Genomic DNA, 56,463 nt, shown 5'->3' with positions numbered 1-56,463 from the left:
GAACCCGACCGTATCGACGCTCTTATCGATCGGGTCGCTGCGGCCGGCATCGGTACACTTTTGCTGACCGTGGATACGGCCACGCTACCCAATCGCGAAAATAATGTAAGGGCGGGGTTTTCGACGCCTTTGCGTCCCGGGCTCCGCCTGGCATGGCAGGGCATCTCGCATCCCCGATGGACAACCGGTACATTCCTGCGCACGATCGTCCGGCACGGCATTCCGCATTTTGAAAATTCCTACGCCACAAGAGGCGCGCCGATCATCTCCTCGAACGTCACGCGCGATTTCGGCAAGCGTGACCACCTCAACTGGAGCCACCTGGAGCGGATACGCAAGCGGTGGTCCGGCAAGCTCGTGGTCAAGGGGATCATGCATCCTGAAGACGCGGCACGGGCTGCAAATACCGGGGCGGATGGAGTGATCGTCTCCAATCATGGCGGCCGCCAGCTCGACGGCACCGCATCTCCCCTTCAGGTTCTTCCGGAGATTGCGGCACGTGTCGGAGACAACATTGCCGTCATGATCGACGGCGGCATCAGGCGTGGAACGGATATCATGAAGGCCCTCGCGCTTGGCGCCTGTTTCGTGTTCGTGGGCAGGCCGTTCCTTTATGCTGCAGCCGTCGCGGGACTACCGGGCGTGGTCAGAGCGGCGGATATCCTGAAGAAGGAACTGCATGGCAATATGGCGTTACTCGGGGTCACCAGGGTGACCGATATTTCCACTGACTACATCACTCACGCATGAACAACCGTCGCGCGCTGACATCGATATGACGAAAGTAATCATCGACGCGGCGAAGGCACTTGATATCACCGTTCACGACCACATCATCATCGGCAGGGACGGCCATATCAGTCTGAAAGGCCTGAAGCTGATCTGAAAAGCACAGCTCCGGCTGAATCTGTAGCTGTAAAACAATCTGTAACATTGACCGGCTACCGATAGTGGAGCGACATTTTTGTCGCAAATGATTCCATTTCCAATCCGAGGCTAGAGGATGTTTCAGTACGATCTCGTTGTGGTGGGTAGCGGTCCCGCGGGGCGCCGCGGCGCGATCCAGGCAGCGAAACTCGGCAAGAAAGTGCTTGTCATCGAACAGGGCAAGCGCGTCGGCGGCGTGTCCGTTCATACCGGCACCATCCCTTCGAAGACACTGCGCGAGACGGCGCTCAATTTGTCGGGCTGGCGCGAGCGCGGCTTCTATGGCCGATCCTATCGCGTCAAGCAGGAGATCAGTGCGGAAGATCTGCGCCGCCGCCTGTTGATTACGCTCAACCATGAGGTGGAAGTGCTCGAGCATCAGTTCGCCCGCAACCGTGTCCACCATATGCGCGGCAAAGCGAGTTTCATCGATTCCACCACCTTGCAGGTCATCAAGGATGATGGCGAAGCAATGACCGTCAGCGGCGCCAGTATTCTGCTTGCCGTGGGCACGAAGCCATTTCGGCCAGACTATATGCCGTTTGATGGCAAGACCGTGCTCGACAGCGACGAGTTGCTTGATATCGAAGAACTCCCGCGCACCATGGTCGTCATCGGCGCCGGCGTTATCGGCATCGAATATGCGACGATCTTCTCGGCGCTCGATACTGCCGTGACGGTAATCGATCCGAAGTCGACCATGCTCGACTTTATTGATAAGGAAATCGTCGAGGATTTCACCTATCAACTGCGCGACCGCAATATGAAACTGCTGCTCGGCACGAAGGCTGAGAAGGTCGAGCGGCTGGATAGCGGCAAGGTTCAGCTGACGCTCGACAACGGCCGTCATCTCGTGACCGACATGGTGCTCTTCGCCGCCGGACGCATGGGGGCGACCGACGCGCTGAACCTTCCGGCCATTGGCCTGGAGGCCGACAGCCGTGGCCGCCTCAAGGTCAATCCGGAGACCTTCCAGACATCGGTTGCCAACGTCTACGCCGCCGGCGACGTGGTCGGCTTTCCAAGCCTTGCCTCGACCTCAATGGAACAGGGCCGCATCGCTGCGCGCGTGGCGATCGGCGCGGTCGCGAAGGAGCCGCAGAAATATTTCCCCTACGGCATCTATGCGGTGCCGGAGATTTCGACCTGCGGCCTCACCGAAGAGGAAATGAAGGAGCGCGGCATTCCCTATGAATGCGGTATTGCCCGCTTCCGCGAAACTTCGCGCGGCCACATCATGGGCCTCGACACAGGGCTTCTGAAGCTGATTTTCTCGCTGAAGACGCGCCGACTGCTCGGCGTGCATATCGTCGGCGAAGGCGCCACGGAGTTGGTGCATATCGGCCAGGCGGTGCTCAATCTGAAGGGCACGGTCGAATATTTCGTCGAAAACACCTTCAACTATCCGACGCTCGCCGAAGCCTATAAGATCGCCGGGCTCGACGCTTGGAACCGGATGGGCGACATCAAGTCGGAACTCTGAAAGCGCCGCCGGCAGCGCCACCATCTAATTCCGCCAGCCAAGACGGAGCCGAGAGCTTGCGCATCATTTCGCTGAATGCATGGGGCGGCAGGCTGCACGAGGCCCTGATCGCCTATGTCAGGCAGGCCGATCCCGATGTGCTGTGCCTGCAGGAGATGCTGAGGGCGCCGAATGCGGATCGCGGATGGTCGCTCTACCGGGATGCGGGGCTGGAGCTGCCGCAGCGCGTCGATCTGTTCCGGGAGATCGGCGACGCCCTGCCCGGCCACGACGCCTTCTTCTGCCCGACATCGAGAGGTGAGCTTTTCGATGGCGACGCCGCCATTGTCGCGGAATTCGGGTTGGCGACCTTCGTCCGCAAATCGCATTCCATTATCGCCCAGGCGCTGGACTTCGTGCATGGCAGTTTTTCCGCCGATGGCTGGGGTGAACATCCCAGGCCGCGAAACGCGCATTGCATCCGTCTCTTCAGCCATGAACACGCTCGCGCTGTGACGATCGCCCATATGCATGGGCTGCGCGATCCCGCCGGCAAGGGCGATACGGCGGAGCGCGAAAAGCAGGCTTTGGCGCTGGTCGGCCTCATCGGGCGGATCTGGCCAGGTGACGAAGGGCTCGTTGTCTGCGGCGACTTCAACCTGCTGCCCGACAGCGCGACCTTCAAGGTCCTTGCCAGGTTAGGTCTTTCCGATCTCGTCACCGGAAACGGCCTCGTCGACACGCGAACTTCCTACTATCCAAAGCAAGGCCGCTTCGCTGACTACATGCTGGTTACACCGGAGGTGAAGGTTGCCCAATTTGAGGTGGTCAAGGCGCCCGAGGTGTCGGACCACCGCGCATTGCTGCTCGATCTCGAGTAGTGTATCGACGGAAGACATGCTGCGCGAAACTTTAGCGCGCAGTTTCGAATTTTTACGCCTTAGTTTGAACTCTGATAAATCGCATTGATACGCCGTGCCTGATTTGTGCCATCAACGCCGTTTTGCCTCCGGGCAGATGTTTCTAAAGAAAGATAGACACTCTTGTCCCATGCTTCGGAAGCCGCGCGCAGACGTTTTCAGCTCATCCTGATCAAGCCGTCGCATTATGACGATGACGGCTACGTCATCCGCTGGTGGCGGGCAATGATCCCGTCCAATTCGCTTGCGGCTCTCTACGGTATCGCTGCCGAATGCGCCGAGCGTAAAGTGCTCGGGCCAGATGTCGCGATCGACATCACGGTACTCGACGAGACCAATACGCGGATCGATTTCGCTCGGCTGCTCGCCCAGTTCAGACGCCACGGCAATTTCGGCATGGTCGCGCTGGTTGGCGTCCAGTCCAATCAATATCCGCGCGCACTCGATATCGCCCGCCCGTTCCGCAATGCCGGCCTGCTTGTTTCGATGGGCGGCTTCCATGTGTCCGGTTGCCTTTCGATGCTCGACGGCACGGCGGTCGGGCTCGATGCCTGCCGCGACATGGGCATCTCGATGTTCGCCGGCGAGGCCGAAGGGCGGCTGGAGATGGTGCTGCGCGACGCCGCCGCCGGCGAGTTGAAGCCGCTCTATAATTTCATGAACGACCTTCCCGGCATCGGAGGTACGCCGGTTCCCTTCCTGCCGAAGGACAATATCCAGCGTACGCTCGGGCTCAGCACGAGTTTCGATGCCGGACGCGGCTGTCCCTATCAGTGCTCGTTCTGCACCATCATCAATGTGCAGGGACGCAAGTCGCGCTTCCGCTCTGCCGACGACGTCGAGAAGCTGGTGCGGATGAACTGGGCGCAGGGCATCCATAAATTCTTCATCACCGACGACAATTTCGCCCGCAACAAGGATTGGGAAGCGATCTTTGACCGCTTGATAGAGCTCAAGGAGCGGGATGGCATTCCGCTCGGCCTGATGATTCAGGTCGACACGCTCTGCCACAAAATTCCCAATTTCATCGAGAAATCCAAGCGCGCGGGCGTCACCCGCGTCTTCATCGGTCTTGAAAACGTCAATCCGGACAATCTGACCGCCGCCAAGAAGAACCAGAACAAAATCACCGAATACCGCAAGATGCTGCTCGCCTGGAAGGCGCAGGGCATCATGACGCTTGCCGGCTATATTCTGGGCTTCCCCGCCGACACGCCGGAATCGATCCGGCGCGACATTGCCATCATCCAGGAAGAGCTCCCGCTCGACGTCATCGAATTCTTCATCCTGACGCCGCTGCCCGGTTCGGAGGACCATCAGGTCCTGTGGAAGAAGGGCGTCGAGATGGACGGCGATCTCAACATCTACGATGTCGAGCATGTCTGCACCGCCCACCCCAAAATGAGCAAGCAGGAATGGGAAGACATCTACCATGAGGCTTGGTCGCTCTATTATTCGCCTGCCCATATGAAGACGCTGCTGCGCCGCGCCGTGGCGACCGGTGTGCCGCTGGCAAGGCTTGTGAAAGTTCTCGTCTCCTTCGCAACGACCGTGCCGCTGGAAAACGTGCATCCGCTGCAAAGCGGCCTCATGCGCTTAAAGACGCCGTCGGAGCGACGTCCGGAGCTTCCGCGCGAACACCCGCTGGTCTTCTGGCCGCGCTTTGCCAGGGAAACCATCCTCAAACATGCTTCGCTCGCCGGCACGATCATCGGCCTGATGATCTCCGCCTTCCTGATCTCAAGAGATGCGAAGTCGAAGAGCTATATGGATCAGGCGCTGACACCCGTCGCGGATGATGAGGAAGAAACGCTCAGCCTGTTCACCAAAACATCAGGCGGAACCGCAGCCGTGAGTCATGTCAGGAAAGTCGCGCAATTGACACGGACCGCGAATTGAGCGGTGGCCATTTTCGCTAAAGTGCCTCACATGGGATGTTTTTCGCCGCCGTTTAAGCGACTTGGATCATCTGACTCGTCTCGGCCATTTGCAACGTGTCGAGGAATTCGACGATCTTGACCGGCTTGCCATCCCTAAAATGGAACTTGTCGACGAATTCCGTACGGAATGTCACGCCCGATGGGATATGCCTGACCTCGCCATCGCGGTGGGCAAAGACCACCTGCGCGTCCTCGTCCACATAAATGCCGGCTGTCCTGACGTTGGATAGATCCCACGCAGTGATGAGCTGCGATATTGCTTGGCGAAAGGCATGAGGTCCGCCCGATTCAGTCGAAAAAGGCGCCAGCCGTGTATTGCCGACAATGCGAAAGGTGCAATCCTCGCCGAGCAGCGCCAGCGTACCCTCAATATCGCCGCGATCACGCACAGTGTAGATTTCCTCCACCAGCTTCTTCAGGTCGTGCTTTGCAGTCATTTTCAAGCCCCCTCGCCACTCGGTAGATCTGCCCCATTGTACCTAATCACAACTATCTGTTGTTGATAATGCGACGGCGACGTTGGAAATGTGCTGTCCTGATAAATCCAAAAAGAAAAGGCCCCGCGCGATGGCGGGGCCTTCAAATTCTAGAACGGGAAGGCGATTACTCGGCGCTGTCCTCAGAAGCCTTCTTCTTCGGAGCAGCCTTCTTTTTTGGAGCGGCGGCTTCCTCGCCCTCGCCAGCCTCTGCAGCCTCGGCCTTGGCCGCCGCCTTCTTCTTCGGAGCGGCCTTCTTGGCCTCAGGCTTGGCTTCGCCTTCTTCCTCAGCGAGCAGTTCTTCCTTCGTCACCTTCTTGTCGGTGACGTCGATTTCGGTCAGCAGATGGTCGATGACCTTCTCTTCGAAGATCGGTGCGCGGATCGAGGCGGCTGCACCCGGTTGGCTGCGGAAGAATTCGAGTATCTGCTTTTCCTGGCCGGGATACTGGCGCAGCTGATCGTAGATCGCGCGCTGCATCTCGTCTTCTGTGACTTCGACGCCAGCCTTTTCGCCGATTTCGGAGAGAACGAGGCCGAGGCGGACCCGACGCTCGGCGAGCGTCTTGTATTCCTCACGCGCCTTCTCTTCGGTCGTGTCTTCGTCCTCGAAGGTCTTGCCAGATTGAGCGAGGTCGTTGTTCACCTGGCTCCAGATGCCGTTAAATTCGGCATCGACGAGCGAAGCCGGGGTCTCGAACTTGTACATCTCGTCCAGCTGGTCGAGGATCTGGCGCTTCAGCTTCTGGCGGGTCAGCGAGCCGTACTGCGATTCGATCTGGCCGCGGACGATTTCCTTCAGGCGATCAGCGGATTCGATGCCGAGCTTGGAGGCGAGTTCGTCGTTGATCTCGACCGCGCCGGGCGCTGCAACATCCTTGACCGTGATGTCGAAGGTTGCTTCCTTGCCGGCGAGGTTCTTCGCCGGATAGTCGGCCGGAAAGGTCACGGTGATGGTCTTCTCTTCGCCGGCCTTGACGCCGACGAGCTGATCTTCGAAGCCCGGGATGAAGCGGTTGGAGCCGATTACCAGCTCGGCGCCCTGATCGGTGCCGCCTTCGAAAGCTTCGCCGTCGACCTTGCCGACATAATCCATGGTGACGCGGTCGCCGTTGGCGGCCTTGCCGGTCTTGCTCTCGTAGGAGCGGGCGCTTTCGGCGACCTTCAGGACCTGCTCGTTGACTTCGTCATCCGAGATATCGATGACTTCGCGCGTGACCTTGATGCCCTTGACGGACTGCAGTTCGATCGGCGGCAGCACTTCGTAGGAGAGCGTGAATTCGAAATCCTGCTGGGCGGCGAGAATCTTGTCGGCCTCGTCCTTGTCCTCAGTCATGGCGATTTCCGGCTGCGTGGCGGATTTTTCGCCGCGGCTGGACAGGATGGCGGCGGGCTGTTCGCGGACGATCTCGTTGACGAGGTCGGCCATGATCGACTTGCCGTAGACCTTCCTCAGGTGAGCAGCGGGAACCTTGCCCGGACGGAAGCCGTTGATGCGGACCTTGTCCTTCACGTCGGCAAGACGCTCATTCATCTTGTCTTCCATGTCCTTGGCCGGGATAACGACCTTGATTTCGCGCTTCAGCCCTTCAGCGAGCGTTTCGATAACCTGCATGTCTTCCTACCTTCATGTCCTGGCGGCCGTGCCCAGACGCCGTTCGTTTCGATGAGCACGACGCCGGCAGCGTGCCGTGCGTGGCTTTTCCCAATTCCTGTATCATTCCGCCAAAATGGGGAACGGCACTCGCTTCCGAGTATTCGGAACAACCTTCGGTCATTGGGGACAACTAAGTTCTTAGTCTCCCCCTGCAAACAGCCTGGTGCGGGTAGAGAGACTTGAACTCCCACGCCTTGCGGCACCAGAACCTAAATCTGGCGTGTCTACCAATTTCACCATACCCGCGTTCACAAACCGCATGCCTATGCCTGCGCATGAGGCCTTCCGGAGCGCGGCGTCTCTATATCACCCGATTTGGTCGAGGCAAAGGAAAAATGAACGGCAAATGACAGGGTCTTCAAAGCCCAGAAGCCGCCCTCCCCCGAAGGCTTGAGAGATCAATAAAGCGGTTCGTCGTAAACCGGCTTGCCGTCGACGAGCAGGCTGCGTATCTGCGCGCTTCCGTCTGGCGAGACCCGCACCGCTATGGCGACGTTGCCATCATTGCGTGCCTCCTCAATCGGTTTGCCCTGACCTTCCGGAACGTAATAGCGCTCGATGCCGTATTCGACGCGGATGCTGCCGCCGGCCGCGAGCCCGCCACTATAGAAAGGCTGGCTGCGCAGGATCACCGTCTCCGGCTGCGGCGGCAGCGCCTGGAAAGACGATTCGCTCACCGTCCAGAAACCGTCCACCTGCCTCTTCAATCGGACCCACAGGGTGTGTTCGCCGGGTTCAGCGGGAATGCCGCCGGAGACCGTCTGCACCGGCACGGCGGAAATGTCGTAATTCAACACGACATAATCACCGCGCAGGAAATCCCGCGGGTCAACCGGGGCGGTCTTCAGCAGGACCTCAGCGCCGCTGCTGAGGATCGATGCACGGCTCTGGATCATCGTGCCGAGGATCACCGACTGCAAGCCGGCGACGATGATCGCCGAAATCAGATATCCTTTGCCGGATTGCAGCCTAGCCATCAACGAACTCATGCGCGCGCCTCCCGCGAAAAGCGCCGCTCGAGACGAATGACGAGCCAGGCGACGAGCGCCACCACGAGACCGGAGAACAAGAAGAGACTCGACGTGCCGAGGATCGAGCCGACGGTGACGGAGGCGAGATAGAGCATCTCCACGGCAAAGGTCGTATAGGCGAGATAACGCACCGCGCCGTTATCCCTGCCATGTAGAGCGATCGCCAGCACGGCAGCGGCGAGCGTCGCCACGCCGAGCACCACCAGCCGCCAGCCTTGCTCAATCTCGATATGCAGCAGCAGCAAGCCGATTACGGCGACGACGAAGCTGTAGAAAGCCGGCGCTGCGCCGGCACTTCTCATCAGCGAAGCGATACGAGGGTGCGGCAAAGCCGTTAGCGCGAAGGCCGCCATACCGCCGATTGCGAAGGCGAGCGCCACGGCGATCTCCTCATAAAGCGTGTAGAGCCAGGCGAGCCAGCCGACCAGCAGCAAGTAGGCGAGATGACGGGCCCGCTCGGCACCGGTATAACGCACCAGCGCGATTGTCATCACCGCCATGATCGGCGCCATCCAGGGATCAAACCCGATCCAATGCGTCTCGTGGTTCTCGAGATAGACGGCGAACGACGCCCAGGAGAGAAAGCCTGCGACGACGACAACGGCGCCCGAACGGAACAGGATCGCCGAGATCGTGGCAATCGCGAACCAGAGATACATCACGGTCTGCTCGTCGCCCGAGAGATGATACATTTGCCCGACCAGCGAGATGGCGCCACCGAAGCTCATTGCCCCGATGACCAGCAACCCGCTTGCGGCCGCTGTCGCACCGCGGGCAAGCATCATGGCGGCGGCAATGTGTACAATCCAAATCAGGGTGAGGATAGCGCCGACGCGGACGAGGCGCGGAATGGCCTCCCAGTTGGACGCGACGACCAGCAAGACGGCCGCGGCAAGCAGCACCGCCGCCAGCGCCATCAGCACCCGGCCGAGGCTGAAGCTTGCCGGGCGGCTATCATATTCGGCGAGAAGCGCGCCGGCGGTTTCCTCTCCAATCAGCCCCTTTCCCACCCAGAGCGAGAGATCCCGCTCCAATCTGCCGCGATACATGCCTCACTCCTCATTTCCGTGACGCTCGTTCCGGCGCTTCGGCTTCCGTCGTTATAGCCGCAGCAGGCGGCTTCGCAAACGCCATCCCGGCGATAGACTGCAAATTCCTCATTGGTCTAATTTGGGTCAGACGTTAACCGACCGCTAACGTCGGAAGCGCTAATATGAGCATACAAAGGGAGACGCATGCTCATTTCGCATACCTCTCATGTATTTATTGCACTGCAAAAAAATGATTAGTCATATTATTTACCGATCTATCGAAGCACGGGGATGGCGCCCCGGCCCGGTTTTCCGGACGCCCACGGATGCTTTTGTTCGTGACGAGATTCGCGGCTGCGCACTCCTCCTCCCAAGCGCGCTGCGATAGACTGGCAACACTCCTCCTCCCAGTTGCCAGTCAGTATAATGCGCCCGCCGGATCCTCCCCCGGCGGGCGTTTTATTGACGAATGGACGGCCTGGGATTCAACAACTTATCGTTATCGGCGCCGCAGTGCTGCTCGCAAAGCGAGGCCACCTGACGTGACGGCCGCCGCATGAAGCCGTGGCACCGTATCGCGATCACTCGCTTCGGCGGCGTGAGATAAATGAGTTGCTTGGCGCTTCGGCGCTAAACCCCATCGACTCGATCCGCCGGAGAGGCAGCTTTGCCTACCGCAACGAGAGTGAGCACGAGAAAACGTAGAATCTTCCACCAATTTCTTTTGCCTATTCGTTGATCAAAATGCGGTAATATTGTGTAAAGCATTGCACAGCTTGCATGGGTGACTTGAAAACTTGGCTGTTTTCGTTCTTCGCGCCGCAACATATATTCCAGCCATCAAATAGAGGTCAGCGCCGATCGGTGGCTGCTGGCAGATCAAACCCTCGGAAAGGGGCTTAACATGAACATCACTCGCTCTTTTAACAACTGGCGCAAGTATCGTCAGACCGTTACGGAACTCGGTCGCATGACCAACCGCGAATTGCATGACCTCGGCATCGACCGTTCGGACATCCATCGCGTTGCCCGTGAGGCTTCCTCCCGCTAATTCAAGGCGGTCGCTGCTTTCTCCCAAGCAGATCGTCAATGATTTAAACGCCCGCTGCACCACAGCGGGCGTTTTCTTTTGCAAGCAATCCACTGCCGCTCCGGTTGCTGTTTTCTCAGCTCTATCGCTCGCTTAAAAAGTATTCACCGCTCAATTTGCGAGCATCGTAGTGCACAATTGCATGGCAGACGCCTCTTATTTGCACTGCACAATCGGACCGACATCGCCTATATAGACATCAACCGCAGAGAGACAGGCGATCCCGCCGTCCCGCGGACATTTGTTCGAGGAAGATGACAATGAATCCGATCCGCATTGCAAAAAGCTGGCTCAGCTACCGCCGCACGCTCAACGAGCTCGGCAGCCTGTCGAACCAGACCCTGTCCGATATCGGCGTTAGCCGCTACGACATCCGCAACATCGCATCCCGCTCGTTCCGCTAATTGCGGACCTGGTGACGGCACGATGCTTCAAGACGGCGCCATCAGGGCGCCGTTTTTGATTCCGGGGTGTTGGATCGCACCCGCCGACATGATATCAGCCCGGAATGAACACGATCTCCTCCTATTCCCCTATCCACGTTGTCGGCGGCGGGCTTGCCGGTTCGGAAGCCGCCTGGCAGATCGCCAGTGCGGGCGTTCCCGTCATTCTGCATGAAATGCGCGGCGTGCGCGGCACGGATGCGCACAAGACCGACGGTCTGGCCGAGCTCGTCTGCTCCAATTCCTTCCGTTCCGACGATGCGACCAGCAATGCCGTCGGCGTCATCCACGCGGAAATGCGCATGGCGGGCTCGCTGATCATGGCCGCTGCCGACCGCCACCAGGTACCGGCCGGCGGTGCGCTCGCCGTCGATCGCGACGGCTTCTCGGATGCCGTGACCCGCGCCATCCACGACCACCCTCTTATCACAGTCATGCGTGAAGAGATCACCGGCCTGCCGCCAAGCGACTGGGATCTCGCCATCGTCGCCACCGGGCCCCTGACGGCGCCGTCGCTCGCCAGCGCCATCCAGGCGGCAACGGGCGAGGATTCGCTCGCTTTCTTCGATGCCATCGCGCCGATCGTCTACCGCGACAGCATCGACATGAACATTTGCTGGTACCAGTCGCGCTATGACAAGGTCGGCCCCGGCGGCACGGGCAAGGATTACATCAACTGCCCGATGGACGAAGCGCAGTACAATGCTTTCGTCGATGCGCTGATATCGGGGGACACGGTCGGTTTCAAGGAATGGGAAGGCACGCCTTATTTCGACGGCTGCCTGCCGATCGAGGTCATGGCTGAACGCGGTCGCGAGACACTGCGCCACGGGCCGATGAAGCCGATGGGACTGACGAACGCGCATAACCCAACCGTAAAGGCCTATGCGGTCGTGCAGTTGCGGCAGGACAACGCGCTCGGAACGCTCTACAACATGGTCGGTTTCCAGACGAAATTGAAATACGGCGCGCAGGCGGAAATCTTCCGGATGATTCCGGGGCTGGAAAATGCGGAATTCGCGCGCCTCGGCGGCCTGCATCGCAACACCTATATCAATTCTCCCACATTGCTGGACCCGTCGCTGACGCTGAAATCGCGGCCAGGCTTGCGCTTTGCCGGCCAGATCACCGGCTGCGAGGGTTATGTGGAAAGTGCCAGCGTCGGGTTGATGGCGGGGCGTTTCGCAGCCGCCGAACGTAAGGGCGAGGCGATCTCGTTGCCGCCGGCTACGACAGCCCTCGGTTCGCTGCTCGGCCATATCACTGGCGGGCACATCGTCACCGACGAGGAACCGGGCAAGCGCTCGTTTCAGCCGATGAACATCAATTTCGGGCTATTTCCAGAGCTTGAGCCCGGCTCAATCGTCAAACCCGAGGGCGTCAAGCGCTTCCGCGGCAAGGATAAAACGATCATGAAGCGGCAGTTGATCGCACGTCGTGCGCTTGCAGACTGCGCCGCCTGGCTCGGTCAGACGCCGACGTTTGCCGAAAGCGCCTGAGCTGTTCTATTGCTTGTTGGCTGCCGAAATATTGCCGGATGGCAGGTCCTTATCCGGCTCGGCGATATAGTTGCCGAGCAGCCAGAGCGCAACTTCAGACGCCTCCTTCGCTGAAGCGAACTCGAATTTGCCGTTGTGGCTGGGCGCATCTAGAAATTCTATTTCCAACCCCCTGCCGGTCTCCGAGCTTGCGACACGCACACGGCCGGGCTCGATCAGATGGCAGGAGAAATGGCGCGCCATGTTGCGCATGAGGCCGGCCTTGTTGTCGTGCAGGCGCACGAAGATCGCCTGACCGTTTTTCGTCGCCTGCAGCTGGCGGATCGCCTCGTTGGGAAAGGCACGGCCGAACTCGATGATGGCCAGCCCCGTGTCGTGCAGACTGTCCTCCTTGTTTTGCGCAGCCATTCGTGTTGCAACGAAAGCAAAGAAGATGACGATGGCGAAAAGAACGCACCAGACGATAATGCCCACGCCGAGTCTCCGTTCAAAGGATCGTGTTGAGGGTCTTGTAGCGCGCGAGACTTGCGCGAATTTGACCTGTGTCAGATTTTCCTGCGGGCTGCCGCCAGCGCCATTCTAAGTTGGCGGCGCCATTGCGGCGACTGCAGCGGCCAGTCGAACAGGAAAGCCCCCCGCCTCTGCGCCTTGAGGAGCACCGGTTCGGCCAGGGTCGCGGGCAGGAAGGCAGGGAACAGAGCTGGCGGAATCGACCCTGCCCCTCTCGCCTTTGCCAGATGCTCAAGGCCGAGGCCGGCAAAGGCCTCGATGGCGGCGGAGATGCGCGGCCGGTCTTCGCCGGCGAGGAAGGCGTCGCGGTTAAGTCCGGTGGCGGAAAGGATCTGCAGCGGAATATAGATCTGGCCGCGGCGGCGGTGCAGCGGCATCAGCAGCAACAGCCCGGCAATCGCTTGTGCGACGCCTGCATGGCCGGCGGCATCCGCCGATCGCGGAGCCTCCTCCGGCGAAAGCACGAGGCTTGCGAGCTGGATCAGCGCGGAGGCCGTTTCGCCGGCATAACCTTCAAGCGAGACCCGCGTCTCCATCGGATCGTCATAGAGGTCGAAGGTGCGGGCGTCGATCATGTCAACCAGCGTCTTGCGCGGCAGGCGATGGGCCTCTATCGCCGTCAGAAGCGCCGCGGCGACGGGATTGGCCGCCGTCGAGCCATGCGCATTGCCTTCCAGCAGGTCGCGCCAGTATTGCATGCGCACCTCGCCAGGCAGCGGCTCATGCACCAGGTCTCGGATGCGGGCGAGTTCCGCATTGAACGCGTAAAGGGCCGCTAGCGCACCGCGCTTCTCCTCCGGCGACAAGAGACAGGCGAGATAGCGGTCGCGATCATTGTCGCGCAGCATCGCCAGGCAGATGTCCTGGTTGGTCGCTATTTTCGCGTCAGCCATCGTCAGACCGCAATCAATGCCGCTGCGACGGCGCGCTGCTCCGAAAGCATAATGTTGAAGGTGCGCACCGCGGCACCCGTGCTCATCGGATCGGAAGAGATGCCGCGCGTCTTCAGCGCCTGCTTCAATTCGTCGGGCAGACGGCGAAGCTCGGTTCCCGTACCGACGAGCAGAACCTCAATTTCAGCTGCCTCTTCCAGCACGCGGCGGAAATTTTCAAGCGACAGCGGCTTCGACATATCCATGTCCCAACCGTGAATGCCGGAGGGCAGGCAAAGGATCGAGCCGCGATGCGACATGTCGGCAAAACGGAAACCGCCATTGCCGTATGTGTCGATCGGAGCCCGGCCGGGAAAATGCGCCGCGCGGATTTCTATGCCTTTTGCCATATTTTCAAACCACCGTGCCGGATCTTACACCGGCATCCGTCTTGTTGCTCTCTTCTTCGTCAGGACCTTCCTGCCGCAGCCGGAAGACGATCAATACGGGAGCAGCGATGTAGATCGAAGAGAAAGTGCCGAGAGCGACTCCGATGAGCATCGCAAAGGAGAAGGAGCGGATGACGTCGCCGCCGAACAGATACAGCGCAAGCAGCGCAAGCAGCGTCGTCGCCGCGGTCAGGACGGTGCGCGACAATGTCTGATTGATCGAGGCGTCGATCAGGATCGGCAGCGGCATCTTCCTGTATCGTTGAAGATTCTCGCGCATCCGGTCATAGACGACGACCGTGTCGTTCAGTGAATAACCGACGATCGTCAGCATGGCTGCGATGCTCGTCAGGTTAAACTCGATGCCGGTCAGCACGAAGAGACCGAGCATGATGATGACGTCGTGCAGCGTGGCAATGATGGCGCCGACTGCGAACTGCCATTCGAAGCGGATCCAGATGTAGATCAGAATGGCCGAGAGTGCGGCTGCGACACCGAGCGTCGCCATCATCGTCAATTCGCCCGAGATGGCGGGACCGACAACCTCGACGCGGCGAAAATCGTAATCGGCCTCGAGTTCGCCGCGCACCAGCGTGGCCGCCGATTGCTCGGCGTTCTCGCCGCCGCCCTGCGACGCGATGCGAATCCGCGCATTCGATCGCCCGCCCGTAGGCTCGACGCTGACCTCGCCAAGATTGAGATCATCCAGACGCAATCTGAGGTCGGCGATGTCAGCACTGCCCTGCTTCGCCGTCACCTCGATGAGCGAGCCGCCCGTGAAATCGATACCGAGCTGCAGGCCAACGGTGGCAAATGCCGCCATGGCGATCAGCGAGATCACTGCCGACGCGGTGAAGACGTAACGGCGGATCCCCATGAAACGCACATTGGCGTGCTCGAAAAGATGCGCGAGAACGCTCTTCGGCAGATGCCTGGGATGGCGCGCTTTCAGCCAGGCGGCGACAATCGAGCGCGTCAGCGTGAAAGCAGTGATGACGGTCGTCGCAATGCCGACCGCCAGCGTGACTGCGAAACCGCGAATGGATTCGCTGCCGAGGAAGAGGAGAATGATGGCGGCGATGAAGATCGTGGCATTCGCGTCAATGATCGTTGCGAAAGCGCGCGAAAAGCCGCGGCCGACGGCCTGCTCAAAGGAGGGGCTGGCTCTTTGCTCTTCGCGTATGCGCTCATAGATCAGCACGTTGGCATCGACCGCCATGCCGACAATAAGCACGATGCCGGCAATACCGGGCAAAGTCAGTGTCGCGCCGGCAAGGCTGAGCGCAGCGACGATGAAGATCAGATTGAAGACGAGCGAGACGACGGCGATGACGCCGAGAATGCGGTAGAGCGCGATCATCAATGCTGCGACCAGCACGACTGCGACGAGACCGGCGACCAGGCCGGAGAAGATGGAGTCGGCGCCGAAGCTCGGGCTGACGCTGCGCTCCTCGACGCTCGTCAGCGTCGCCGGCAAGGCGCCGGCGCGCAACATCACCGCAAGATCGCGAACGCCATCCTCTGAGAAGTTTGCCGAAATCCGGCCCTCACCGTCGGTGATCGCCGCATCGATGACCGGCGCCGACATCACCTGGTCGTCAAAGACGATGGCAAGGTGCTTGCCGATATTTTGCGTTGTCGCCTGCGCCAGCCGCTGCGTGCCTTCCGCATCAAGGCGATAGGCGATCGAGGTATCCTGGGTCTGCGGATCGACGACAGGCTCGACATTGACCATGTTGCTGCCGGTGACGAATGCAATGCGGTCGACCAGATAAGGAACCGGCGGATCGTCGAGCGAATAAAGCACCTCGGAAGTGGCCGGCCAGCGGCCGCTCAGAGCCTCCTGTCCGGACATGCTTTCGTCAAGGAGATGAAAGGAAAGCTTGGCCCGCTGGTTCAGGATGTTTTTCACCCGCTCGGCATCGACCGATCCCAGCACCTGGACGACGATCCGGTCGTCGCCATCGGGGCGGAGGAGGAAATGATCGTAGCCCGATTGCGCCAGGCGGCGGCCGACAATATCGAGCGAGCGGCCGCGGGCGGAGGCAATGTCGGCGGCAATGCCGGCGTCGGAAATCTGCAGCGAAAGCTGTCCCTCCGCGCCCTGCTGCAGCGAAATCCCAGGCTCCGACTGCTCGCCGGCCATGGTCAGAGGCTTCAGCAGATCGACCGCCTTTTGCGTCTCGGCCAGATCGGTAACCCGGACAGTGACGGTCTGGCCGTTGCCGGTCAGGCCGGTATAGCGAATGCCGGCGCCCCGCAACGCGTTGCGCACTTTGGCGACCGCCTCTTCCAAGCGGTCCTTGACGATATCGGAACGCTCGACCTTTAGGACGATATGCGAGCCGCCCTGCAGGTCGAGACCGAGCGTGACGCGGCTGTTTCGCAACCATCCCGGCAGAGAGGAACGCTGCGCCTCGCCGAGCAGATTGGGCGCAGCGATGATGATGGCTGCAAGGGCGACCAGCCAAATCAGAAGTGTTTTCCAGCGGGAAAAATGCAACATTCTCTCGACGATCTTCCGATCCGGCTCTTCGCCGTTATCGCTTGTTACGCCGCGTCGGCTTTGACAGGCTCACCCTTGACGCGAACGTCCGAAATGCCGCTGCGAACAATGCGCACGCGCACGCCTTCAGCAATTTCGACTTCGACTTCCTTGTCGTCGACGACCTTGGTCACCTTGCCGACGAGACCACCGCCCGTCACGATCTGATCGCCGCGGCGAATGGCCTTCAAGGTTTCCTCGCGCTTCTTTGCCTGCGCCCGTTGCGGCCGGATCAGCAGGAAGTACCAGACGACCATAAGCGGCACGAAAAGGATGATCATTTCGAAACCGGAACCGCCGAATCCTGTTGCGGTATCGGTCGCAGTCTGGGCGAATGCCGGGGTGATGAACATGCTAAACTCCTCAGGCTTCTACGGCGGAACTCCGCCTGCTTTTTCAGGTTGCCGGACTATAGTTGCAGCTTGGATGAATGCAACAGAAACAGCCGGAAAGAGTACCGATTCCGCTGCCTCATAACCTTTCGGCCGGGAAAAGGCCATGGTAGGCGGCATCGAAAGATCAAAGCGGCTTGCCGCAGCGAGAAATCAGGAGGCTTGCGATGACCGAGGAAATCAACACCGCCCTGCTTGCCGAGCTGAAAAGGCTCGCTGATGCCGTGCAGCGTCTAGCCGGGCCGGCACCTGCCGTCAATGAGTGGAATGCGGCCGACTGTTTCATTTGGGCGCCGTCGCGTCAGTATCTGCAGCCGGTGAAGAAGCCGAATCGGGTGGCGCTGAAGCTCATCCGCGGCGTCGACCACGTGCGCGATATCCTGCATGAGAATACGGTGCGCTTCGCCGAGGGTTATGTCGCCAATAACGTGCTGCTCTGGGGCGCGCGCGGCATGGGCAAATCATCGCTGGTCAAGGCGGTGCATGAGGATGTCAGGCGCGAAAGCGGCGTCCCGTTGAAACTGGTCGAGGTACATCGCGAGGATATTGCCAGCCTGCCCAACCTGCTCGACCTCCTGAAGGACACGCCGTACCGTGTGATCGTCTTCTGCGACGACCTCTCCTTCGATCATGACGACACCGCCTACAAGTCGCTGAAGGCTGCACTCGACGGCGGCGTCGAGGGACGGCCTGACAATGTGCTCTTCTACGCCACGTCGAATCGGCGCCATCTTCTGCCGCGTCACATGATGGAAAACGAACAGTCGACGGCCATCAATCCATCTGAAGCCGTCGAGGAAAAGGTCTCGCTGTCCGATCGCTTCGGTCTTTGGCTCGGCTTTCATAAATGCAGCCAGGAAGACTATCTCGGCATGATCGACGGCTATGCCGATCACTTCAAGCTTGGCCTCGACCGCAATAAGATGCATGCCGAGGCGCTGGAATGGGCAACGACGCGCGGCGCGCGCTCCGGCCGCGTCGCCTGGCAATATATCCAGGATCTCGCCGGACGTCTGCGCGTTCATATCGACCAGGCATAGGCGCCCCCGAATCGGAGTCTATGCGAAGAGATCGAAAATGACAAAAGCCCGGCTGGTGGCCGGGCTTTTGCGCTCCCTGGTACGCTCTACCTATTCCAGGAAAGTCATCGGGTTGACCGGCGACGCGTCCTTGCGCACCTCGAAATGGACCTGTGGCTGCTTGACGTCGCCGCTCATGCCCGAGACGGCGACGGTCTGACCGCGCTGGATCTTCTGACCGCGGGCGACGCTCAACGTGTCGGCGTTGCCGTAGACAGTGACGGTGCCGTCGTCGTGACGGACGAGAACCGTATTGCCGAGTTCCTTCAGGCCGTTGCCGGCATAGATGACGACGCCGTTTTCGGCAGCCTTGATCGGCGTGCCCTGCGGCACCGAAATGTCGATGCCGTCGTTGCGATTGCCGTTGACGTTGGCGCCGTAGGCGGCAATGACCTGGCCGCGAACCGGCCAGCGATATTTGCCGATGCCGGTCGATTCCGGCGCGTCGGAACTGACGTCGGACTTCTTCTCGACCTCGTCGACGGTCTGGGTGGCGACCGGCGCCTTGTAGGGCGCAGGCTGAACGGACGCGGTCTGAACCGACGCAGTCTGCTGGGCGGGCGCCGGATCAGCCGGTTTCGGCTCGACCTTCTCAGCCGGGATGGAAGCGGTCTTGACCGTGTCGGCACTGCCGTTCGGGATTTTCAGAGCCTGGCCGATACGCAGCGAATTCGCCGAAAGATTATTGGCAGTCTTGAGATCGTCGATGTTAGTGCCGGTCGCCTTGGCGATCTTTGCCAGGGAATCGCCCTGCTTAACGACATAGCTGCCGGCAGGCGCCTTCGGATCCTTGCCGGCGCCAGCCGGAAGCTTGCCGGTCGAATCGGCGCTCGCCATGGTCTTGTCCCGTGCGGAATTGGCGCCCGGGACGACGGCGACCTTCTGTTCCGGCGCCTTGGCCGGGTCTGGCATATTGCCGGGCTTGGAAAGATCGGCCGCCTGCGAAGCCGCCTTGGCGGCATTGCCACCGTTGAAAGTCGGGATCAGGATTGCCTGGCCGGCCTTGGCCGCCGAAGCCACCTTTAGGTTATTGACTCGCAGGATTTCCTTTTCCGGAACACCAAAGCGCCGGGATAAGGTCGCAATGCTCTCACCTGGACGCAGCGTGACGGAAGGCGCGTTGGTCGCGGACCAGCCGGAAATCTTCGGCGTCGTACCCGTCGTCAGAGAATCGGGCGCCGGCTTCGGAGCAGCGGGCGCTACGAGCCGCGCCGTTTCAGGCTGCGCCGAAGCCGGGAAAGGCTGGGCGAGCGCGACTTCTCTCTCCCGCTGGCGGGATGGCGCAGCAGCCGTTGGAGCCGCAAGTTCGGAGCGCTGTATCGAGACGGGCGAGGAAGCCATGCGGGCGCTCGACGTCGGGACCGGATCGTAACCGGGGCGCGCCGGATAGGGTTGATTCAGCGCAGCATTGCCGCCGCCGTAACCCGACTGACTGGCGACAACGGGGCCGCCGAGATCGGCGCGCGGCACCGGATCACCTTGCCGACCGCCGCGCGGAATGGAACTTGTGGTAATCTGATCCTGCCCCGAGGAGGAAAACAAGCCGCCGAACCGTGTCACATCGGAACTGCAGCCCGTTGCGGCACTCGCCAGCAGGCCAACAACCAGGAGATTACCGGCCGACTTACCGAACTTCGGCGAAAGACTGAAACGCATTGACTCGACCCACTGAGAACGCAACCATTTGTGAGTCTATTAAAACGCGTTAGTATTACCACGCGGTTAAGACGCTGGAATCAGTGCGATATTTTTGAGAAGTTGATAACCATAGCTTACGGGTGAAAAATCGCAGTGTCTGGAACATGGTGCCAAAGGATGCGTGCCAGCTTTCGAACCGCGCATCTACAGCAGCGAGGCGAGTCGCGGTACGATCGGCAGATAAGGGGCTTCGAACAGTTCTTCGCGTTCGAAACGGCTGCCGGTTTTCGTCAGCCGCACCATGCGACACTCATTCTCGGAAATCATCAGCGGGGCAATCATCGAACCACCGGAAACGAGCTGGTCGCTATAAAAGCGCGGCATAGCATTGAATGCAGCGGTTACCAGAATACGGTCGAAAGTGCCCTCACCTTGCATGCCGGCGCTGCCGTCGGCCTGGCGGATGACGACGTTGCGCAGCCCGAGCGATTCCATGCGCCGCTGCGCAGCCGTCGTTAGCGTCTTATAGCGATCGATCGACAGAACACGTTCGGCCAGACGGCCCATGACAGCGGCGGTGAAGCCGCTGCCGGTTCCGACTTCCAGAACGCGCTGCCCCGGTTTGAGTTTCAGGTGATGCAGAATGCGAACGACAAAATCGATGCCTTCCAGGAAGGAGCCGCATTCGATCGGTATCGTCCGGCTGGAATAGGCGTCCTCGGCAAATTGCGGCGGCACGAACAACGAGCGCTGCGTCTGCTCGACCGCCGTCAGCAGATCGAGATCGGAGATGCCTTCGGCGCGCAGTCTGAGGACGAGCGCCGCGAAGCCCTCCTTCTCCGCCAGTCTTGCCGTCAAACCCGTGCTCCGTATCCCAGGGCCCGCGCCACGCGGTCCGTCACGGAATAATCGGTCAAATCCAGTTTCAAAGGCGTTACCGAAATCTTGTTATGCTTCAAGGCGTGGATATCGGTACCTTCGATGAAGGCACCGGCGCGTTCGCCGAACTTGAGCCAGTAATAGGGAAATCCCCGGCCGTCGGAGCGGGCGTCGACCTGCAGGTTGAAGGCGAGCTTGCCCTGCATGGTGACCTCGGCGCCGTCGACCTCGTCGGGACGGCAGTTCGGGAAGTTGAGATTGAGGAACGTGCCCTCCGGCAGGTCCAGCACCATCAGCTTTTCCAGAAGTGCCGGCGCATGCGTTTCGCACACCTCCCAGGGGACGATGCGCGCGCCGTCCTCATAGAGATAGGCCTGGCTCAGTGCAAAGGATCGCACGCCCTGCATCGTGCCCTCGATCGCGCCCGCGATCGTGCCGGAATAGGTCACATCGTCTGCAACATTCGAACCCGAATTCACGCCGGAGAGAACGAGATCGGGCTTGATGTCCATCACCTGCCTGATGCCCATGATGACGCAGTCGGTCGGCGTACCGCGCAGCGCGAAATGTTTGTCGGAAATCTTGCGCAGCCGCAACGGCTCGGACAGGCTCAACGAATGCGCCAGGCCGCTCTGATCGGTTTCCGGCGCCACGATCCAGACATCGTCGGACAGTGTACGGGCGATCCGCTCCAGCGCAGCAAGGCCTTCGGCGTGGATGCCATCGTCATTCGTGAGCAGGATGCGCATCGCCTCAGGCCGCCCGTTCGATCTTGGTCATTCCGCCCATATAAGGCAGCAAAACGTCCGGAATCGTGACGGTGCCGTCTTCATTCAGATAATTTTCGAGGACGGCGATTAGGCAGCGGCCGACGGCGGTGCCGGAACCGTTCAGCGTGTGGACGAACTTGTTGCTCTTGTCGTCCTTGCCGCGATAGCGCGCATTCATTCGCCGGGCCTGGAAATCGCCGCAGACAGAGCAGGAAGAGATTTCCCGGTAGGCATTCTGCCCCGGGAGCCATACTTCGAGATCGTAGGTCTTGCGCGAGCCAAAGCCCATATCGCCGGTGCAAAGGGTCACCGTGCGGAAATGCAGCCCGAGGCGCTTCAGCACCTCCTCCGCGCAGGCGGTCATCCTCTCATGCTCGGCGATCGAGCTCTCGGCGTCGGTGATCGAGACAAGTTCGCATTTCCAGAACTGGTGCTGGCGCAGCATGCCGCGGGTGTCACGACCGGCAGAGCCCGCTTCCGACCGGAAGGATGGGGTCAGCGCCGTGAAACGCAGCGGCAGCTTTTCCTGGTCGAGGATTTCCTCGCGCACCAGATTGGTCAGCGTCACCTCCGCGGTCGGAATGAGATAGCGGCTATCCGTCGTCTTGAAGAGATCCTCTTCGAACTTCGGCAGGTTGCCCGTGCCGAACAGCGCTTCAGCGCGGACCATCAGCGGCGAGCTGACTTCGGTATAGCCGTGCTCGCTTGTGTGGAGATCGATCATGAATTGGCCGAGCGCCCGTTCGAGCCTGGCGAGCGGTCCTGTCAGAACCGTGAAGCGCGCACCGGACAGCTTGGCGGCGCGCTCAAAGTCCATATAGCCGAGCGCCTCACCGATTTCGAAGTGCTCTTTCGGCGTGTGGTTCCAGCGCGGCTTTTCGCCGACGACACGGGTGACGACATTGTCGTGCTCGTCCTTGCCGACTGGAACATCGTCGAAGGGGACATTCGGGACGCGCGAAAGCGCGTCGTTGAGTTCGGCCGTCAGTTGCCGTTCTTCCTCCTCGATCGCAGGCAGCAGGGTCTTCAGTTCGGCCACCTCGGCCTTCAGCTTCTCGGCGAGTTCGCCGTTCTTCTGGGCCATCGCCGCGCCGATTTCCTTAGAGGCAAGGTTGCGGCGCGACAGCATATCCTGCGCTTTCTGCACAGCAGAGCGGCGCTTTTCATCGAGGGCGACGAGACTTTGGGCCAGAGGTTCCGCACCGCGCTTGGCAAGGGCGGCATCGAGCGCTTCGGGATTCTCACGGATCCATTTGATATCGAGCATCGTCGTTCCAACTCGTTGCAATAGAAATGACCGGCCGGAGAAACCGACCGGACAGGAAACGGCAGACCTCAGGGGAAAGTCAGGAACCGCTCAGACACTGTCCGTCTTGGCGACGTCGGAGGAACCAGAAGCCTCGTCAAGTGCCCGTTGGGAACGCTGACGCTCCACGAGTCGTGCCGCGTAAATGGAAATCTCGTAGAGAAGGATTGCCGGTATCGCAAGACCGATCTGGGACAAGGGATCCGGCGGCGTCAGCACGGCAGCAACGACGAAGGCGAGCACGATGGCGAATTTACGCTTTTCGGCGAGCCATTCCGACGTCAGCAGGCCGACACGGGCAAGTAGTGTCGTGACAACAGGCAGCTGGAAGACGAGGCCGAAGGAGAAGACCAGCGTCATGATCAGGCTCAGATATTCCGACACCTTCGGCAGAAGCGAGATTGCTACCTCGTCTTGGCCCGGCGCCTGCTGCATCGACAGGAAGAACCACATGACCATAGGCGTGAAGAAAAAATAGACCAGCGCGGCGCCCAAGAGGAACAGAAGTGGGGAAGCGATCAGGAACGGCAGGAAGGCCGCCCGTTCATTCTTGTAGAGGCCTGGAGCGACGAACTTGTAGATCTGGGCCGCGATGATCGGAAAAGCGATGACAAGGCCACCGAACATGGCGACCTTGACCTGCGTGAAGAAGAATTCCTGCGGCGCGGTGTAGATGAGCTGCGCCTTCTCGACATCGAGGTTGGCCCAGCTGACAGCGAGCTTATAGGGATAGACCAGGTAGTTGAAGATGTGCTTGGCGAAAAAGAAGCACACGATGAAGGCAATAAAGAACGCGCCGATCGACCACATCAGCCGCGTACGCAGCTCCATCAGGTGCTCAATCAACGGCTGCGGCTTGTCTTCGATATCACCGCTCATGCCTCGTCCTTCTTCTTCGTCTGCGCCGGCTTCCGGGGCGTTGCAGGTTTCCTGGCCACCACCGTGCGCTTTGGCCTTTCCACGGGCGCCGCAATGGCGGAAGCGGCATCGGTCTTATCGACAGCCTTGGCGCGCGGCTTGCGCACGGCCTTCGGCTTCTCGGCGACCGTATCGGCCTGGAGAGCCGCTGCGGCGACGGGTTCCGATGCGGGTGTGGTCACCGGCACCAGCGGCGGGGTTTCGGGCAGGCTCATTGACGGCGTCGGGGCCGAGACGGCAGCCGGCGGCACCTCGGTCTTATTTTCCGAAGCCACCGTCGCCTTCTGCAGGTCAGCCTTGATCTCGTTGCCCATCTGGCGAAGAGGGTTCATCGCCTCGCGCAGGCTGTTCACCGGATTGAGCTTTTGTGCGTCGCCGATCGTCTGGCGGACATCGTCAAGCTCAGATTCACGTAGCGCTTCATCGAACTGGGTACGGAATTCACCCGCCATCTTGCGGGCGCGCTGCGTCATCTTGCCGAAAGCGCGCAGCATCGGCGGCAAATCCTTCGGACCGACAACGACGATCAGCACGACCGCGATAACCAACAGTTCGGTCCAGCCTATATCCAACATGCAAGGCTCCTGGACGGGAAGCGCGGGGGCTGCGCTTTTCCCGGACTTGATTACTTGGTTTCGTCGGCTTTGTGATCGACCGTCTTGGCCGTTTCCGGCGCGTCTTCGTCCGTCATACCCTTCTTGAAGCTCTTGATGCCCTTGGCAACATCGCCCATCAGTTCCGGAATCTTGCCGCGACCGAACAGCAACAGCACGATGACCAAGACGATCAGCCAGTGCCACATGCTAAAAGAACCCATCATCACTCTAACTCCCTGTTTCGATGTTCCCACGATGTAAGAATTTCTGACACCGTTTCCAACATCAAGCCCTTTGAACTGCGCTTAATGTCACGGTATCGCCCTTTGTGACAAGCCACAGACCCGCCAAAAAATCGTGAGCATCATTGTTTTCGTCATGCATGGCAAAAGCAAGACGAAGTCCTTCAATCTTCGGAGGTAGAACGGGGAGCGAGCAACCCGAGTTCTTCGAGATCCATCTGGGTGATCGGATCCTCGTCCTCGGTCAGTTCGTCGTTCATCGACGGCGATGGAATGTTGAAATTCGCCGGAATGCGGCCTGACAGTAGGCCGGCCCCCTTCAATTCTTCGAGGCCAGGCAGATCGCGCAACTCTTCCAGTCCGAAATGGTCGAGAAAATCGCGTGTCGTGCCCAAGGTCACCGGCCGGCCCGGCGTACGCCGACGGCCGCGAAACCGCACCCAGCCGGCTTCCATAAGCACATCAAGCGTGCCGCGCGAGGTCTGAACGCCGCGAATGTCCTCGATTTCGGCACGCGTCACCGGCTGGTGATAGGCAATGATCGCCAGCACCTCCAACGCGGCGCGCGAAAGCTTCTTCACCTCATTGTCATCGCGGCGGATGACGAAGGAGAGATCGGCGGCGGTGCGGAAGGCCCAGGCGCCCTCGACCTGCACCAGATTGACGCCGCGAGGCGCATACTGCTCCTTCAGTCGCAGCATGATCGCATGCACATTGGTGTTTCTGGGCAGCCGCTCGGCGATAAAACCTTCGGAAACCGGTTGCGAGGAGGCAAAGACCAGCGCCTCGGCGACACGCTCAGCCTCGATCTCGGCCTGCATGTCGCGGCCGTCCTCCTCGAAATTCTCTTCGCTTCTGGGATCGATCAAGCCGGCCGCTCCTGTTCCACGACCTGCAGCGTTGCATGCTTGGGACCGCGGCGCATATAGATCGGCTGAAAGGCGCCGTCCTGACGAATTTCGAGTTTACCCTCGCGCACCAGTTCCAGCGAGGCGGCGAAGGCGCTGGCAATCGCCGTGACGCGTTCCTCCGGTGCGGCGAGATAGCGCAGCAGATAATGCTCCATCGCCGTCCAGTCGCCGACCTCGCCGATCATCTGAGTCAACAGTTCGCGGGCGTCGGTCAGCGACCAGACATTGCGCCTCTCGATCGTCACCTGGGTAACGGCGTGGCGCTGGCGCAGCGCCGCATATGCGGTCAAAAGATCGTAAAGGCTCGCCGCGTAAGCGGACTGCTGCCGGTCCGGAATATGCTCCGGCGCGCCGCGGGCGAAGATATCGCGGCCGAGGCGGTTGCGGTTGACGAGACCCTCCGCCGCCTGGCGCATGGCTTCTAGGCGTTTCAGGCGGAAGGCGAGCGTTGCCGCCATTTCCTCGCCGGAGGGACCGTCATCCTTGACCTGCTGGGGAATAAGCAGGCGTGACTTGAGATAGGCAAGCCATGCCGCCATGACGAGATAGTCGGCAGCAAGCTCGATGCGGATGCGCCGGGCGCTTTCGACGAACTGCAGATATTGTTCGGCGAGCGCCAATACGGAAATGCGGGACAGGTCGACCTTCTGGTTGCGGGCGAGATAGAGCAGCAGGTCGAGCGGGCCTTCGAAGCCGGCGACGTCGATCACCAACGCGGGCTCGTGGCTGGCGCGCTCTGCACTGGTATCCTGCCACAGCTTGTCCATCGGCGTTGCCGCCTGCGGACGTTCCGTGCCCTTGACCGTGTTCACACCCTGCTCCTCTGCGATCAAACCATCGCAAACATCGCCTCAAATTCTGCGCGCAACCCGGCTTCGTCAGCCGCATCCGGCGCGGCGAAGCCTGCCTCGACCGCATTTGCCCGGGCAAGCGACGCGCCGGCCAGCGGCGGAACATTTGCCACGACATCCAGCATCTCGTCCATATCGCCGTTGCAATGCAGCACGATATCGCATCCGCCTGCAATAATATTCGCTGCCCGTTCGCCGATCGTGCCGGAAAGCGCGTTCATCGAGCTATCGTCGGAAAGCAGCAGACCACCAAAGCCGATATGCTCACGGATGATGCCGTCGATCACCTTGCGTGAGGTCGTCGCCGGATTATCAGGGTCGATCGATGTGAAGACGAGATGGCAGGTCATCGCCATCAGTTCGTCTTTCATCGCCATAAAGGGCGGGAAATCATGGGTTTCCAGCTCATCGCGCGAGACGGTAACCACAGGCAGCTCCAGATGCGAATCTGCAAAGCCGCGACCATGGCCTGGCATATGCTTCATGACAGGCAGCAGACCGCCGGCCTTCAGCCCGTCGCCAGCCGCCCGTCCCATGGCGATGACGGTGTCGGGATCGCCGCCATAGGCACGGTCGCCGATGACATTGCTGCTTCCTTCGACCGGCACATCGAGCACCGGCAGACAATCGACATTGATGCCGACGCTCGAAAGATCGAAGGCATGCAGCCGTGACATCACCCAGGCGGCCCGGATCCCGAGCACAGGATCGCGGCGATAGAGATCACCCAGCGCCTGGCCTGCGGGATACCGTGGCAAGACCGGCGGACGGATGCGCTGGACGCGCCCCCCCTCCTGGTCGATCAGAACCGGTGCATGCCAGCCGACGCTGTCGCGCAGTTCAGCGACGAGATCAGCGATTTGAGATGCTTCGGAGATATTGCGTCCGAAGAGGATGAAGCCCCAAGGTCGTTCGCCACGGTAAAGGGCTTTCTCTTCGGAGGTGAGGGAAAGGCCGCTGCAGCCCAGGATCATCGCTTTTGATTCGGTCATGCGAGAATCATAGACGCCGCCCCGCCAAATGCGAGCGAGGCCGGGCACGATGCACAAAAAAGAGCGGCGGACCGACCCGGCCCACCGCTCTCCTATTCAACAACCTGCAGTTACCGCGAGATCAGGCAGCTTCCACCCGCGGCACGATACTTCTCGCAGAGTGCTGCGGCCTCGTCCTTGGAGCCGACCGGGATGCGGACACGGTAGAAAGTGCCCTTGCCGGCAATATCGGCCCTGCGGATCTCATGGGCGCGGCCACCGAGCACGCCGGCAAATTTCTTCGACAGGTTGGCGTAGGATTTATTAGCCTCGTCCTCCGACGGCAGCGAAGCGATCTGGAGGCCGTAGCCGCCGGCGGATGCGGCTTGCTGCGGCTGGGCGGCGGCCGGCGTTGCGGAGGCGACCTGCGTCGGCTGCTGCGCGGGCGTGCGGACATTACCCTTCTCTGTGACGGTTCCGACCACATTGACGGGCTGATCGGCCGGGCGGGCGATCGGAACCGGAGCCGTATCGGCAATCGTCGTCGTCTTGACCGGCCGCACCGCCGCATCGGCCGGCGCGGGATTTGCCGGCTGCACATCGGCGGTTGCGGCGGGGGCAGTTGCGGCAGGCGACGGCTGTGCCGGCGCGGTTTCGACAGGTGCCGCGGAACGCGCATCGGCGGAAGCAACTTCGGCGCTTGCCGGGAAGCTCGCAGCCGTTCCGGCAACCGGCGGTGCCATCGGAGCCGATGGCGCCGTCGAGGCCGATTGCGCCGTCACAGACGGCTGGGCAGACGGCATCGGCTGAGCAGACTGGGCCGGCTGGTCGACCGGCGCAGACTCCTCGCGGGCGACCAGGGTGCCGTCAGGCTTGACGATCATCGTGCGTACCTTGCGCGGCGAAACGGACGGCGTCTTGTCGGCGTCGCTTGCGGAAGCGTCGTCGGCGTTAGCCTGGTTCGGCAGAAGACGCGGATCCTCCGTCTCACCAACCGCCGTCGGCGTAACCCGATCGTCGGCACCGACGTTCTCGTCATCCTCCGGCAACGTCTCCGGCGTCAAAGTGCGCTGGACGACATCGACAGGCGCCTCGTCCGAGGAAACGAGAGCCTTCTGCTTCGGCTCCTCGGCAGAACCCGCGACGCGGTCGTAGACGGCCTTATCCTGGTTCGGCACGGTCTTGCCACCCGGATTTTCCGGAACGACCTTGACCGGCGCTTTGTCCGCCGTGATCACGCGCGGCTCGCCGGAAGCGACAATACCAAGCCCCTCACCGTTCCACACGGAGGAATAGACGCCATAACCAACACCGGCGAAGACCACCAGCACCACGGCCCCGGCAAGCAGCCGGCGCATCGAGCGGGCACGGCTGAAATCTGCGGCCTGGCTTGCCGACTCGATGCGGACTTCGGAGGTCTCCCGACGCTCGACCGGCTCGCGTACGCTGCGGCGGAAATCCTCCTCCAGCGCCCGTTCGAAATCATCGAGGCCGTCGGCAATGGTCGGCTTAGCCGGCTTTGCCGCAGCGGCCGCCATATTGCGGGCGGGCGCCGCCGTCTCGCGCGGCTTGGCCGGTTCGAAGAAGCTCGCGATCTCTGCATCGAGATCGAAATCGAAATCCGCGGTTTTCGCGACCGGAGCGGGCTGCTCGACCGGCGGCAGCGCCGGCACATGCATGTCGTCCACTGTCTCGGGACGATCCTCGGGATCGGAGATCATTGCCGGATCAAACGGCAAGTCTTCGGTCGTTTCAGCGGCAGATGCCTCTGCGGCAGGCGCCCAATTGAAAGCAGGCGCCGGAGCTGCGGCCGGCGGTTCGGGAATCAAGGCCGGCGCGGGCTGCGGCGGCACGGCCGCCTCCAAGTGCTCAGGCGCTGCCTCCTGGGGCGCAACGGGTGCCGGCTGCGCCTTTGGCTGCGGCGCAGGCTCTGCTGCTTCGGAGAAATCAAGATCGGCAAGTTCCAGCTCGATGCCGGCAAGATCCAGTTCGAAATCGTGGCCCGCAAAGGGATCATCAGCCTCCGCGGTGGGCTGCGGCGCCCGCGAATATACCGTTGCGACCGGCTGGGGCGGAGTGACCTCGGCAGGCTGTGGCGCGACCGGCCTTGCGGCTTCGGCAGTATAGGCAGGCACCCTTTCGATCGGAGCGGAAAGGACCGGTGCAGCAGAGACCAGTGCGGGCGCGACCGCCTCGGGCTGAACCGGTGCGGCCCCGAGGGAGGCGGGCTCCGGCGAAACCGGCGCCAGATTGGCGCGCTGCAAAACCGGACGAGGCACCGGATAGCGCGAGACGTCGGCCAGCAGGTCGTCGACATCGAAAGTGCCGGCGGTATGCGGAACTTCGTGCCCGACCTCAGTCAGCGCGGCGTCGGCCTGGATCTCGCCCTCGATGGCGGCCGCGAGGTCGAAACCGGCGTCGGAGCTGAACTCTTCCAGCTCGTCCTCAACTTCAACGAATTCCTCGGCTTCAGCAGTTTCTTGCGGCGCGATTGCCTCATCGTGGCGATCGAGCTCGGCGGGAAAGCCGAAGGATGGCGCCACGGATTCGAACTCCTCGGCAGGTTCGACAGCCGCAATGGGCGCCGGCTGCTTGATCATGGGCTCCGGCTCTGCCCAGGCAAGATCGGCAACCGCTGCATCAGCCATCGGATCAGCGGGAGCTTCAGCCGCAGGCTCGCCGACTGCTTCGACAGCGGGCTCGACTACAGCCGCCGGCGGGGCCACCGGCTCCTCACGTTTCGGGGCGTGGAAGTTAGCGAGCGGCAGCCTGATGCTGGCGGCCGACCATTGCGGGGCCTTGGCTGGCTGCGCCAGCGAAGAGACCGGTGCTGCACCGATCGACAGTTCGAGTTCCTCGATCAGGTCGCGGGCGCCGCCAAAAGCGGTTTGGACCGGCACCTCGGAAGCAGGATCGACAGAAAGCGGCAGCGGATCGGCTGCCCGGTCGGCGGCCGCATCCCAATCCCTTGCAGGGAGTTCGGCAGCTTCTTCTGCGGCAACGGGATCAACGGAGACGAGCTCCGGAACATCCACGTCAACCGCAACGGGGGAAGCATCGAGAACGGGCTCGACATAATCTTCGGGGGTGATGTCGTCAGCGATCGGCTCGGCCGGCCGGTCCAGTTCGCCAAGCGGACGCGGCGAATCGTAGCGGTCGAACTCGCGCCCGAGTTCGTCTTCAAGATTGAAGGCGGGTTCGCGGCGCGCGGCCTCGGTCACTGTATTTGCTGCAACACGCGGTTCGAAGCCGACGATACGGGCAAGTTCGGCCAACGGATCGTCGTCAGCAAACAGATCGTCTTTTCCGCGCGTATCATACGCAAGTTGTTTCTCAGCCATGCCTATCCCACTCGCAAACGCCAACGCTCAAATGCCAGCGCATTGTGGGGAAATGGTGACGTTATCGCATTTCGTCAGGTGCGGCAGTGCCTGTAATGGCAAGTCCCGACTTCAAAACCGACGCGACGGCGTACACCAGCCCAAGTCTGGCAATACTTGATTCTCGGTTTTTATCATTAACAAATCGTAATTCCGTCTGATCTTTACCTTTGTTCCAGTGCGCGTGGAAGGAACTGGCGAGGTCATAGAGGTAGAAAGCGATGCGATGCGGCTCCTGCGACTGGGCCGCCGCTTCGACGACACGAGGGAATTCGGCCAGCTTGGCGACCAACTGCAATTCGGCCGGATCCCCAATGCCAGCAACGCTTTTGGCAAGATCTTCAGGCGAGACATCGAGGTCCGGGAACGCCTCCCTGGCCTGCCGGAAGACCGACATGCAGCGGGCATGCGCATATTGCACGTAGAAGACGGGATTGTCCTTCGACTGTTCCGTCACTTTGGCGAAATCGAAGTCGAGCGGTTCGGAATTCTTGCGGTAAAGCATCATGAACCGAACCGAATCACGGCCGACTTCCTCGACGACATCCCTGAGCGTGACGAAATCGCCGGAGCGTTTCGACATCTTCACGGGCTCGCCATTCCGGTAAAGCTTGACGAGCTGGCAGAGCAGCACGGTCAGCTTCGCCTTACCTTCCGAGACGGCGCGCGCAACCGCTTCCAGGCGCTTGACGTAACCGCCATGGTCGGCGCCGAGCACGTAGATCATCTCCTCGAAGCCGCGGTCGAACTTGTTCTTGAAATAGGCGACATCGGCGGCAAAGTAGGTGTAGGAGCCGTCCGACTTGATCAGCGGCCGGTCCATATCGTCGCCCACTTCGGTCGAGCGAAATAGCGTCTGCTCGCGATCTTCCCAGTCCTCGGCAACCTGGCCCTTCGGCGGCGGCAGCGTGCCCTTGTAGACGTAGCCCTTGAAGGTCAGGTCGTTGATCGCCGTGCGGATGGCTGCCGCACCGTTGGCATGCAAGGTGCGCTCGGAGAAGAAGATATCGTGGTGGACATTCAGCGCCGCCAGATCTTCACGGATCATCGCCATCATCGCATCGATCGTGCGATCCTTGACGATCGGCATCCATTCCTCTTCCGGCATATTGTGCAGCCGGACGCCATAATCGGCGGCAAGCGACTGACCGACAGGAACGAGATAATCTCCGGGATAGAGACCCGAGGGGATTTCGCCGATCCGTTCGCCGAGCGCTTCGCGATAACGCAGGAAGACCGAGCGGGCCAGCACGTCGATCTGCGAGCCTGCATCGTTGATATAGTATTCCTTTTCGACGCCATATCCGGCAAAGGCGAGCAGGTTGGCGAGCGCATCGCCGACAACGGCGCCGCGGCAATGACCAACATGCATCGGGCCAGTCGGATTGGCCGAGACATATTCGACATTAACCTTCCGGCCCTCACCGAGCGTCGAGCGGCCATAGTCGGTGCCGGCACCGATGATGGAGGCGAGCAACCGCTGCCAATAACCGACGGCGAGACGGATGTTGATGAAACCGGGGCCCGCCACCGAGACATCGGCGACGTCGGCATCCTCCTTGAGTTTGGCGATGATGACGTCAGCAAGGGCACGAGGATTAGTGCCAAGCGGCTTTGCCAGCACCATCGCAGCGTTGGTCGCAACATCGCCATGACTGGCATCGCGCGGCGGTTCGACCGTAATGCGCCCGAAATCGAGCTCAGATCGCTTTTCCCTGACCAGATCGATCTGTTCAAGGGCGGTTTTGATCCTGGCTTCGAAGTCGGTAAAAAGGTTCATCGCACTCTTCCATGCATAGGCTGTGCCAAAGAGCGCAAGTCGGCCTTCGGCGGGCGACCGCTGCCTATCGCAAATCCGGAGTGTGGTCAAACAATCGCCTGTGGGCACTGATCGCATAGGTGTCGGTCATGCCGGCGAGGTAGTCGCCGACATGGCGAGCCTTCGGCGCATCGGCGAGCCCCGCAATATGATCGACCCAGTAATGGCTCTGCATCTCCTTGGGATTGGCCATGTAGGCGGCAAAGAGATCCGTGACGATCTGGGCAGCACCGGCGCGGATGCGCATGATATCGGGATTACGGTAGATGCGCTTGAAGAGCATCGCCTTGATCTGCCTGTCGGTTTCGGCCATGTCTTCGGAAAAGGTGGCGATAACCCGGTCGGCTCCGCGGATGTCGGCAGCACTTTCAGGACGAAGAAGCGAAACGCGCTCCTGCGCGACGCTGATGACGTCCTCGACCATGCGGGTGATCTGGCGGCGCATGATCTCGTGGGTGAAACGGCTCGGCTCCAGATGCGGATAGCGCCCCCTCACCTCGGCCATCAATCCGGCGAGAAAGGGAATTTCCTCCAGCATGTCGAAACTCAGATAGCCGGAGCGCAGACCGTCGTCGATATCATGGGTGTTATAGGCGATGTCGTCGGCGATCGCGGCGACCTGGGCTTCGAGGCTGGCATAGGTTGCAAGCTCGAGATCGTGCAGTTCGCAATAATCGAGGATCGGCTGCGGAACCGGGCCGCGCGTGCCCGCACCATCTGGTGTCAGTAGCGGACCATTGTGCTTGACCAGACCTTCGAGGCTTTCCCACGTGAGATTGATGCCGTCGAATTCGGCATACCGCCGCTCGAGCTTGGTCACGATGCGCAGCGATTGGGCATTGTGGTCAAAGCCGCCATAAGGCAACAGCACCTCGTGCAGCGCGTCCTCGCCGGTATGGCCGAACGGCGTATGGCCGAAATCGTGCACCAGCGCCACGCCCTCGGCCAGGTCTTCGTCGAGTTTCAGGGCGCGGGCAAGCGCACGTGCAATCTGCGCCACCTCGATCGTATGCGTCAGCCGGGTGCGGTAGTGATCGCCGTCCTGGGCGATGAAGACCTGGGTCTTGTGCTTCAGCCGGCGGAAGGCGGTAGTATGGACAATGCGGTCGCGGTCGCGTTGGAAATCGGAGCGCGTCGGACTGCCGTCTTCCGGATAGAGACGCCCACGCGTCGTCCATGGGTCGGCCGCATAGACCGCTCTTTCGCTACCGCCAAAACCTAAAGCTCGCCTGTCAATCGTCATTCTTCACCGTCATTCTGCCTGTTGCCGCATCTGCCCATTGACGCCGCTCCGCCCTCTTCATACCTATAGCCCGAGGAAACGGCAAAGAGGCGTTCGCCGACCGCTTCGGCGCATCATGGCATTTTCGCGAAGATCATGCTAAGTACCTTTGATATCAGGCATTTGAACATTTGAGTGCCAAAACCCATTCTCTCCGGATCTTGACCCCGGCAGGAGGAAACATGACGGATACGAGTGTAACTCTTTCGGATGCCGCGGCAAAGCGTATCGCCGCGATCATCAGTGCGGAGGCCGGCAAAAGCGCGTTGCGCGTTTCGGTCGAAGGCGGCGGCTGTTCGGGCTTTTCCTATAAGTTCGACCTCGCCGACAGCGCTGGGGATGACGATATCGTCGTTGAAAAGAACGACGCGAAGGTGCTGATCGACAGCCTGTCGCTCGTCTATATGGCAGGCTCCGAGATCGACTTCGTCGACAATCTGCTTGGCCAATCGTTCCAGATCAAGAACCCGAACGCGGTGGCAAGCTGCGGCTGCGGCACCAGCTTCTCTATCTGAATATCAGAACGCACAACGTTGCCCCCAACGACAGGCGGAAGAACTGCTTCCGGCCGGTTTATCGGCCTGTCCAGCGGCGAAAGACCGCGATAAAAGGAGCGCACTGAAGCGTGTGGCTGTCAGATTCGCTTGCTACGCTTCAGGTCTTTGATTTTCCGCATGTCGTGATCGCAAAAATGGCCGCAGGCCTTTGCGCGACATGCTCTAGCGACGGGACAGAGCCATGAAGATCGCGACCTGGAACATCAACGGCGTCAAGGCGCGGATCGACAATCTCACGCAATGGCTCAAGGATTCCGATCCCGACATCGTCTGCCTGCAGGAGATCAAGACGATCGACGAAGGCTTTCCCCGGCTGGAGATCGAAGCGCTCGGCTATCATGTCGAGACGCACGGCCAGAAGGGATTCAACGGCGTCGCGATCCTCTCCAAGACTTCGCCTTTTGAAGTCAACCGCGGCCTGCCCGGGGATCCGCTGGACGAGCAGGCACGTTTCCTTGAAGCGGTGTTCACGCTGCCCGACAGCCGCATCCTGCGCGTCTGCTGCATCTATCTTCCGAACGGCAATCCTGTCGACACGGAGAAGTATCCCTACAAGCTCGCATGGATGGAGCGTCTGAGGAGCTTCGCAGCCGAACGGCTGGCCTATGAAGAGATGTTGGTGCTTGCCGGCGACTACAACGTCATCCCCGAACCGCACGACTGCTTCGATCCCAGGGTCTGGGAAAGCGATGCGTTGTTTCTGCCGCAGACGCGGCAGGCATTTCGCAGGCTCGAAAATCTCGGATTGACCGATGCGGTGCGCGCAACGACGGATGCGACGCGGCTCTATTCCTTCTGGGATTATCAGGCGGGTGCATGGCCGAAGAACAACGGCATCCGCATCGACCACCTGCTGCTGTCACCCGAAGCTGCCGACCGGATGACGTCGGCGGCGATCGAAAAGCATGTGCGGGCCTGGGAAAAGCCGTCCGATCATGTGCCCGTCATCGCTTATTTCGATTTTGCAGCCTGACCTTCCGTGCCTGCAGCAGCCCGTCGTTCAGGCACGCGATGAAGGAGGCGCGGGTTCAATGCCGCGCGCGCTGAATGGAAAGCCTCAGTCGGAACCGCTCGCGATAGCGTGCGACAGCGAAACTGCGGTGCGACGGTCGGCTTCGTTGGCGACCGAGAAGGCCTGCTCCTGTAGCGCTTCCATCCAGCTGCAATCTTTCGGCTTGCAGCGGTCTAGAGCGGCGGTCATCAGTGCGAGACCGCGGGCCGTCTGGCCTTCGTCGAAAAGAATGTTTCCGAAAACCGCCATGGCGCCGGGATGGCCACTCTTGCGGGCTTGGTTCAACCACTTTTTCGCCTGCTGCGGGCTGGCATTGCCGCCCTCGCCGGCCAGCATCATCTGCGCCAGCTGAAACTGTGCTTCGGGAACGCCAAAGGTGGAGGCCACCTGGAAATAGAGCTGGCGCGCCTGGGTAAGATCGATCTTGACCGGGCTGCCGGCGATACCGTGCTTGTAGTAATTGGCGAGCGCGAGAAGCGCGTTGACGAAGAAACCTGTATCTTCCGAGCCGGGTTCGACACCCTGCTGGGCGATCTCACTATAGATCTTGAAGGCTTCGAAATCATCCTGGGTGACGCCGTCGCCGTCAGCGTACATATTGGCAAGCGCCCAGCGCGAACCGGTATGGCCCTTTTCAGCGGCGTATTTGTAGGCTTCGACCGCCTCCTCCTTCTGACCGTTTTTGTAGGCCTTGAAGCCGAACTTGAACAGATCGAAAGGACCGGACTCCTTGCTGACGTCGCTCTTGATGTCGAAAGCGTGAACCGGACCCGACAGCGATATTGCCATCCACATGCTCACCAGCATGAGTTTGAACAGTTTGAACTCGGACGTTACCATTTCAACCGATTTCTTTCGTTCATCGCACGCAGCCGGCGCTGGCGCCGGGCATACCGCGGATGTGTTCTTTCGAGGCGAGCGATCCCGCGGCGGGCTCCATGGCCCCTTTACCCGCGTCGCATCCAGCCCATTGGCCTTTTTCGGAAGGCCGAATTTTCACCATATCATCCAGAACCACCCGGCTCCCGGCATGGCCCGACTGCAATTTGCCTGGCACTGTTTCGGCAGGCGCGGCATTCGCCTTCCCGCCCCTATCGCTTTCGTAAACAGCAATTGTGACGAAACCAGTATCGGCATCTGCGCCTAAGCCGCGCCGCTCAGGCGGGCGGGTCGAAAATACCGACAATGGATGGATTGCTAATCTCATCGCGAGGCCAGATTTACGGCGGGAACAGCCTTGTTCAACAAGCGAAACGGCCGCAACCGAACGATGGTCGCAAATCGCGCCGCATGATCTGCTGTTCCCGAAAAAAAATCGACCCATGCTACTTTACACGCACCCTACGCCTGCCATCTCCTTGCCCGCCTATAGCGCTGCGCCCTCTTTGTGGCGGGAAGTAGACAAATTCGCCCCGCCGCCACCATACGCCAATCGTCGTAAAAAACTGTTGCTGAATCGTCACAAAACGATGTCAGGACATAACATGATTAACGGGCACGGGACAAAGAAGAGCCCGGCAGTGCCGGGCTCCTCAATTCTTCAAAACAGGGGATTAGAACTTAACCTTTAGGCTGGTCGACAATGCCGCGACCAGATCGTCACCATAGGAATAGGAGACATCATCTCCAAACGTGACGCCGTTCCGGGTTACAACGCCGGACGAACCGCTCGTCAGCACGCCCACCGCACCTGCAAAGCGCCATTCTATGTGTTCGGTCGGCGTCAAGGCGGCGCCAAGGCCCAGTGTCCAGCTGTCCGTCTGCGCGCCATAGCCCTGGCTGGTGCCGCGGTCCCATGTCAGGCTGACGGCACCCGCCCATTGCTCATTGAACTTGTGGCCAACACCTCCGGTGATCGTCCAGCCATCACGATAGAGAAGATCAAGCGAGGTCAGCTCGGTCGCGCCGCCTGATCGGCAGGCGACAAGGCCCTTCGTAGAGGTCGGGCAGAAAGGCACAGACTGGAGGACACTCCAGTTCGTCCACTTCACCGATCCGAAGGCGAGCCAATCCGGAGCGATACCGCTCTGCAGCTTCAGTTCAAGCGAATCCGGCGCCTCTGCAGAGCCGAAGACGTCAGTGACCCTTCCGTACGGAGCGCCATTCAGCGGCGCAATCGGCGCAGAAACCTGCGTCAGGTCCACGGTGCCAGTCAGATTGTCGTATTTAACGCGGCTGTTATAGACGAGGCTCGCGCGCATCGCATATTCCGGAATCTCGTAGGCGAGACCGGCGCGCCAGCCCCAGCCGCTGTCTTCGAGATCGAGACGGCCGATGCCGGTGCCCGTGCCAAACAGAAGCGGAACCGTTGAAACCAGGCGTTCCTTGAAGCCCTCGACTTCCTGATAGAAAGCGCCGCCGATGAAGCGAAGCTGCCCGGGGCCGACATCGAAACGATAGGAGCAGGTGCCGCCATAGTTGCGGGTCTCGATCTTCGTCTCGATATTGTTGTTGGCGCCAGCCCAGTTCAAACCGGGATTGGTATGCCCGCCGAAGGGCTCGGAATAGTCGACAAGGCAGTCGATCGTGTCCGCGAAGCCAGCCTTGAAGCCAATATAAGGGATAGTGTAATTCGCGGTCTCGTCAGCGCTGTTTGGACGGGTGTTGAGATTGCCGCCCCCTGGAGCTGCCGAAGTATCCGTGTCACGGACGTCCTTCAGCCTGCGCTGCGGCGTCACGTAGGTGACGCCCGACTGGAATGAGAATGGCGACGTATCGAATAGCTGATCGATGTTATAGCCGCCGCGCTCCAGGCCGCCGGCAAAGGACGTCGAGGCAAGCGACGAAAAAAGAACGAGCGACGTTACGCCCTTGGAAAACATACGCGATGCCATTGTGTCTCCCCCACTCCAGCAATTGATGTGACGACACTGTGTAAGTGTTCGCCAGAAATGGCAACGCGCCGCACGGTAGCGCTTCCAATCGTTGCGACGGCCAACTTACGTAAAGAAATTGACGGACACGTCAAAAAATCTGGTTAATAAAATTTTATTCCAGATGATGTCCGAGTTCTGGGCGCCTCAGAGGATTTCATTCCAATCATTGCAGAAGCTGTATCAATCGGACAACAGTGGTAGTTTTCGCCGATCGGGCGCTCGCGCGGCCGCAATCCACAGGCTGATCGCCTAAATCCAGCCAAGTTCACGGCCCGAATCGCTACACGATGGATCAAAAAAGACGCGCCCACAGAGGGCGCGCCTTTGATATAATTGGCAAAGTTGGTTGCAGATCTTATCCGGCTTCACTCACGCGGGAATGCGCGGTTTTCAAGCTGGCAATCTGCCCCTTCAACTCGTCGAGACGCTCGCGCTCGGCCTCGACCACCTCGGGATTGGCGTTGGCGACGAACTTCTCGTTGGAAAGCTTGCCGTTGATGCGGGCGATTTCTCCATCCATTTTCGAAATCGCTTTTTCCAGGCGGGCTTTTTCGGCGGAAAGGTCAATCAGATTGCCGAGCGGCAGGCACGCGGTAGCTTCGGCAACGACGATCTGGGCCGCCCCCTTCGGCGCGTCGTCGGCCAGCGATATCGCTTCGACCCGAGCAAGGCGCTTGATGGCGGCGTCATGGCGGAACAGCCTTTCGCGCGTGAGATTGTTGGCCTTGACGACGACAAGCGGGGCGGTTGCCGACGGCGGCACGTTCATTTCGGCGCGCACGGAGCGGATGCCGGAGACGAGGTCAATCAGCCAATTGATCTCGTCGGCGGCTGCGTCATCGGCATAGGACGGCGATGGCCATTCGGCATGGCAGACCAACGTGTCGCGCTCTTTGCCTTCGCCGGCGGTATGCGCCCAAAGCTCTTCGGTCATGAAGGGCATGAACGGATGCAACAGCTTGTAGATCTCTTCAAGAATATAAGCGCTGCAGGCCTGGGCTTCGGCCTTGGCGCCCTCGTCCTCACCATTGAAGACCGGCTTCAGGAACTCGAGATACCAGTCGCAGACTTCGTTCCAGACGAAGCGGTAAAGCGCGCTGGCGGCATCGTTGAAACGGAAGGCTTCAAGCGCTTCCGTAACGTCACGTTCCGTACGGGCAAGCTCCGTCAGGATCCAGCGATTGATGGTAAGCTCGGCCGCCTCCGGCACGAAGTGCGGATCGCTCTTGGCACCGTTCATCTCGGCAAAACGCGTGGCGTTCCAGAGCTTGGTGCCGAAATTGCGGTAGCCGGCGATGCGGGCCGGATCGAGCTTCACGTCGCGGCCCTGCGCCGCCATGATCGCCAGGGTGAACCGCAGTGCGTCGGCACCGTATTCGTCGATCAGCTCCAAGGGGTCGATAACGTTGCCCTTCGACTTCGACATCTTCTGTCCATTCTTGTCGCGCACCAGCGCATGGACATAGACCGTGTTGAAGGGTTCAACCGGCTCGCCGTCTTCGTCCTTCATGAAATGCAGGCCCATCATCATCATGCGCGCGACCCAGAAGAAGATGATGTCGAAGCCGGTGACGAGCACATTGGTCGGGTAATAACGCGCAAGCTCCGGGGTCTTGTCCGGCCAGCCGAGCGTGGAGAAGGGCCAGAGCGCGGAGGAGAACCAAGTGTCGAGCACATCCTCGTCCCGCGTCAGGATCTCGCCCGGCTTGAAATTTTCGAGCAGGTCCTCGACATAGGCCTTCATCGGCCCTTCATGCGAGAGGTAATGCTGGATGGCCGCCTGCAGCGCCTCTTCCTCGGTCTTTTCGACGAAGACCTGGCCGTCCGGCCCGTACCAGGCGGGAATCTGGTGTCCCCACCAGAGCTGACGGGAGACGCACCAGGGCTGGATATTCTCCATCCATTCGTAATAGGTCTTGTCCCAGCTCTTCGGCACCATCCTGGTGCGGCCTTCGCGGACAGAGGCGATCGCCGGCTGGGCCAGCGTCTTGGCATCGACATACCATTGTTCGGTCAGCCGCGGCTCGATCGGCACGCCGCCACGGTCGCCGTGCGGGACCATATGCTTGTGCGGTTCGATCTTGTCGAGGAGGCCCGCCTCTTCGAAAATTTCAACAATGACCTTGCGCGCGTAGAAACGGTCCTGCCCTTCCAGGCGATCCCAGGCGCCATGCAATGCCGCCGGATTGTCGAGGCCTTCGAGGAAATCCTCATTGTCCTTTATAGCAATGGTGCCGTCGATATTCATGATGTTGATCGCGCGCAGACCAGCCCTCTTGCCGACTTCAAAGTCGTTGAAGTCGTGCGCAGGCGTCACCTTGACGGCGCCGGTGCCGGCCGCCGGATCGGCGTAGTTGTCGGCAACGATCGGAATGCGGCGGCCGACGATCGGCAGAATGACATGCTTGCCGATAATCGACTTATAGCGCTCGTCCTCCGGATTGACCGCAACACCGGTATCGCCGAGCATCGTTTCCGGGCGGGTCGTCGCAACAACCAGATAGTCGCGCGTTGCCCATTCGGACGGCTTGCCTTCCTCGTCAAAAGCAATTGGGTACTGATAGGTGACACCCGGCTCCAGCGGATAACGAAGGTGCCAGAGATTGCCCTTGATCTCATGCTGTTCGACTTCAAGGTCGGAAATCGCCGTCAGCAGTTTCGGATCCCAGTTGACGAGGCGCTTGTCCTTGTAGATCAGCCCTTCCTTGTAAAGGCTGACGAAGACTTCAAGAACCGCCTCCGACAAGCCTTCGTCCATGGTGAAGCGTTCGCGTGACCAGTCGCAGGACGCGCCGAGGCGCTTCAGTTGGTTGAAGATCAGGCCTCCCGATTCCGCCTTCCACTCCCAGACTTTGTCGATGAACGCTTCGCGACCCATCTCTCGACGGCCCGGCAGCTGCTGTTCCATCAGCTTGCGCTCGACGACCATCTGGGTGGCGATGCCGGCGTGATCCATGCCTGGCTGCCAAAGCACGTCTTTACCGCGCATGCGCTCAAAGCGCACCATGATATCCTGCAGCGTATTGTTCAGCGCGTGCCCCATATGCAGCGAACCGGTGACGTTCGGCGGCGGGATCACGATGGTGAAGGTCTCGGCCCCGGGCTTGGCGTTCGCGCCGGCGCGGAAGGCGTCCGCATCATCCCATTTCGCGGCGATTTTCGGTTCGACGGCAGCGGAATCATAGGTCTTGTCGAGCATTTTCTGACCAATTTCGAGGTTCGAGGATGGGGGTTTGTAAATAGGATGGCCACGGCCAAGTCAATAAAAAAGCCGCCCCGGAGACCGGAGCGGCTTTTCCATGAAAAAGCAATCCGATCAGCGGCGCGGGCCGCGCGCCACGCGCTCGATTTCCTCACGCACCAGCCTTTCGACCAGCGTCGGCAGATTGTCGTCAAGCCATTCGCGCAGCATCGGGCGCAGCATGTCCTCGGCAATCTCGTCCAGCGAGCGACGCTCGGCACCGTCAATCGCAGCGGCAAGCTCCTCGAAGGAGCGGCTGATCTGCAGACCGGCATCTTCCGAAAGCAGCGTCGGCTGGGCCTCGTCGACAACGCTCGGCAGGAAACGCTCGGTCGACGAACGGGCCGGCTCCAAAACCGGCGGCACAGTTTCGGCGGCAACAGCTGCCTGCTCGGCGACTGCGGCCTGCGGTGTTTCGGCAATCGCCGGTTCGGCCCGCTGCCGGACGGGATCGGGGGAAACGGGTGCTGCGGCAGCAGTGAAAACAGGCTGCGGCTGCGGACTAGCAGCACGCGGCGGCTCCGGCATCACAGCCGGCTGCGGCTCCGGCTGGCGGAAGCCGCTCGGAATTTCGCGCAGAGCTTGACCGGCCTGAACGGCGCTGCGCTCGGAGGCAGCGCGCACGCGGGCTGCGACATCGGCAAGCGACAGCGCGCGGGCCGGAGCTTCTGCCTCAGGGGCGATGCCAGCCGAATTGGCGGCGACGAAACGCGGATCGGAAGAGCGCATGGCCGGTTCCGGAAACTCCACGCCGGCATAAGTATCATCCACCGTCAGATGGATTTCGGAGCCGTTTTCGTCCTCGTCGGCGCCGTAAACCGGCGGCACGGAAGCTGAAATCGCCTTGCCGGCGCCGGGTTCATTGCTTTCGATGATCTGGCGGATCGAGGCCAGAATTTCTTCCATGGACGGTTCACGCGCTACACTTGGCTGAGCCATATCTATCCCCGTTATCCCAAAACAACGACCGGATGGTGTGGAGCGTTCATCCGAATCACCACGACCTTAGAATACCCCAGACGTGAAAAAAATCATCGCGAATCAATTGAATGCGGCCATGCACAGTTTTGTTACCCAATGCCTGCCGCCAGCGTTCGGAGACGACAGCGCCAGAATAAATGATGTTTGTGAAGGCTTTCCGGCAGCACTGACAAAAACGGGCGCCGATGGCGCCCGTTCGTCGATTGAAGAGGGAGAAAAGTGTCAGAAAACGAATTCGCGCGCCTTGGCGAAACCCGGCAGCGGCTTGACCGAAGCGTTGAAGAAGACATTCTCCGAAATGGCGCCGCGCTCGGCGACGAAGACTTTGGCGCGAGCGGCATTGCCATGACCTTCAACCGTGACCAGACGGCCGCCATCGCGCAACTGACCGAGAAGAGCGGCCGGAACCTCCTCGACCGCCCCGTTGATGAAGATCAGATCATACGGGGCGCCGGCGGCGTAGCCCTTTTCGAGGAGACCGGTCACGACCTCGACCTTGCTATAGTCGGCAAGCTTTGCCTTCGCTTCGGCGGCCAGCGCCTCGTCGCATTCAAGCGCGATGACCGAGCCGGCGAGGATCGACAGCAGTGCCGATGTGTAACCCGTGCCGCAACCGACCTCGAGCACAAAATCGTCTTTGCTGATGGCCGCCAGCTGCAGCAGCTTGGCGAGCGGCGAAGCCTCCATCAGGAAGCGGGCCGGCTTGCCCGGTGCGGCGGCTGAGATCTCGACATCGTTGTCGATATAAGCGAGGAGCTTCGACCTCTCCGGCACGAAAGATTCGCGCGGCACCGTGAGAAAAGCCGTCAGCACGGAATGCGAGGTAACATCCGTCGTGCGGATTTGGGTGTCGACCATCTTTGCGCGTGCTGCTTCGAAATCCATCATGTCCTCTCGCTCTTGAAAAGCGGTTCCTGTCCCTCGTCTCTTAATCTCCGCCACGGATGGTTTCAAGGCTTGGCAGCGGTCGGCGAAAAGAATCCGCCAGGCGCCTCTTTCGCGCCACAGGAGGTAAGACGCGGCAACACCAGCGTGGAATGCCCTGCCCCTTCATGTTATGATTTGCAGCGGAGGAATAGGAGCAGCAGGCCATGTCTGCGATTCTCGAATATTTCACGCTGTTCGATTTCTTTATCGTCGCAACGCTCATCGGCCTCTTCTGCTGCGGGTTGCTGGACGGTGAAAGGACCTGAGCAGATCGAACGCCGAAGCAAGCGCCGGCGTAGCTTGCATGAAGCCCGCCACAATCCGGGTCTGGCGACGCGGATCGTGTGCATCAAGCCGTTAAAAGCGTAGGGCCGAGCATCCGTTCTTTAAAATAAGCGATGTTGCGCAATTATTGCAGCGGCGAGGAGAATTTGGAGGCCTCGCCCGGAATTGAACCGGGGTACAAGGATTTGCAGTCCTCTGCGTCACCACTCCGCCACGAGGCCTCACCTGTGACCGATATCTAAAAATACCGTGTGGTGGCCGCGATTTAGACCAGCTCTAGAATGAGCGCAAGACCTTTCATTCTGAATACGGTCCTTTTTTCATTCCGACTAGGCGTTGCGGAAAGTTCTGGGTGGTCGGCTTGGCCCGGATGATGATCGATGATCGATAGCCGGTTAACTGAACGCCAATAAAGTCGAGCCGTTTCGACATCATCCCAAAAAGTTAGGATTGTATTGCGAACAGATTTGGATCATCCCCATTTTCTGGGGAGAAATCATGCACGACGCGACATTCGGCGGGACCGCCAAAGACATCTTCTTTTCACTGCTTGCCAGGCTCAAACGCATCTCGATGAGCTATGCGAACGGAGGTCGGGAAGACGAGTGGGGCTATGCCCTCGTTACCGAACCTGTCACCGACATCAACACGAAGATGTCTATTACGGGTCACGTGATGCGCAAGGTCGTCGACGGCGAGTTTGTTCACCGCCAGATGACCGAGGATGAGTGCGAAGATTTCGACGCCGGCAGATCCTGGTGAATTGCCCGCGCTGCAGACGCCAGGACGATCGGCGGCGTTTGAAATTCCTAACTTGACTTAGAGCGCCTGCCCGCCATCTTAACGCCGTGGGAGGGTATAGGAGCTGCGATGGAATGGGCTGCCCTCAAAGCAAGGCAGGGACGTGCGGCGTATGATGCCGAAACGCGGGATCTCTACGTAAAGTTCGCCGGGTCCGCGCCGGTGAGACATGCAAACATTCCGCCGCATGTCTACCAGAACCTTCTGGAAACGAATGATCCGCAATTCTATTACCAGTACTATATCGCGCCGTCACGCGTCTCCCCGGCCCGTCGGCAACCGGTCTCGTTGGTAGTCCACGGACTGAAACTCGTTCTGCTTCTTGCCGCCTGCAGTCTCTTGATGGCAACCGAGCTCGATCGGGGCCACGGCGGGATTTTTGAGGAAAGCGAACTGAGATCGAATTAAAATCGCATTCATCCGGATGCATGCAGCTCGAACTCGGCGACCGGCACTGCTTGATCAGCCAAGATGATGCCGACGCTTTCAATGGAGGTCCTGTTCTGAGAGCGGTAGCGACGATCGTCCCGACCACGGTCGTTCCTGCCGTCGCGCTCGTTACGGCCGTTAAAATTGCGATAGTTGCGAGGGCCGTTATAGCCGCCTCGGCCTTGCTCGATGACACAGCCTTCGGGACGGCGGCAGATACCGCTGGCGTCAAAACCGCGGCTGTCGACGGCTTGGGCCTCGGCTGATGTGGCTGAGACAATCGCCGCCACCGAGAGGACTGCAATAACTAACGGCTTCATTTCCTCGCCTGGACAAATGTGGAGCGTTCTAGCCCAATAAGTACCGATACGGATAGCGATCCGCCGCTCCACATGGCGTCTCCCGCGACCGACGTCACCCGGCCGGCTTTCCCCGCCTGTGCCACCAGACTGCCAGCCGGCGCCGAAGCCTGCGGGCGATGGAAAGGTCATGCGAGAGCACCAGGAGGCCGAGCGGCACCATCCAGAAACCGAGGACCGGCAGGAAACCCAGCAAGCCGCAGAAAACGAGGGCCGTGCCGATTGCCATCCGCCCGATGCGTGAGCGGGGCATGCCGATGCTGAAAGAACCGAGCATAAGCCTGTGGTTTACGTGGTCGATACCGAAGCGCCCTGCCCGCTCTCTGCGCTTCTGGTTGCCCTCTGGCTCTTGGCGTTCATTCCTATTTGTCATTTCCCAGAGATGGGCACAGACCGTACAAATACAAGTTCATTTCATTTTTTTGAAAAAACCGCTTGGCAAATCGGGCAAGCATTTGTATTAGCCCACTCACACCGCGCCAAGCAGTGATCCCTGGTAGCTCAGCGGTAGAGCATTCGACTGTTAATCGACAGGTCGCCGGTTCGAATCCGGCCCGGGGAGCCATTTTTCAAGATCTTCAGTGTTGTTGCAGCTCCCGGAGCGTGCGCTTGCAACGACGGCTCGACCGGCGTCGGCTTTCAGCAAGGTTCGCGGCACTCAATGGGTTAAAACTCCAGTGCACCGATTCACGTCTTCCGGCAGCGGGAGGCTGATGAACGAGAAATGTCTAGGGACAGGCCCTCAGATTGGGCGTGTCATCCGAAGACAGCGTCCCCCGCCCGATGATGCAAATTACCAGGTCTGTCGATTATACCAATCGTCGATGTCTTTCCGGGTACGGTCTTTCTCGTAGCCGTAGCGCTCCTGGATCTTGCCTTCGAGCTGATCGCGCTTACCATTGATGACGTCAAGATCGTCGTCCGTCAGCTTGCCCCACTGCTCCTTGACCTTGCCTTTCATCTGCTTCCAGTTACCTTCGACGCGGTTCCAATCCATGGCTTATTCCTCCTGTCGTTAGGATAGAGGAACGGAGACGAGCGATAAGGGTTCCGCTTCGGCAAGCCGCCAATCATTGCAGAATCAAAATTCTTCATGTTGGCAGCGAATGACAAGACTCGGCGTCGATCGCTCATGCCGCCGGAGGATTCGATATGGGTGTTCTGGGTGCCGGCATCGGATTTTGAAGCACGTCGCTCCTAATAGCTGCACGAACGCCCGTCGCCAGGTCGGAAGCCGTCGGCGCAGGCCCGATTCATGGAATCGCCCGGCTGATATCCGGATGCCGAGCCATATGAATTTGGCGGCGTTGAGCAGGCTGAGGCAATGACCGCCAGAGTAATTGCTCCGGCTGTTAAAGATGCTCGAAATTTATTCATGCATACGTCTCCCATTTCCACTGCACTCGGTAGCGAGAGCCCCTCCATCGAGAACAACGGGAGCGTTTCCCGAGCTCATCTCCTCCGAAATCAACCTGCGCCTGAAGATATAGGCGCTCCTATCGACGGACATCAGCTCCAGCCGCGAAAAAATTTTTGCCGACCTTCATAAATTCTGCGTGCAAGATAGGCAGATATCGCCAGGCGTTCCCGCGGCATTGCCGGAAAGCACCCAACGCAGGTGTCCCGGAAGTGGCTCTGACTTCCGGGACAAGTTGATGAAGCGGCGCGAGCTTTTACTGGCACGCATTTGCCGCATCAGGTTGTGTCGAGCTGTTGCCGGAGGTGGGAGCCGGATTACCGGTGCCGCCGGCCTGTTGGCGCTGGCAGTCATTCGGATCGCCGCCGGAGTTGTTGGCACCGGCCGCACCGGCGCCGATCGTCGTATTCCCCCCCGCACCGCCGGAGTTGGTGTTGCCGGAACCGGTAGCCTCCGTACCGGACGTGGTGCCGTTGCCGGACCCTGAAGCTCCGCCGCCGCTGCCGCTACCGGATCCCGAACCGCCACCCGACTGGGCCATTGCCGACATTGCCAGGCCAATCGTCATTGCTGTTACTGCCATCATTCTCAGAAGCATTGGGTATCCTCCTCGTTGCTTCATTGCGATAGGCAGCAAACAAAAGCCTCCGGAGATTGTTTCAGTCCGAAAGCGTACAGGAACTTCCCGGCGTCTCGCGCCGCCTCGGATGATGATCAAATAATGCGCTATCGCTTCATTCTTGACACGAGGAGCAATGGGAACATAATAGGAACATCAACAAAACGGCAGGTGATGTTCAGATTGGAAGCTCCAAAGGAGATTGAGGTCGTGCGTCCGCAGACAACCGAGAAATTGGCAGAAGAAGCGTTGAGGGGAGAAGTCGACGCGGTTGTCGCTTTTCACCAAGGAGACGCCCGTGCCGCTATCACGACGCTGTTGCTGGATTGCCATCATCTCAGACTCCAGCTTGCCCAGAGAGATAAGGGCGTGAGCCGCGGCATGGCGCGAACGGACAACAAGTTTTGAAGGGCTATGAGACATCGTCCCGGTATCGGCCTCGCGCCCCCTGATCGCCACGCCGTCGAAATCGAAAAAGCAACATTGTCGACGCTACCGGAGTGGTTTGTCATTTATGCCCGTTGCCGCGCATGTGGCCGCCAGATGTTTATCGACCGGCGGGATATTGCCCGGCGCTGCGGCCAAAACCTGTCTCTTGCCAGCCTGGGCAGACGCCTCCGATGCCACGGATGCGGCAACCGCTCCGGCAATCTGCTGCTCTTGCAAATGCTGCCACGGGATTGAAAGGAAACCGGTCATTTCGAGACAACCGTTCCACCGGCCGGGAACAAACACCGTGCTTAAAAGTTGTGTGGCATCAACCACGTAACGTCACCTTTGACAGGAGGTCTCTCATGGGTCGCGGTATTCTACTTTGGCTGCTCGGCGTTCCACTGCCTATCATCATTCTTCTGGCTCTGTTTATGCGATAGGAACGGATCATGTCGGTCTCAGTCACAGGTCCCGGAGAGGTTGCCACTCCGGTCGAATCCTCCAAATCCGCTATGACATGGGGACCCATCTTCGGTGGCGCAGCCGCCGCCATCGGAGTGACCCTCATCCTTCTGCTTCTAGGATCCGGGCTTGGGCTGACCATGGTGTCGCCCTGGTCAGGTCAAAGCAGTTCGCTCGGCACGCTCGGCATCACAGCGGCGATCTGGCTCGTTCTCGTGCAATGGCTTTCCTCCGCGCTCGGAGGCTATGTAACCGGCCGCCTGCGCACAAAATGGGCGGCTGTCCACACCGATGAGGTTTTCTTCCGCGACACCGCGCATGGTTTCATAAGCTGGGCTCTGGCGACAATCTTCGTCGCCGGATTCCTTGCATCGTCGCTGACATCGCTCGCCGGTGCCGGTGCACAGGCAGTGGGATCGGCCGCGCAAGCCGTGGGTTCAACTGCCGTCGCTGCCGGTACGGCAGCGGCATCGTCGCCAACCTCGCCGCTGGATCTTTCCACCGCCTATTTTACCGACGCCTTGCTGCGTCCCGACCAGGCGCGTGCGGCAGCGACATCCAACGATGCTGCGGCCACATCGGAAGTCTCCCGCATCCTCCTCAATGGCGCTGCGGAAGGGCAAATTCCAGATGAGGACAAGGCCTATCTTGCCACCATCGTCTCTGCGCGGACCGGTCTTTCCGAAGCCGATGCCCGCACCCGTGTCGATACGGTGCTGAAGCGTATCGACGACGCCAAGGTCGCTACCCAGAAAGCTGCTGACGAGGCACGCAAAACCGCCTCGACCACGGCATTGCTCGGATCCTTGTCGCTTTTGGTCGGCGCCTTCATCGCTGCTGCGGCCGCGGCTCTCGGAGGATCGCAACGCGACGAAGAGGAAGATCTCGTCGTCACGTCCCGGGTCTGACGATGAATGAACGGGGCGCAAGCGAATGCTGCGCCCCTTTGGTTGAATACGCCGTCGTCCCAGGGTGGTTTATCGGCCATCCACAAGACAGGAAGGCGCTACATGCCAAGCTGGACGAACGATCTGATCTAGCGAGGCGGGAAACCATTGGATCGCGGCGAAGAAGAAAGCTATCAACGCCGTTGAAGACATGCGTTAGCAACATCTAGACCAAACTTTGGAGATGCGAGCGTAAAAGCGAATGCGTCTCAAACGTGTCGCGATCCTCTCAGATTCACTGATCACGCTTTAGGTTTTTGTTTTCAGCGTGTCCCGCCAAACCTCTGCCCGCCTTTTGCGAGACATGCTCTCGGCGGATGTCGCCTGCGCGGCAGATCTCTCCTCCGCTTTCTTGCGGGTGATATGCATCAGCGTTTCTGAGATCTGGCAATGGCCTGATTCTGATGGCTGAGCACCAGTTCGATCTGGACATCTTGTTGAAACTCCATCACACGCTGACCGACATCACTCTCCGGCATCCCCGCGGCTAAAAGCTGATCGGCAAGCCTGCGGCACTCGGCTTTCCAGAATTCGATCGCGTCCGCGCCATGCCGCCGCCCGAGTTCTCGGGCGCAACGCTCGACATTGGCAATTCCGGATGCGGAGGGAAAGGCAATAATCTTGCCTTCATGAGAGGCGGCGGGGCGGCGGGTCGTTTCAGTAGCCATCGAACACAGGTTTCCTTTGATCCTATGTGTTGTCTACGGGAGGATGGTTAATGCTTTCTATTCGTTCGGCTCTTTCAATTGCGAGAGTCTGCGTCAGAGCCGCCAAGTCGCCCCATCTTCGGCCTTGACGCCGCCACGCCGATGCGTCGACAGTCCCCATCATGACCGACACCCAAGGCAGCAGAGACCAACGATGATAACCGCCCCCCGTGATTTCCTGAAAAGCCTGTTCGACGCGGCGGTTCGTGCCGCCGATCCGCTGACCGGCATCAAGTCGCACCTGCCGGAAAAACCGAAGGGAAGAACCGTGGTTGTCGGCGCCGGCAAAGGTGCGGCGCAGATGGCGCAGGCGCTCGAACGCGCCTGGGACGAACCGCTCGAGGGACTGGTGGTGACCCGATACGGCTATGGCTGCGAAACGCGCTTTATCGAAATCGTCGAAGCAGCCCATCCGGTACCCGACGCTAAAGGGCTCGCTGCGGCCAGGCGGTTGATTGAAACCGTAAACCAGCTGTCGGAAGACGATTTGGTGATCGCGCTGATCTGCGGCGGCGGTTCGGCGCTGCTGCCAGCTCCGCCGGAGGGACTGACCCTCGAAGACGAGATCGCGCTCAACGAAATGCTGCTTGCTTCGGGCGCGCCGATCTCTGCCATGAATGTCGTGCGCAAACATCTCTCCACCATCAAGGGCGGGAGGCTGGCGGCAGCGACGAAAGCCAGAGTCGTCAGCCTTATTGTTTCCGACATTCCCGGCGACAACCCGGCCCATGTAGCATCCGGACCGACGGTTCCTGACGGTTCGACACGGCACGAGGCGCTCGAGATTATCAAACAGTACGGATTGCAGCTGCCGCAGACCGCACTCGACCATCTGAACTCGCCGAATGCTGATGCCCCGCGGCCGGACGATCCGGTATTCTTGAGGCACGAGCATCACATCATCGCCTCTGCCGGCGTCTCGCTGGCGGCGGCCGCCGCCGAGGCGAAGACGCAAGGGATCACTCCGGCAATCCTGTCAGATGCCGTCGAAGGTGAATCGCGTGACGTGGCGCTGGTGCATGCGGCCATCGCCCGCGAGGTCGTGGGGCGAAACAGGCCATTTCCAAAGCCGGTCGTCATTCTATCCGGCGGCGAGACGACAGTGACGCTGAGGGCCAAGGGAGGCAAGGGCGGGCGCAATGGCGAATTCGCCCTTGCGATGGCGCTGGCAATCGACGGACAGGACGGCATTGATGTCCTGGCTGCCGACACGGATGGGATCGACGGCTCGGAGGCCAATGCCGGCGCTTTTGCGGATGGCGCTACGGTCAAGCGCCTGCGGGCAGCCGGGCTCGATCCGCGCCGGTTGCTCGACGGCAATAACAGCTATTCTGCGTTCGAGGCTGTCGGCGATCTCTTCGAGACCGGCCCAACCGGAACCAACGTCAATGATTTCAGGGCGATCTTCATCCGTTAGGGCGGCACGAACGACTACCCAGCGATCAGGTCTTTATCCGCCCCTGCCCGACAAGCCAGCCGACCGATTCCTGCACGGCCTGCAGGGACGTATATCTCGGGCTGTAGCCCAACAGACGCCGGGCTTTGGCGATCGAGCAGTTGGGGCTGCGGGCAATATGCTCCCATGTCGCCTTCGCGTCCTCGTCCGTCTGGCCTTCCGCCCAGACATCGAACGGCGCGAAGGTGAGCTTCGGGTCCCTCCCGAACCATAGCGACATGGATTCGGCGTAACCGCGAAGTGTCAGCGCCTGCTCCGATACCGCATGGAAGCTTTCACCTGTGGCTGCATTCCAATTGGAGATCGCATCCATAAACATCGCCGCCACGTCGTCTGCATGGACGTGGTGGACGGTCTCCAGGCCGAAATTGGGCAGCGCAAGTGCCTCTCCGCGGGCAAGGGTCGAAAAGACGTTCAGGTTAAAATTGCCGGCCGGATTGAGCGGCGCCCATCCCTCGCCGACAATGTGGCCGGGATGGATGATGGTCGCTGGAAACCCCCGGAGCTTTGCCTGCTGCAGCAGATAGGCTTCGATCGCAGCCTTTTGGATCCCATAGTCTCCGAAGGGAGACTTCGGCGCCTCCTCCCGCGTTGGCACAGCCACCGGGTATCCATGTGTCCAGATCGTTCCGGTATGGAGGAAATGGCCGACATGCCCTGATAGGGCCGTCACCAACTGCTCGGCGCTTTCCAGCGTGAAGCAGATCATGTCGATGACGATATCGGCATTCAAAGCCCGCACGGCCGGACCGAAATCACCCTTCCGTTCCATCTCTACCCGGTCCATCTGTCGCTGATCCACGAAGGCCCAGGCGCGGTTTGCCGTATAAGGCGTTGCAGCACCGCGGCTGATCGTCACGACGTCGTGACCCGCCTCCACCAGACGAGGAACGAGGTAGGTTCCGATATGGCCCGTTGCTCCAATGACCAAAACGCGCATTGTCTCCCCTCCCGATGACATGATCCGCCACGACTATGCTGCGGCGTCGGGCGATCCTGCAAGCAGACTTTTCGCCGCGGGGGGCAAGCCCATTACTGGTTTTTGAAAACGAGGCAAGTGCCGCCATGCTTGCGGATCTGGTTACAGACGTCGTTGGCCTCTATGCGGGTTTGCCGGGCGATGCGGGCGGCATAACGCGGGCGAAACCCGAAGCTGCGATCGCGCTGCCGCAAGATCAGCGGCTGCTCCGCATTCAATGGCGCAGGCAGATCCTGCACGGCATCGCGAAACATGCGCCGGGCCACTGCGACATCGCCATTCGCCGCCAGCTGAACGCCCCAGGGCGCCCAGACGCCCTCCTGACGCCAAGGCGTCTCCTTCAGTCTTCGGCTATCTGCAAGCGCCACGCAGCCGTCGAGGAAGGGCTTGTCCTTTTCAAGCGGGACAGCCGCGTCCTCGGGCGGATTGTCTTTCCACTCCTCGACCGTGTGCGCGGTGATCGCCATCACGTAACTGCGCGTCTCGGATGGTAACCTGCCTGACGTAAGGTAAGTCGCCAGGCCGTTTTCGCCGGCATTATAGGCGGCGGCGGCGAGGCCGAGATTGCCGAAACGATTGCGCAGTTCGTCGAGATATTGCGCCGATTTCCTCAATGCTTCCAGCGCCTGATAGCTGTCTTCGAGACCGCGAAGTTTCGCCGTTCCCGGCATGAACTGTGCAATCCCCTGCGCACCCTTGATGCTGACTGCGTCGGGGCGAAAGGTGCTCTCCCGCCAGATGAGACGGGCGAAATAAGCCGGCGGCAACCGATTGGCCTCGGCGAAATGTCCGATCGCAAGGCAGAGGTCACGATTGAAACTCTCTTTGCGAATGCAGAGCGTTTCGCCCGTTCCCGACGCACTGAGCCCGGAATAGAGACAGGCCGACTCGGCAGCGCTCTCTTCCGGCTGGGCTTTTGCCGCTTCCAGGACGGCGAGCAGAAAACAGACCGAAAGCAGGGCGTTCGCCGATCTCCTCCTAACGCCGAACTGACACTTTCGCACTATCATCTGATCTCGGCGGGTTCCAACTTCCATCGCGACGTGAATTCTAGATAGCATCAATTATGGCGCGAAGCTTCCCACATTTCTGGAATGGCGCATGAAAAAGCCGCCGGGCCATTGGCCGCGACGGCTCGGAAGAGCTTGAAAGCTGGATCAGGCTGACGGCTGCTTCGTCTTCCTGAGATAGGGCAGAACCGTATCGAAGGAGCCAAAACGCGTGATTGCGTCTTCGTTGGAAACGGCAGCGGTGATGATGACATCTTCGCCTTGATTCCAGTTTGCAGGCGTCGCCACCTGGTGCTTGGCCGTCAGTTGAATGGAGTCGATGGCGCGCAGGATCTCGTTGAAATTGCGGCCCGTCGTCATCGGATAGGTCAGGATCAGCTTGATCTTCTTATCGGGACCGATGATGAAGACCGAGCGCACGGTCGCGTTGTCGGCTGGTGTGCGACCTTCAGAGGTCTCACCGGCGCCGGCCGGCAGCATGTCGTAGAGCTTGGCGACCTTCAGGTCCTTATCTCCGATCAGGGGATAATCGACATCGAAGCCAGTAGCGGTCTTGATGTCACCTTTCCACTTGGCATGGCTTTCGACCGGATCGACGGAGATGCCGATAATCTTGACGCCGCGCTTCTCAAACTCGCCGGCAAGACCGGCCATGGCGCCGAGTTCGGTCGTGCAGACAGGCGTAAAATTCTTCGGATGCGAAAACAGCACGGCCCAACCGTTGCCGATCCAGTCATGGAAGCTGATCGGTCCCTGCGTCGTGTCGGCGGTAAAGTCAGGGGCAATATCGTTGATACGTAAGCTCATGGTCGGCCCTCCAAGCCTGGTGTTCAATTTTTTCATCTCAAATCGAGGCATGGGATCATCCGCCAGAAACGGACGCGAAATTGCGATTACCAGCTCGCATCGGTCGATGGTAAAATTCCCAGCCCACGATTTTAACTAAGTCATATACCATGATAACCGAAGGCATGCTCTTTCGATTTCCGGCCTGCTGCGGCATTATTTTTGCGGTGGCTAAGCAAGGAAGAGGCCCGGTCTTGCACGTAGCATCGCCGCCGGGCTCGGGGCCAGCCAGGGCGCAGCGATAGACATCAGTTTTCCTGCGCGCCTGAAACTGCGGCAATTTGACTAATCTTTAGGCACTCCTATTTTTGCACAGTTTTCAGGCGAACATCTTGCCAAAATTGCTGCAGCGCGTCATAAATATCGGCATGACGCATCGCGATCTGACAATTCTGGTAATCGACGAAAATGCCATACGCGCCTCCATCATCGAGGAAGGGCTGCGCGAGGCAGGGCACGCGCGCGTCACCGTGGTCCATGAGGTCAATGGCATCGCCCGAATCATCGAAACTCTGATGCCCGACGTGATCATCATCGATATCGAGAACCCCAACCGCGACATGATGGAACACCTGTTCCAGCTGACGCGCACCGTCAGCCGCCCGATCGCCATGTTCGTCGATCGCTCCGATACCGCCTCCATCGAGGCCGCCGTCGATGCCGGCGTGTCAGCCTATATCGTTGACGGACTGAAGAAGGAGCGCGTCAAACCGATCCTCGACATGGCCGTCAGCCGCTTCAATGCCTTCAGCCGGTTACGGCGGGAACTTGCCGACGCCCGCTCGGCGCTTGAGGAACGCAAGCTCATCGAGCGTGCAAAGGGCATTCTCATGAAGATGCGTGGCCTATCCGAGGAAGAGGCCTTCGCGCTGCTGCGTCAGACGGCAATGAACGAAAAGAAGAAGATGTCGGAAATCGCTCAGAGCGTCGTCACCGCAGCGGGACTTTTGATGTGATGGCCGATTTGGCGAATATCCGGAGGAAACCGGAGTGAACATGATGACGATGACCGCCAAATCGGGCGGCGGGCTGCCCTCGCCGGCGCGCGCGAATAACGAAGGACCGAAGGTACTCAGGGCCGGTTTCATTCCGCTCGTCGATGCGTCGGTGCTGATTGCGGCAGCAGAATTCGGCTTTGCCCAGAGGGAAGGCTTGACGCTCGACCTCGTCAAGGACGTCTCCTGGGCGAATATGCGCGATCGCCTGGCATTCCGCCAATTCGATATCGCCCACATGCTGTCGCCGATGCCTGTCGCCTCCATGCTCGGTCTCGGTTCCAATCCCTCGCCGACGATCACGCCGTTCTCGCTGGGTCGCGGCGGGAACGCGATCACGCTGTCGATGCGGCTCTTCGACCGGATGCGGGATGACGCCGGGCTGCCGGAAACGGGAAGCGCGCTCGACAATGCCCGCGCCCTCGCAAAATCAGTAGCGGCGATGAAAGCACGCAGCGAGCCGCTCCCGACCTTCGGGGTAACCTATCCCTTCTCTTCCCACAATTACGAATTCCGTTACTGGCTGGCGGCTGGCGGCATCGATCCAGACAAGGACGTCAAGCTCGTCGTCGTACCGCCGCCGATGACGTCGGATGCGCTGGCGGCTGGCGCGATCGATGGATTCTGCGTCGGCGCCCCGTGGAACATGGTTGCCTCGGAGCGGGGTCTCGGCCGTATCGTCGCCGCCAAACAAGATATCTGGCCTTCGGCTCCGGAAAAGGTGATCGGCATGCGGCCGGACTGGGCGGAAAGCCATCCGGAAACCGTTTCCCGGCTGATCGTGGCGCTCGATGCTGCGGCCCGCTGGTGCGACCGGCCGGACAATCACGACACGCTGGCGGCCGCGCTTGCCGACTCCCGCTATATCGCCGCACCGGTCGACATCATCCGCCGTGTGCTCGCCGGCGAATTCAGCCTAGACGCAAAGAGCAACCGGCGCGTCATTCCCGATTATTTCCAGTTCCATTCTGGCTTCGCCAATTATCCGAGACCGAGCCACGCCTTGTGGATCTACAGCCAGATGATCCGCTGGGGGCAGGCAGAAGCCAGCCTCAACAAGGCGCGGGCAGCGACCTCTGCCTATCGTCCGGATCTCTACCGTGCAGCTCTCGGCGACAATAACGCGCCCCTCGACGCCGATATCCGCGTCGAGGGTAGCGAAGAGGGAGATCGCTTCATGGATGGCAGGGTCTTCGATCCCGCAGAGCTGCCGGATTATATCGCAGGCTTCGCAGTCAG

Annotated in this window: 53 protein-coding genes, 3 tRNA genes and 1 pseudogene (2 of these 57 running past the window's edge); 19 read left to right on the top strand and 38 right to left on the bottom strand. The window is 60.3% G+C overall.

What is annotated here, in order from left to right:
• The 5 genes and pseudogenes from J2J98_RS09355 to J2J98_RS09335 form a co-directional block, all read left to right on the top strand.
• Positions 1-750 carry the 3' portion of an alpha-hydroxy acid oxidase gene (locus J2J98_RS09355; protein ID WP_207602925.1) on the top strand. It extends 438 nt beyond the left edge of the window, so 750 of the gene's 1,188 nt are visible here — the last part of the coding sequence; the start codon falls outside the window, past its left edge; it ends in the stop codon at positions 748-750.
• 4 nt (positions 751-754) lie between these two features.
• A pseudogene (locus tag J2J98_RS09350) lies at positions 755-886 on the top strand (JAB domain-containing protein); the annotation flags it as partial.
• Between the two features lie 117 nt (positions 887-1,003).
• The gene (sthA, locus tag J2J98_RS09345) at positions 1,004-2,410 is read left to right on the top strand and encodes a Si-specific NAD(P)(+) transhydrogenase (protein WP_064709107.1); all 1,407 of its coding nucleotides are present in this window, start codon (positions 1,004-1,006) and stop codon (positions 2,408-2,410) included.
• Between the two features lie 56 nt (positions 2,411-2,466).
• On the top strand, positions 2,467-3,270 hold the full coding sequence (locus J2J98_RS09340) for an endonuclease/exonuclease/phosphatase family protein (protein ID WP_207602924.1): 804 nt from the start codon (positions 2,467-2,469) through the stop codon (positions 3,268-3,270).
• A gap of 162 nt (positions 3,271-3,432) precedes the next feature.
• Positions 3,433-5,208: a B12-binding domain-containing radical SAM protein gene (locus tag J2J98_RS09335; protein ID WP_207602923.1), complete on the top strand. Its 1,776-nt coding sequence runs from the start codon at positions 3,433-3,435 to the stop codon at positions 5,206-5,208.
• A gap of 52 nt (positions 5,209-5,260) precedes the next feature.
• On the opposite strand, the gene J2J98_RS09330 is transcribed toward J2J98_RS09335, so the two are convergent.
• The 5 genes from J2J98_RS09330 to J2J98_RS09310 form a co-directional block, all read right to left on the bottom strand.
• On the bottom strand, positions 5,261-5,686 hold the full coding sequence (locus tag J2J98_RS09330; protein ID WP_064709110.1) for a nuclear transport factor 2 family protein: 426 nt from the start codon (positions 5,684-5,686) through the stop codon (positions 5,261-5,263).
• A gap of 166 nt (positions 5,687-5,852) precedes the next feature.
• On the bottom strand, positions 5,853-7,340 hold the full coding sequence (gene tig / locus J2J98_RS09325) for a trigger factor (protein WP_207602922.1): 1,488 nt from the start codon (positions 7,338-7,340) through the stop codon (positions 5,853-5,855).
• A 203-nt stretch (positions 7,341-7,543) separates the two neighbouring features.
• Positions 7,544-7,628 (bottom strand) — tRNA-Leu (locus J2J98_RS09320).
• A gap of 152 nt (positions 7,629-7,780) precedes the next feature.
• Positions 7,781-8,371: a GDYXXLXY domain-containing protein gene (locus J2J98_RS09315; protein WP_064709112.1), complete on the bottom strand. Its 591-nt coding sequence runs from the start codon at positions 8,369-8,371 to the stop codon at positions 7,781-7,783.
• The gene (locus tag J2J98_RS09310; RefSeq protein ID WP_207602921.1) at positions 8,368-9,462 is read right to left on the bottom strand and encodes a DUF2157 domain-containing protein; all 1,095 of its coding nucleotides are present in this window, start codon (positions 9,460-9,462) and stop codon (positions 8,368-8,370) included. Before J2J98_RS09310 ends, J2J98_RS09315 begins: the two co-directional genes overlap by 4 nt.
• A gap of 886 nt (positions 9,463-10,348) precedes the next feature.
• Here J2J98_RS09310 and J2J98_RS09305 point away from each other — a divergent pair.
• The 3 genes from J2J98_RS09305 (at position 10,349) to trmFO (ending at position 12,476) form a co-directional block, all read left to right on the top strand.
• Complete coding sequence (locus J2J98_RS09305; RefSeq protein WP_004678838.1) at positions 10,349-10,495, top strand: DUF1127 domain-containing protein; 147 nt, start codon at positions 10,349-10,351, stop codon at positions 10,493-10,495.
• Positions 10,496-10,794: 299 nt separating this feature from the next.
• Positions 10,795-10,938 (top strand): DUF1127 domain-containing protein, encoded by a 144-nt coding sequence (locus J2J98_RS09300; protein ID WP_004678841.1) that lies wholly within the window; start codon positions 10,795-10,797, stop codon positions 10,936-10,938.
• Positions 10,939-11,042: 104 nt separating this feature from the next.
• Positions 11,043-12,476, top strand: coding sequence for a methylenetetrahydrofolate--tRNA-(uracil(54)-C(5))-methyltransferase (FADH(2)-oxidizing) TrmFO (gene trmFO, locus J2J98_RS09295; protein WP_207602920.1), 1,434 nt, complete (start codon positions 11,043-11,045; stop codon positions 12,474-12,476).
• A 6-nt stretch (positions 12,477-12,482) separates the two neighbouring features.
• Here the strand turns inward: trmFO and J2J98_RS09290 are convergent, their stop codons facing one another.
• The 5 genes from J2J98_RS09290 to yajC all read right to left on the bottom strand — a co-directional run bounded on the left by J2J98_RS09290 (position 12,483) and on the right by yajC (position 17,205).
• Positions 12,483-12,950 carry a hypothetical protein gene (locus J2J98_RS09290; RefSeq protein WP_064709115.1) on the bottom strand — a complete coding sequence of 156 codons (468 nt, stop codon included), beginning with the start codon at positions 12,948-12,950 and terminating at the stop codon, positions 12,483-12,485.
• A gap of 71 nt (positions 12,951-13,021) precedes the next feature.
• Positions 13,022-13,879, bottom strand: coding sequence for a phytoene/squalene synthase family protein (locus tag J2J98_RS09285; protein WP_207602919.1), 858 nt, complete (start codon positions 13,877-13,879; stop codon positions 13,022-13,024).
• A gap of 2 nt (positions 13,880-13,881) precedes the next feature.
• Positions 13,882-14,268 (bottom strand): Mth938-like domain-containing protein, encoded by a 387-nt coding sequence (locus J2J98_RS09280; RefSeq protein WP_138394047.1) that lies wholly within the window; start codon positions 14,266-14,268, stop codon positions 13,882-13,884.
• Positions 14,269-14,272: 4 nt separating this feature from the next.
• Entirely contained in the window at positions 14,273-16,813 is a 2,541-nt protein-coding gene (gene secDF, locus J2J98_RS09275; protein ID WP_207602918.1) for a protein translocase subunit SecDF, read from the bottom strand.
• Positions 16,814-16,857: 44 nt separating this feature from the next.
• Positions 16,858-17,205 (bottom strand): preprotein translocase subunit YajC, encoded by a 348-nt coding sequence (gene yajC / locus J2J98_RS09270; RefSeq protein ID WP_064696006.1) that lies wholly within the window; start codon positions 17,203-17,205, stop codon positions 16,858-16,860.
• A 206-nt stretch (positions 17,206-17,411) separates the two neighbouring features.
• On the opposite strand from yajC, the gene J2J98_RS09265 reads away from it, so the two are divergent.
• Positions 17,412-18,284: an ATP-binding protein gene (locus J2J98_RS09265; protein WP_207602917.1), complete on the top strand. Its 873-nt coding sequence runs from the start codon at positions 17,412-17,414 to the stop codon at positions 18,282-18,284.
• A gap of 90 nt (positions 18,285-18,374) precedes the next feature.
• On the opposite strand, the gene J2J98_RS09260 is transcribed toward J2J98_RS09265, so the two are convergent.
• The 13 genes from J2J98_RS09260 to J2J98_RS09200 form a co-directional block, all read right to left on the bottom strand.
• Positions 18,375-19,979 carry a M23 family metallopeptidase gene (locus tag J2J98_RS09260; protein WP_207602916.1) on the bottom strand — a complete coding sequence of 535 codons (1,605 nt, stop codon included), beginning with the start codon at positions 19,977-19,979 and terminating at the stop codon, positions 18,375-18,377.
• A 186-nt stretch (positions 19,980-20,165) separates the two neighbouring features.
• Positions 20,166-20,819: a protein-L-isoaspartate(D-aspartate) O-methyltransferase gene (locus J2J98_RS09255; protein ID WP_064709121.1), complete on the bottom strand. Its 654-nt coding sequence runs from the start codon at positions 20,817-20,819 to the stop codon at positions 20,166-20,168.
• Positions 20,816-21,589 (bottom strand): 5'/3'-nucleotidase SurE, encoded by a 774-nt coding sequence (gene surE, locus J2J98_RS09250; RefSeq protein ID WP_207602915.1) that lies wholly within the window; start codon positions 21,587-21,589, stop codon positions 20,816-20,818. Before surE ends, J2J98_RS09255 begins: the two co-directional genes overlap by 4 nt.
• A gap of 4 nt (positions 21,590-21,593) precedes the next feature.
• Positions 21,594-22,877, bottom strand: a complete 1,284-nt coding sequence (gene serS, locus J2J98_RS09245) for a serine--tRNA ligase (protein ID WP_138394042.1) — start codon at positions 22,875-22,877, stop codon at positions 21,594-21,596.
• Between the two features lie 90 nt (positions 22,878-22,967).
• Positions 22,968-23,795 carry a twin-arginine translocase subunit TatC gene (tatC, locus tag J2J98_RS09240; protein WP_138394041.1) on the bottom strand — a complete coding sequence of 276 codons (828 nt, stop codon included), beginning with the start codon at positions 23,793-23,795 and terminating at the stop codon, positions 22,968-22,970.
• Positions 23,792-24,409, bottom strand: coding sequence for a Sec-independent protein translocase protein TatB (tatB, locus tag J2J98_RS09235; RefSeq protein ID WP_138394040.1), 618 nt, complete (start codon positions 24,407-24,409; stop codon positions 23,792-23,794). Before tatB ends, tatC begins: the two co-directional genes overlap by 4 nt.
• 50 nt (positions 24,410-24,459) lie before the next feature.
• Complete coding sequence (locus J2J98_RS09230; RefSeq protein ID WP_064709192.1) at positions 24,460-24,651, bottom strand: twin-arginine translocase TatA/TatE family subunit; 192 nt, start codon at positions 24,649-24,651, stop codon at positions 24,460-24,462.
• Between the two features lie 185 nt (positions 24,652-24,836).
• Positions 24,837-25,541 (bottom strand): SMC-Scp complex subunit ScpB, encoded by a 705-nt coding sequence (scpB, locus tag J2J98_RS09225; RefSeq protein WP_207602914.1) that lies wholly within the window; start codon positions 25,539-25,541, stop codon positions 24,837-24,839.
• Positions 25,538-26,395 (bottom strand): segregation and condensation protein A, encoded by an 858-nt coding sequence (locus J2J98_RS09220; RefSeq protein ID WP_064709193.1) that lies wholly within the window; start codon positions 26,393-26,395, stop codon positions 25,538-25,540. The genes scpB and J2J98_RS09220 overlap by 4 nt, the downstream gene beginning before the upstream one ends.
• Before the next feature lie 17 nt (positions 26,396-26,412).
• Complete coding sequence (gene nagZ, locus J2J98_RS09215) at positions 26,413-27,426, bottom strand: beta-N-acetylhexosaminidase (RefSeq protein WP_207602913.1); 1,014 nt, start codon at positions 27,424-27,426, stop codon at positions 26,413-26,415.
• 110 nt (positions 27,427-27,536) lie between these two features.
• Positions 27,537-30,746: an SPOR domain-containing protein gene (locus J2J98_RS09210; protein WP_207602912.1), complete on the bottom strand. Its 3,210-nt coding sequence runs from the start codon at positions 30,744-30,746 to the stop codon at positions 27,537-27,539.
• A 61-nt stretch (positions 30,747-30,807) separates the two neighbouring features.
• Positions 30,808-32,565 (bottom strand): arginine--tRNA ligase, encoded by a 1,758-nt coding sequence (gene argS, locus J2J98_RS09205; RefSeq protein ID WP_207602911.1) that lies wholly within the window; start codon positions 32,563-32,565, stop codon positions 30,808-30,810.
• A gap of 64 nt (positions 32,566-32,629) precedes the next feature.
• The gene (locus tag J2J98_RS09200; RefSeq protein ID WP_207602910.1) at positions 32,630-33,847 is read right to left on the bottom strand and encodes a deoxyguanosinetriphosphate triphosphohydrolase; all 1,218 of its coding nucleotides are present in this window, start codon (positions 33,845-33,847) and stop codon (positions 32,630-32,632) included.
• Between the two features lie 221 nt (positions 33,848-34,068).
• On the opposite strand from J2J98_RS09200, the gene erpA reads away from it, so the two are divergent.
• Positions 34,069-34,401 (top strand): iron-sulfur cluster insertion protein ErpA, encoded by a 333-nt coding sequence (gene erpA, locus J2J98_RS09195; RefSeq protein WP_064709130.1) that lies wholly within the window; start codon positions 34,069-34,071, stop codon positions 34,399-34,401.
• Between the two features lie 223 nt (positions 34,402-34,624).
• Entirely contained in the window at positions 34,625-35,416 is a 792-nt protein-coding gene (xth, locus tag J2J98_RS09190; protein ID WP_064709131.1) for an exodeoxyribonuclease III, read from the top strand.
• 84 nt (positions 35,417-35,500) lie between these two features.
• Here xth and exoR read toward each other — a convergent pair whose 3' ends face one another.
• The 6 genes from exoR to J2J98_RS09160 form a co-directional block, all read right to left on the bottom strand.
• Complete coding sequence (exoR, locus tag J2J98_RS09185; protein WP_138394035.1) at positions 35,501-36,295, bottom strand: exopolysaccharide production regulator ExoR; 795 nt, start codon at positions 36,293-36,295, stop codon at positions 35,501-35,503.
• Between the two features lie 713 nt (positions 36,296-37,008).
• Positions 37,009-38,289, bottom strand: coding sequence for an OmpP1/FadL family transporter (locus J2J98_RS09180; protein ID WP_207602909.1), 1,281 nt, complete (start codon positions 38,287-38,289; stop codon positions 37,009-37,011).
• Between the two features lie 397 nt (positions 38,290-38,686).
• A complete protein-coding gene (locus J2J98_RS09175) occupies positions 38,687-41,530 on the bottom strand; it encodes a valine--tRNA ligase (protein WP_207602908.1) in 2,844 nt (947 codons plus the stop codon).
• A gap of 117 nt (positions 41,531-41,647) precedes the next feature.
• Complete coding sequence (locus J2J98_RS09170; protein WP_207602907.1) at positions 41,648-42,511, bottom strand: DUF2497 domain-containing protein; 864 nt, start codon at positions 42,509-42,511, stop codon at positions 41,648-41,650.
• A gap of 264 nt (positions 42,512-42,775) precedes the next feature.
• Complete coding sequence (locus tag J2J98_RS09165) at positions 42,776-43,441, bottom strand: protein-L-isoaspartate O-methyltransferase family protein (RefSeq protein ID WP_207602906.1); 666 nt, start codon at positions 43,439-43,441, stop codon at positions 42,776-42,778.
• A gap of 471 nt (positions 43,442-43,912) precedes the next feature.
• Positions 43,913-43,986 (bottom strand) — tRNA-Cys (locus tag J2J98_RS09160).
• A gap of 277 nt (positions 43,987-44,263) precedes the next feature.
• Between J2J98_RS09160 and J2J98_RS09155 the strand changes: the two genes are divergently transcribed.
• Positions 44,264-44,527, top strand: coding sequence for a hypothetical protein (locus J2J98_RS09155; RefSeq protein WP_207602905.1), 264 nt, complete (start codon positions 44,264-44,266; stop codon positions 44,525-44,527).
• A 108-nt stretch (positions 44,528-44,635) separates the two neighbouring features.
• A complete protein-coding gene (locus tag J2J98_RS09150; protein ID WP_064709138.1) occupies positions 44,636-44,974 on the top strand; it encodes a KTSC domain-containing protein in 339 nt (112 codons plus the stop codon).
• An 8-nt stretch (positions 44,975-44,982) separates the two neighbouring features.
• Here the strand turns inward: J2J98_RS09150 and J2J98_RS09145 are convergent, their stop codons facing one another.
• Both J2J98_RS09145 and J2J98_RS09140 read right to left on the bottom strand, forming a co-directional pair.
• A complete protein-coding gene (locus J2J98_RS09145) occupies positions 44,983-45,315 on the bottom strand; it encodes a hypothetical protein (protein WP_207602904.1) in 333 nt (110 codons plus the stop codon).
• A gap of 94 nt (positions 45,316-45,409) precedes the next feature.
• Positions 45,410-45,727, bottom strand: coding sequence for a PGPGW domain-containing protein (locus J2J98_RS09140; protein WP_138393954.1), 318 nt, complete (start codon positions 45,725-45,727; stop codon positions 45,410-45,412).
• Between the two features lie 117 nt (positions 45,728-45,844).
• Between J2J98_RS09140 and J2J98_RS09135 the strand changes: the two genes are divergently transcribed.
• Positions 45,845-45,919: transfer RNA gene (locus J2J98_RS09135), tRNA-Asn, on the top strand.
• 228 nt (positions 45,920-46,147) lie between these two features.
• Here J2J98_RS09135 and J2J98_RS09130 read toward each other — a convergent pair.
• The 3 genes from J2J98_RS09130 to J2J98_RS09125 all read right to left on the bottom strand — a co-directional run bounded on the left by J2J98_RS09130 (position 46,148) and on the right by J2J98_RS09125 (position 47,369).
• Positions 46,148-46,351 (bottom strand): CsbD family protein, encoded by a 204-nt coding sequence (locus J2J98_RS09130; RefSeq protein ID WP_011425094.1) that lies wholly within the window; start codon positions 46,349-46,351, stop codon positions 46,148-46,150.
• A 200-nt stretch (positions 46,352-46,551) separates the two neighbouring features.
• A complete protein-coding gene (locus J2J98_RS30280; protein WP_082930577.1) occupies positions 46,552-46,731 on the bottom strand; it encodes a hypothetical protein in 180 nt (59 codons plus the stop codon).
• A 296-nt stretch (positions 46,732-47,027) separates the two neighbouring features.
• Positions 47,028-47,369: an oxidoreductase gene (locus tag J2J98_RS09125; protein WP_207602903.1), complete on the bottom strand. Its 342-nt coding sequence runs from the start codon at positions 47,367-47,369 to the stop codon at positions 47,028-47,030.
• 123 nt (positions 47,370-47,492) lie between these two features.
• Here J2J98_RS09125 and J2J98_RS09120 point away from each other — a divergent pair, with 123 nt between their 5' ends.
• Positions 47,493-47,798 carry a hypothetical protein gene (locus J2J98_RS09120; RefSeq protein WP_246569405.1) on the top strand — a complete coding sequence of 102 codons (306 nt, stop codon included), beginning with the start codon at positions 47,493-47,495 and terminating at the stop codon, positions 47,796-47,798.
• Between the two features lie 473 nt (positions 47,799-48,271).
• Positions 48,272-49,192, top strand: coding sequence for a hypothetical protein (locus J2J98_RS09115; RefSeq protein WP_064709143.1), 921 nt, complete (start codon positions 48,272-48,274; stop codon positions 49,190-49,192).
• Positions 49,193-49,599: 407 nt separating this feature from the next.
• On the opposite strand, the gene J2J98_RS09110 is transcribed toward J2J98_RS09115, so the two are convergent.
• Complete coding sequence (locus J2J98_RS09110; RefSeq protein ID WP_207602902.1) at positions 49,600-49,899, bottom strand: DUF6074 family protein; 300 nt, start codon at positions 49,897-49,899, stop codon at positions 49,600-49,602.
• 193 nt (positions 49,900-50,092) lie between these two features.
• Here J2J98_RS09110 and J2J98_RS09105 point away from each other — a divergent pair, with 193 nt between their 5' ends.
• On the top strand, positions 50,093-51,355 hold the full coding sequence (locus tag J2J98_RS09105; protein WP_207602901.1) for a glycerate kinase type-2 family protein: 1,263 nt from the start codon (positions 50,093-50,095) through the stop codon (positions 51,353-51,355).
• Between the two features lie 25 nt (positions 51,356-51,380).
• Here J2J98_RS09105 and J2J98_RS09100 read toward each other — a convergent pair whose 3' ends face one another.
• The 3 genes from J2J98_RS09100 to J2J98_RS09090 all read right to left on the bottom strand — a co-directional run bounded on the left by J2J98_RS09100 (position 51,381) and on the right by J2J98_RS09090 (position 54,190).
• Positions 51,381-52,334 (bottom strand): NAD-dependent epimerase/dehydratase family protein, encoded by a 954-nt coding sequence (locus J2J98_RS09100; protein ID WP_138396738.1) that lies wholly within the window; start codon positions 52,332-52,334, stop codon positions 51,381-51,383.
• Positions 52,335-52,426: 92 nt separating this feature from the next.
• Positions 52,427-53,383 (bottom strand): lytic transglycosylase domain-containing protein, encoded by a 957-nt coding sequence (locus J2J98_RS09095; RefSeq protein ID WP_246569404.1) that lies wholly within the window; start codon positions 53,381-53,383, stop codon positions 52,427-52,429.
• Between the two features lie 147 nt (positions 53,384-53,530).
• Complete coding sequence (locus J2J98_RS09090; protein WP_064709148.1) at positions 53,531-54,190, bottom strand: peroxiredoxin; 660 nt, start codon at positions 54,188-54,190, stop codon at positions 53,531-53,533.
• Positions 54,191-54,597: 407 nt separating this feature from the next.
• On the opposite strand from J2J98_RS09090, the gene J2J98_RS09085 reads away from it, so the two are divergent.
• Both J2J98_RS09085 and J2J98_RS09080 read left to right on the top strand, forming a co-directional pair.
• On the top strand, positions 54,598-55,185 hold the full coding sequence (locus tag J2J98_RS09085; protein WP_064709196.1) for an ANTAR domain-containing response regulator: 588 nt from the start codon (positions 54,598-54,600) through the stop codon (positions 55,183-55,185).
• A 34-nt stretch (positions 55,186-55,219) separates the two neighbouring features.
• Positions 55,220-56,463, top strand: partial view of a CmpA/NrtA family ABC transporter substrate-binding protein gene (locus J2J98_RS09080; protein WP_138396740.1) — the 5' portion only. The gene runs 40 nt beyond the window's last position; the window shows 1,244 of its 1,284 coding nt (coding positions 1-1,244); its start codon is at positions 55,220-55,222; the stop codon falls past the right edge of the window.

The sequence above is a fragment of the Rhizobium bangladeshense genome, assembly GCF_017357245.1.
Taxonomy (GTDB): Bacteria; Pseudomonadota; Alphaproteobacteria; order Rhizobiales; family Rhizobiaceae; genus Rhizobium; species Rhizobium bangladeshense.
Note: the sequence above shows the minus strand (reverse complement) of the source record. Positions and strands in the feature narration are given on the sequence as shown.

What these genes read in the sequence shown, in the direction of transcription:
- sthA (WP_064709107.1), top strand. Translation starts at nt 1,004, where the DNA reads ATGTTTCAGTACGATCTCGTTGTGGTGGGTAGCGGTCCCGCGGGGCGC.
- J2J98_RS09330 (WP_064709110.1), bottom strand. Translation starts at nt 5,686, where the DNA reads ATGACTGCAAAGCACGACCTGAAGAAGCTGGTGGAGGAAATCTACACT.
- tig (WP_207602922.1), bottom strand. Translation starts at nt 7,340, where the DNA reads ATGCAGGTTATCGAAACGCTCGCTGAAGGGCTGAAGCGCGAAATCAAG.
- J2J98_RS09315 (WP_064709112.1), bottom strand. Translation starts at nt 8,371, where the DNA reads ATGAGTTCGTTGATGGCTAGGCTGCAATCCGGCAAAGGATATCTGATT.
- J2J98_RS09310 (WP_207602921.1), bottom strand. Translation starts at nt 9,462, where the DNA reads ATGTATCGCGGCAGATTGGAGCGGGATCTCTCGCTCTGGGTGGGAAAG.
- J2J98_RS09305 (WP_004678838.1), top strand. Translation starts at nt 10,349, where the DNA reads ATGAACATCACTCGCTCTTTTAACAACTGGCGCAAGTATCGTCAGACC.
- J2J98_RS09300 (WP_004678841.1), top strand. Translation starts at nt 10,795, where the DNA reads ATGAATCCGATCCGCATTGCAAAAAGCTGGCTCAGCTACCGCCGCACG.
- trmFO (WP_207602920.1), top strand. Translation starts at nt 11,043, where the DNA reads ATGAACACGATCTCCTCCTATTCCCCTATCCACGTTGTCGGCGGCGGG.
- J2J98_RS09285 (WP_207602919.1), bottom strand. Translation starts at nt 13,879, where the DNA reads ATGGCTGACGCGAAAATAGCGACCAACCAGGACATCTGCCTGGCGATG.
- J2J98_RS09280 (WP_138394047.1), bottom strand. Translation starts at nt 14,268, where the DNA reads ATGGCAAAAGGCATAGAAATCCGCGCGGCGCATTTTCCCGGCCGGGCT.
- secDF (WP_207602918.1), bottom strand. Translation starts at nt 16,813, where the DNA reads ATGTTGCATTTTTCCCGCTGGAAAACACTTCTGATTTGGCTGGTCGCC.
- yajC (WP_064696006.1), bottom strand. Translation starts at nt 17,205, where the DNA reads ATGTTCATCACCCCGGCATTCGCCCAGACTGCGACCGATACCGCAACA.
- J2J98_RS09265 (WP_207602917.1), top strand. Translation starts at nt 17,412, where the DNA reads ATGACCGAGGAAATCAACACCGCCCTGCTTGCCGAGCTGAAAAGGCTC.
- J2J98_RS09260 (WP_207602916.1), bottom strand. Translation starts at nt 19,979, where the DNA reads ATGCGTTTCAGTCTTTCGCCGAAGTTCGGTAAGTCGGCCGGTAATCTC.
- surE (WP_207602915.1), bottom strand. Translation starts at nt 21,589, where the DNA reads ATGCGCATCCTGCTCACGAATGACGATGGCATCCACGCCGAAGGCCTT.
- serS (WP_138394042.1), bottom strand. Translation starts at nt 22,877, where the DNA reads ATGCTCGATATCAAATGGATCCGTGAGAATCCCGAAGCGCTCGATGCC.
- tatC (WP_138394041.1), bottom strand. Translation starts at nt 23,795, where the DNA reads ATGAGCGGTGATATCGAAGACAAGCCGCAGCCGTTGATTGAGCACCTG.
- tatB (WP_138394040.1), bottom strand. Translation starts at nt 24,409, where the DNA reads ATGTTGGATATAGGCTGGACCGAACTGTTGGTTATCGCGGTCGTGCTG.
- J2J98_RS09230 (WP_064709192.1), bottom strand. Translation starts at nt 24,651, where the DNA reads ATGGGTTCTTTTAGCATGTGGCACTGGCTGATCGTCTTGGTCATCGTG.
- nagZ (WP_207602913.1), bottom strand. Translation starts at nt 27,426, where the DNA reads ATGACCGAATCAAAAGCGATGATCCTGGGCTGCAGCGGCCTTTCCCTC.
- J2J98_RS09210 (WP_207602912.1), bottom strand. Translation starts at nt 30,746, where the DNA reads ATGGCTGAGAAACAACTTGCGTATGATACGCGCGGAAAAGACGATCTG.
- argS (WP_207602911.1), bottom strand. Translation starts at nt 32,565, where the DNA reads ATGAACCTTTTTACCGACTTCGAAGCCAGGATCAAAACCGCCCTTGAA.
- J2J98_RS09200 (WP_207602910.1), bottom strand. Translation starts at nt 33,847, where the DNA reads ATGACGATTGACAGGCGAGCTTTAGGTTTTGGCGGTAGCGAAAGAGCG.
- erpA (WP_064709130.1), top strand. Translation starts at nt 34,069, where the DNA reads ATGACGGATACGAGTGTAACTCTTTCGGATGCCGCGGCAAAGCGTATC.
- xth (WP_064709131.1), top strand. Translation starts at nt 34,625, where the DNA reads ATGAAGATCGCGACCTGGAACATCAACGGCGTCAAGGCGCGGATCGAC.
- exoR (WP_138394035.1), bottom strand. Translation starts at nt 36,295, where the DNA reads ATGGTAACGTCCGAGTTCAAACTGTTCAAACTCATGCTGGTGAGCATG.
- J2J98_RS09180 (WP_207602909.1), bottom strand. Translation starts at nt 38,289, where the DNA reads ATGGCATCGCGTATGTTTTCCAAGGGCGTAACGTCGCTCGTTCTTTTT.
- J2J98_RS09175 (WP_207602908.1), bottom strand. Translation starts at nt 41,530, where the DNA reads ATGCTCGACAAGACCTATGATTCCGCTGCCGTCGAACCGAAAATCGCC.
- J2J98_RS09170 (WP_207602907.1), bottom strand. Translation starts at nt 42,511, where the DNA reads ATGGCTCAGCCAAGTGTAGCGCGTGAACCGTCCATGGAAGAAATTCTG.
- J2J98_RS09165 (WP_207602906.1), bottom strand. Translation starts at nt 43,441, where the DNA reads ATGATGGATTTCGAAGCAGCACGCGCAAAGATGGTCGACACCCAAATC.
- J2J98_RS09155 (WP_207602905.1), top strand. Translation starts at nt 44,264, where the DNA reads ATGCACGACGCGACATTCGGCGGGACCGCCAAAGACATCTTCTTTTCA.
- J2J98_RS09150 (WP_064709138.1), top strand. Translation starts at nt 44,636, where the DNA reads ATGGAATGGGCTGCCCTCAAAGCAAGGCAGGGACGTGCGGCGTATGAT.
- J2J98_RS09145 (WP_207602904.1), bottom strand. Translation starts at nt 45,315, where the DNA reads ATGAAGCCGTTAGTTATTGCAGTCCTCTCGGTGGCGGCGATTGTCTCA.
- J2J98_RS09140 (WP_138393954.1), bottom strand. Translation starts at nt 45,727, where the DNA reads ATGACAAATAGGAATGAACGCCAAGAGCCAGAGGGCAACCAGAAGCGC.
- J2J98_RS09130 (WP_011425094.1), bottom strand. Translation starts at nt 46,351, where the DNA reads ATGGATTGGAACCGCGTCGAAGGTAACTGGAAGCAGATGAAAGGCAAG.
- J2J98_RS30280 (WP_082930577.1), bottom strand. Translation starts at nt 46,731, where the DNA reads ATGAATAAATTTCGAGCATCTTTAACAGCCGGAGCAATTACTCTGGCG.
- J2J98_RS09125 (WP_207602903.1), bottom strand. Translation starts at nt 47,369, where the DNA reads ATGCTTCTGAGAATGATGGCAGTAACAGCAATGACGATTGGCCTGGCA.
- J2J98_RS09120 (WP_246569405.1), top strand. Translation starts at nt 47,493, where the DNA reads ATGCGCTATCGCTTCATTCTTGACACGAGGAGCAATGGGAACATAATA.
- J2J98_RS09115 (WP_064709143.1), top strand. Translation starts at nt 48,272, where the DNA reads ATGTCGGTCTCAGTCACAGGTCCCGGAGAGGTTGCCACTCCGGTCGAA.
- J2J98_RS09110 (WP_207602902.1), bottom strand. Translation starts at nt 49,899, where the DNA reads ATGGCTACTGAAACGACCCGCCGCCCCGCCGCCTCTCATGAAGGCAAG.
- J2J98_RS09105 (WP_207602901.1), top strand. Translation starts at nt 50,093, where the DNA reads ATGATAACCGCCCCCCGTGATTTCCTGAAAAGCCTGTTCGACGCGGCG.
- J2J98_RS09100 (WP_138396738.1), bottom strand. Translation starts at nt 52,334, where the DNA reads ATGCGCGTTTTGGTCATTGGAGCAACGGGCCATATCGGAACCTACCTC.
- J2J98_RS09095 (WP_246569404.1), bottom strand. Translation starts at nt 53,383, where the DNA reads ATGATAGTGCGAAAGTGTCAGTTCGGCGTTAGGAGGAGATCGGCGAAC.
- J2J98_RS09090 (WP_064709148.1), bottom strand. Translation starts at nt 54,190, where the DNA reads ATGAGCTTACGTATCAACGATATTGCCCCTGACTTTACCGCCGACACG.
- J2J98_RS09085 (WP_064709196.1), top strand. Translation starts at nt 54,598, where the DNA reads ATGACGCATCGCGATCTGACAATTCTGGTAATCGACGAAAATGCCATA.